Source organism: Sinomonas cellulolyticus (assembly GCF_014656475.1).
Taxonomy (GTDB): domain Bacteria; phylum Actinomycetota; class Actinomycetes; order Actinomycetales; family Micrococcaceae; genus Sinomonas; species Sinomonas cellulolyticus.
The window spans coordinates 224,655-269,315 of record NZ_BNCM01000006.1; the positions used below are offsets into that span (position 1 = coordinate 224,655).

The 44,661-nt window shown below is 70.4% G+C and carries 42 protein-coding genes and 1 pseudogene (1 of these 43 cut by a window edge); 27 read left to right on the forward strand and 16 right to left on the reverse strand.

All coding sequences use genetic code 11. The features are described 5' to 3' along the window. Positions 1 to 191, reverse strand: the 5' end (the start) of a protein-coding gene (locus IE231_RS09970; RefSeq protein ID WP_189693791.1) for a hypothetical protein. 313 nt of this gene lie to the left of the window's left edge; the window shows 191 of its 504 coding nt (coding positions 1-191); its start codon is at positions 189 to 191; its stop codon lies beyond the left edge, outside the window. A gap of 137 nt (positions 192 to 328) precedes the next feature. Next, entirely contained in the window at positions 329 to 1,657 is a 1,329-nt protein-coding gene (locus IE231_RS09975) for an alkaline phosphatase family protein (protein WP_189693792.1), read from the reverse strand. Positions 1,658 to 1,775: 118 nt separating this feature from the next. Between IE231_RS09975 and IE231_RS09980 the strand changes: the two are divergent. The 3 genes and pseudogenes from IE231_RS09980 to IE231_RS09990 form a co-directional block, all read left to right on the forward strand. Beyond that, positions 1,776 to 2,249: pseudogene (locus tag IE231_RS09980) on the forward strand (MarR family winged helix-turn-helix transcriptional regulator); the annotation flags it as partial. A 101-nt stretch (positions 2,250 to 2,350) separates the two neighbouring features. Continuing rightward, a complete protein-coding gene (locus tag IE231_RS09985; protein WP_229866652.1) occupies positions 2,351 to 3,118 on the forward strand; it encodes an SGNH/GDSL hydrolase family protein in 768 nt (255 codons plus the stop codon). Between the two features lie 57 nt (positions 3,119 to 3,175). Continuing rightward, positions 3,176 to 4,015, forward strand: a complete 840-nt coding sequence (locus tag IE231_RS09990; RefSeq protein WP_189693794.1) for an IclR family transcriptional regulator — start codon at positions 3,176 to 3,178, stop codon at positions 4,013 to 4,015. Positions 4,016 to 4,032: 17 nt separating this feature from the next. Here the strand turns inward: IE231_RS09990 and IE231_RS09995 are convergent, their stop codons facing one another. From IE231_RS09995 to argE, 6 genes are all read right to left on the reverse strand, one after another. Continuing rightward, positions 4,033 to 4,911 (reverse strand): FAD:protein FMN transferase, encoded by an 879-nt coding sequence (locus IE231_RS09995; RefSeq protein ID WP_229866655.1) that lies wholly within the window; start codon positions 4,909 to 4,911, stop codon positions 4,033 to 4,035. Beyond that, a complete protein-coding gene (locus IE231_RS10000) occupies positions 4,895 to 5,401 on the reverse strand; it encodes an FMN-binding protein (protein WP_189693795.1) in 507 nt (168 codons plus the stop codon). Before IE231_RS10000 ends, IE231_RS09995 begins: the two co-directional genes overlap by 17 nt. Further along, on the reverse strand, positions 5,398 to 6,843 hold the full coding sequence (locus IE231_RS10005) for a ferredoxin reductase family protein (RefSeq protein WP_189693796.1): 1,446 nt from the start codon (positions 6,841 to 6,843) through the stop codon (positions 5,398 to 5,400). Before IE231_RS10005 ends, IE231_RS10000 begins: the two co-directional genes overlap by 4 nt. Before the next feature lie 106 nt (positions 6,844 to 6,949). Further along, positions 6,950 to 7,777 carry an enoyl-CoA hydratase/isomerase family protein gene (locus IE231_RS10010; protein ID WP_189693797.1) on the reverse strand — a complete coding sequence of 276 codons (828 nt, stop codon included), beginning with the start codon at positions 7,775 to 7,777 and terminating at the stop codon, positions 6,950 to 6,952. 95 nt (positions 7,778 to 7,872) lie between these two features. Continuing rightward, positions 7,873 to 9,156 carry an MFS transporter gene (locus IE231_RS10015; RefSeq protein WP_189693798.1) on the reverse strand — a complete coding sequence of 428 codons (1,284 nt, stop codon included), beginning with the start codon at positions 9,154 to 9,156 and terminating at the stop codon, positions 7,873 to 7,875. A gap of 54 nt (positions 9,157 to 9,210) precedes the next feature. Continuing rightward, on the reverse strand, positions 9,211 to 10,392 hold the full coding sequence (argE, locus tag IE231_RS10020; RefSeq protein ID WP_229866657.1) for an acetylornithine deacetylase: 1,182 nt from the start codon (positions 10,390 to 10,392) through the stop codon (positions 9,211 to 9,213). A 222-nt stretch (positions 10,393 to 10,614) separates the two neighbouring features. Between argE and IE231_RS10025 the strand changes: the two genes are divergently transcribed. Genes IE231_RS10025 through IE231_RS10045 form a run of 5 tightly spaced genes read left to right on the forward strand, consistent with a single transcriptional unit; the run spans position 10,615 to position 15,016 of the window. Continuing rightward, a complete protein-coding gene (locus IE231_RS10025; protein ID WP_189693799.1) occupies positions 10,615 to 11,595 on the forward strand; it encodes a glutamate ABC transporter substrate-binding protein in 981 nt (326 codons plus the stop codon). 10 nt (positions 11,596 to 11,605) lie between these two features. Further along, positions 11,606 to 12,253, forward strand: a complete 648-nt coding sequence (locus IE231_RS10030; protein ID WP_189693800.1) for an amino acid ABC transporter permease — start codon at positions 11,606 to 11,608, stop codon at positions 12,251 to 12,253. Continuing rightward, complete coding sequence (locus IE231_RS10035; RefSeq protein WP_201896977.1) at positions 12,250 to 13,107, forward strand: amino acid ABC transporter permease; 858 nt, start codon at positions 12,250 to 12,252, stop codon at positions 13,105 to 13,107. Before IE231_RS10030 ends, IE231_RS10035 begins: the two co-directional genes overlap by 4 nt. Before the next feature lie 32 nt (positions 13,108 to 13,139). Further along, positions 13,140 to 14,222, forward strand: coding sequence for a glutathione S-transferase family protein (locus IE231_RS10040; RefSeq protein ID WP_189693801.1), 1,083 nt, complete (start codon positions 13,140 to 13,142; stop codon positions 14,220 to 14,222). After that, positions 14,219 to 15,016 carry a gamma-glutamyl-gamma-aminobutyrate hydrolase family protein gene (locus tag IE231_RS10045; RefSeq protein WP_189693802.1) on the forward strand — a complete coding sequence of 266 codons (798 nt, stop codon included), beginning with the start codon at positions 14,219 to 14,221 and terminating at the stop codon, positions 15,014 to 15,016. The genes IE231_RS10040 and IE231_RS10045 overlap by 4 nt, the downstream gene beginning before the upstream one ends. Here the strand turns inward: IE231_RS10045 and IE231_RS10050 are convergent. Then, entirely contained in the window at positions 14,994 to 15,893 is a 900-nt protein-coding gene (locus IE231_RS10050; RefSeq protein WP_189693803.1) for an alpha/beta hydrolase, read from the reverse strand. The genes IE231_RS10045 and IE231_RS10050 overlap by 23 nt on opposite strands. Before the next feature lie 125 nt (positions 15,894 to 16,018). Here IE231_RS10050 and IE231_RS10055 point away from each other — a divergent pair, with 125 nt between their 5' ends. Both IE231_RS10055 and IE231_RS10060 read left to right on the forward strand, forming a co-directional pair. Then, positions 16,019 to 16,684, forward strand: coding sequence for a TetR/AcrR family transcriptional regulator (locus IE231_RS10055; RefSeq protein ID WP_229866665.1), 666 nt, complete (start codon positions 16,019 to 16,021; stop codon positions 16,682 to 16,684). A 173-nt stretch (positions 16,685 to 16,857) separates the two neighbouring features. After that, positions 16,858 to 18,069 (forward strand): APC family permease, encoded by a 1,212-nt coding sequence (locus IE231_RS10060; protein ID WP_236663594.1) that lies wholly within the window; start codon positions 16,858 to 16,860, stop codon positions 18,067 to 18,069. A gap of 30 nt (positions 18,070 to 18,099) precedes the next feature. On the opposite strand, the gene IE231_RS10065 is transcribed toward IE231_RS10060, so the two are convergent. From IE231_RS10065 to IE231_RS10080, 4 genes are all read right to left on the reverse strand, one after another. Next, positions 18,100 to 19,596, reverse strand: a complete 1,497-nt coding sequence (locus IE231_RS10065; protein WP_229866666.1) for an aldehyde dehydrogenase family protein — start codon at positions 19,594 to 19,596, stop codon at positions 18,100 to 18,102. Next, positions 19,593 to 20,831 (reverse strand): acyl-CoA dehydrogenase family protein, encoded by a 1,239-nt coding sequence (locus IE231_RS10070; RefSeq protein WP_189693805.1) that lies wholly within the window; start codon positions 20,829 to 20,831, stop codon positions 19,593 to 19,595. Before IE231_RS10070 ends, IE231_RS10065 begins: the two co-directional genes overlap by 4 nt. Before the next feature lie 167 nt (positions 20,832 to 20,998). Beyond that, entirely contained in the window at positions 20,999 to 22,183 is a 1,185-nt protein-coding gene (locus IE231_RS10075) for a CaiB/BaiF CoA transferase family protein (protein WP_229866667.1), read from the reverse strand. A gap of 77 nt (positions 22,184 to 22,260) precedes the next feature. Then, positions 22,261 to 23,652 carry an aminotransferase class III-fold pyridoxal phosphate-dependent enzyme gene (locus IE231_RS10080; protein ID WP_189693806.1) on the reverse strand — a complete coding sequence of 464 codons (1,392 nt, stop codon included), beginning with the start codon at positions 23,650 to 23,652 and terminating at the stop codon, positions 22,261 to 22,263. 140 nt (positions 23,653 to 23,792) lie between these two features. Between IE231_RS10080 and IE231_RS10085 the strand changes: the two genes are divergently transcribed. The 10 genes from IE231_RS10085 to IE231_RS10130 all read left to right on the forward strand — a co-directional run bounded on the left by IE231_RS10085 (position 23,793) and on the right by IE231_RS10130 (position 36,770). Further along, positions 23,793 to 25,217, forward strand: coding sequence for a PucR family transcriptional regulator (locus IE231_RS10085; RefSeq protein ID WP_189693807.1), 1,425 nt, complete (start codon positions 23,793 to 23,795; stop codon positions 25,215 to 25,217). Positions 25,218 to 25,345: 128 nt separating this feature from the next. Further along, positions 25,346 to 26,875, forward strand: coding sequence for an MFS transporter (locus IE231_RS10090; RefSeq protein WP_189693808.1), 1,530 nt, complete (start codon positions 25,346 to 25,348; stop codon positions 26,873 to 26,875). 59 nt (positions 26,876 to 26,934) lie between these two features. Beyond that, positions 26,935 to 28,200 carry an amidohydrolase gene (locus IE231_RS10095; protein WP_189693809.1) on the forward strand — a complete coding sequence of 422 codons (1,266 nt, stop codon included), beginning with the start codon at positions 26,935 to 26,937 and terminating at the stop codon, positions 28,198 to 28,200. Between the two features lie 138 nt (positions 28,201 to 28,338). Then, positions 28,339 to 29,781: an amino acid permease gene (locus IE231_RS10100; RefSeq protein ID WP_189693810.1), complete on the forward strand. Its 1,443-nt coding sequence runs from the start codon at positions 28,339 to 28,341 to the stop codon at positions 29,779 to 29,781. 186 nt (positions 29,782 to 29,967) lie between these two features. Beyond that, entirely contained in the window at positions 29,968 to 30,804 is an 837-nt protein-coding gene (locus IE231_RS10105; RefSeq protein ID WP_189693811.1) for an ABC transporter ATP-binding protein, read from the forward strand. After that, positions 30,801 to 31,664, forward strand: coding sequence for an ABC transporter permease (locus IE231_RS10110; protein ID WP_201896978.1), 864 nt, complete (start codon positions 30,801 to 30,803; stop codon positions 31,662 to 31,664). The genes IE231_RS10105 and IE231_RS10110 overlap by 4 nt, the downstream gene beginning before the upstream one ends. 99 nt (positions 31,665 to 31,763) lie before the next feature. Further along, entirely contained in the window at positions 31,764 to 32,891 is a 1,128-nt protein-coding gene (locus IE231_RS10115) for an ABC transporter substrate-binding protein (RefSeq protein ID WP_189693812.1), read from the forward strand. Continuing rightward, the gene (locus IE231_RS10120) at positions 32,872 to 34,158 is read left to right on the forward strand and encodes a CaiB/BaiF CoA transferase family protein (RefSeq protein ID WP_189693813.1); all 1,287 of its coding nucleotides are present in this window, start codon (positions 32,872 to 32,874) and stop codon (positions 34,156 to 34,158) included. The genes IE231_RS10115 and IE231_RS10120 overlap by 20 nt, the downstream gene beginning before the upstream one ends. Continuing rightward, positions 34,155 to 35,102 carry a hydroxymethylglutaryl-CoA lyase-like TIM-barrel protein gene (locus tag IE231_RS10125; RefSeq protein WP_189693814.1) on the forward strand — a complete coding sequence of 316 codons (948 nt, stop codon included), beginning with the start codon at positions 34,155 to 34,157 and terminating at the stop codon, positions 35,100 to 35,102. Before IE231_RS10120 ends, IE231_RS10125 begins: the two co-directional genes overlap by 4 nt. A gap of 96 nt (positions 35,103 to 35,198) precedes the next feature. Further along, positions 35,199 to 36,770 (forward strand): Na+/H+ antiporter, encoded by a 1,572-nt coding sequence (locus tag IE231_RS10130; RefSeq protein WP_189693815.1) that lies wholly within the window; start codon positions 35,199 to 35,201, stop codon positions 36,768 to 36,770. A 102-nt stretch (positions 36,771 to 36,872) separates the two neighbouring features. Here IE231_RS10130 and IE231_RS10135 read toward each other — a convergent pair whose 3' ends face one another. After that, the gene (locus IE231_RS10135) at positions 36,873 to 38,855 is read right to left on the reverse strand and encodes an acyl-CoA dehydrogenase family protein (protein ID WP_189693816.1); all 1,983 of its coding nucleotides are present in this window, start codon (positions 38,853 to 38,855) and stop codon (positions 36,873 to 36,875) included. A 71-nt stretch (positions 38,856 to 38,926) separates the two neighbouring features. Continuing rightward, complete coding sequence (locus IE231_RS10140) at positions 38,927 to 39,730, reverse strand: alpha/beta fold hydrolase (protein WP_189693817.1); 804 nt, start codon at positions 39,728 to 39,730, stop codon at positions 38,927 to 38,929. Between the two features lie 193 nt (positions 39,731 to 39,923). Here IE231_RS10140 and IE231_RS10145 point away from each other — a divergent pair, with 193 nt between their 5' ends. Next, positions 39,924 to 40,769, forward strand: a complete 846-nt coding sequence (locus tag IE231_RS10145; RefSeq protein ID WP_189693818.1) for an esterase/lipase family protein — start codon at positions 39,924 to 39,926, stop codon at positions 40,767 to 40,769. A 43-nt stretch (positions 40,770 to 40,812) separates the two neighbouring features. Continuing rightward, positions 40,813 to 41,292 (forward strand): SRPBCC family protein, encoded by a 480-nt coding sequence (locus tag IE231_RS10150; RefSeq protein ID WP_189693819.1) that lies wholly within the window; start codon positions 40,813 to 40,815, stop codon positions 41,290 to 41,292. Positions 41,293 to 41,380: 88 nt separating this feature from the next. On the opposite strand, the gene IE231_RS10155 is transcribed toward IE231_RS10150, so the two are convergent. Continuing rightward, positions 41,381 to 42,025: an NADPH-dependent F420 reductase gene (locus tag IE231_RS10155; protein WP_189693820.1), complete on the reverse strand. Its 645-nt coding sequence runs from the start codon at positions 42,023 to 42,025 to the stop codon at positions 41,381 to 41,383. Positions 42,026 to 42,161: 136 nt separating this feature from the next. On the opposite strand from IE231_RS10155, the gene IE231_RS10160 reads away from it, so the two are divergent. From IE231_RS10160 to rpsN, 5 genes are all read left to right on the forward strand, one after another. Then, positions 42,162 to 42,503, forward strand: a complete 342-nt coding sequence (locus IE231_RS10160; protein ID WP_189693821.1) for an ArsR/SmtB family transcription factor — start codon at positions 42,162 to 42,164, stop codon at positions 42,501 to 42,503. Beyond that, entirely contained in the window at positions 42,496 to 42,942 is a 447-nt protein-coding gene (locus IE231_RS10165; RefSeq protein ID WP_189693822.1) for an SRPBCC family protein, read from the forward strand. Before IE231_RS10160 ends, IE231_RS10165 begins: the two co-directional genes overlap by 8 nt. Positions 42,943 to 43,204: 262 nt before the next feature. Then, positions 43,205 to 43,441, forward strand: a complete 237-nt coding sequence (gene rpmB / locus IE231_RS10170) for a 50S ribosomal protein L28 (protein WP_189693823.1) — start codon at positions 43,205 to 43,207, stop codon at positions 43,439 to 43,441. Next, positions 43,441 to 43,611 (forward strand): 50S ribosomal protein L33, encoded by a 171-nt coding sequence (gene rpmG / locus IE231_RS10175; protein ID WP_043122011.1) that lies wholly within the window; start codon positions 43,441 to 43,443, stop codon positions 43,609 to 43,611. Before rpmB ends, rpmG begins: the two co-directional genes overlap by 1 nt. Before the next feature lie 3 nt (positions 43,612 to 43,614). Further along, positions 43,615 to 43,920 carry a 30S ribosomal protein S14 gene (gene rpsN, locus IE231_RS10180; protein ID WP_189693824.1) on the forward strand — a complete coding sequence of 102 codons (306 nt, stop codon included), beginning with the start codon at positions 43,615 to 43,617 and terminating at the stop codon, positions 43,918 to 43,920. Positions 43,921 to 44,661 lie beyond the last annotated feature (741 nt).

Consider the following 44,661-nt stretch of genomic DNA (forward strand, 5'->3'; position numbering starts at 1 on the left):
CTGACCGACGCTCCGGCCCCGACTCCAGCCTCCTTGAAGTTCACTTGGAGGTCGTTGCCGACGAGCTGTGGCGTGACGTAGACAAAATGCGGATTCCCGTTGGGAGTCTTCGCAGCGCCGGCGGGCGAGGCAATGGCAAAGACGGCCAACAGGACAGCGGCGAGCACGGAGAAGATCTTGCTGAGTTTCATGGGGGACTTCTTACGAGTGCGAAGGTAAGGGGGCCTCCCCAGCCAAGGCCGATGCGGGGCTGGCCCCCAGCCGCCTTCCGCTGCCGCTCCCATTGTAGTCCCGCGCCTGTCTCCCGAGGCAGGGCGCAGGCGGCAGATCACCCTGAGGACGGCGGCGCGAACCGTGCCGCGAGCTCCTCGCGCACCTGAGCGAGGTGCGACGGCGTGGCCGCGAGCGCGGCGGGGATGGGCGGCGTCGGGGGTGCCGAGACGCCGTGGAGCGGGTCGTCGGTGCGGGGAGCCGAGAGCGTGAGGGCGGCGCCGACGTCGGGCGCTGCGGCATCCCGGCGGGTCAGGGGCGGGACCCCGAACCGGCGCTCGACCGTGGCGAGGATGCTCGTGTGGTCGAGCGGCGCCGAGCCCGCGGGCACGCGGAACACCGTTCCGGCCGGAATGAGCGGGCTCACGAGGACGGTGGGGACCCGCGGGCCGAAGCGGGTGAAGTCGAAGCCGAACTCGCCAGGGGAGGAGTCCGGCGGGGTGGCGCCCGAGGGCGGGGGCACGTGGTCGTAGCAGCCCCCGTGCTCGTCGTAGGTGATGATCAGCAGGGTCTTGTCCCACGCCGGCCCGGAGCGCAGGGCCCGGTAGGTGTCGAGGATGAGCTGTTCTCCGGCGGCCATGCTGTAGTTGGGATGCTGGCTGTTGCCCGTGGAGCTCCAGCTCGGCTCGAGGAACGCGAAGGCAGGGAGCCTGCCCGCCGCCGCGTCCGTCTGGAAGTCCTTGAAGAGCCCGATGTTCGCCGCGGGCGCCTTCTGCGTGTCGGGGAAGTTGAGCCGCGTGAGCGGGGGCTTGCTGTACCCGTAGATCTTCCAGGCGAGCCCGTGCTGCCCGAGGGTCCCGAAGATGCTGGGCACGGTGTACGACTTCGTCACGTCGTCCATGTGGCCCTGGCTCGTTCCCGCGCACGTGAAGGCACGGTTGGGCATGGTCTCGGTGGGGACCGAGCTGAACCAGTGGTCGCAGACCGCGAAGCCGCGGGCCAGCCCGCTGAGTACCGGCAGCGTCTCAGGGGCGAAGCACCCCATGATCCAGCCCGGCGCCGTGCCCGGGACCACGTACCACTTCTTGGCCTGGTTGTCCTTGATGGCCTGGGCGTAGTCCGCCACGAACCCGGTCATCGTCGGGACGGCGTCCGGTGCGGGGTGCATGGTGCCGAAGAGCTGGTTGTTGGCCTTGGCGAAGCCCTCGCCCGGATCGGCGCCGGGCATGAAGTAGGCGTCCGGAGTTCCGGGGGTGATGGGGTAGACGGATACCGGGTTGCCGTCCGGGCCCGGGCAGCTTTCCGATCCGGTGAGGCCCTCGAACGGCGCTCCGCTCGGCGAGACGTTCCCGGAGGAATGGTAGAGGTATCCGAGCAGGTGGTCGAACGAGCGGTTCTCGAGCATCAGGACCACGATGTGGTCCACGCCCGCGAGTCCCGGAGCCATGGCCGATCCTTCCGCCGGGCGGCACTGGAGTCTGACGAGGACAGGCTAAGCCCCAGGCCCCAGGGGCACCATGCGGCAGGCGAAAGGATGGCGATCCCACGCCCTATGCTTGGTATCCGTGACGGAACCCCGCTGGCTCACTGCGCAGGAGAGAAGGGCGTGGCTCGCCCTGCTGAGCGTCAACACCCTCCTGCCTGCCGCCCTCGACGCGCATCTGACGCAGCTGAACAAGCTGTCCCTCTTCGACTACAACGTGCTGGCCATGCTCTCGGAGGCCGAGGGCCGCATGCTGCCCATGAAGGAGCTGGCCTCGCGCACCTCGGCGTCGCTCTCCCGGCTCTCCCACGTGGTGACCAAGCTGCAGGCGCGCGGCTGGATCGACCGCCAGCCCTCGCCCGACGACGCCCGCGTCACCACCGCGCACCTCACCGATGCCGGCTGGGAGACGATCGCGGACCTCGCTCCCGAGCACGTGGAGCGGGTCCGCCAGCTCGTGTTCGACGCCCTCGAGCCCGAGGACGTGGCGTCCCTCGCTGAGATCGGCGAGAAGGTGGTCGGCAGGCTGCAGCACGACAGCTGGATCTTCCGCGATCCCGCGCGCGCCGAGAGCGTGCCGTCGGAGGTGAGAGCGCCGTCGGCGGAGAGGGCGCCGTCGGAGGCAGAGACGCTCGCGCACGACGGCGGGTCGGCACGGTGAGCGGCGAGTTCACCACGCGCTTCGTGGCCCTGGGCGACTCCTTCACGGAGGGCGTGGGGGACCCGGACCCGGCCCGTCCCAACGGGGTTCGCGGCTGGGCCGACCGGGTCGCGGAGCAGCTCCAGCGGGCCGACCCGCACGCTGGCTACGCCAACCTCGCCATCCGGGGCCGCAAGGTGCGGGCGATCCTCGCCGAGCAGGTGGAACCCGCCCTCGCCCTTCGGCCCACGATCGTGACCCTGTACGCGGGCGCGAACGACATCCTGCGGCCCAAGGTGGACATTGACGGCCTCCTCGTCCAGTACGACGAGGCCGTGGCGCGCCTTGTCGACTCCGGCGCGAAGGTCCTGCTGTTCACGGGCTTCGACGCTGGCAGCTCCAAGGTGTTCGGCGCCATGCGGGGCCGCACCGCGATCTACAACGAGCAGGTCCGCTGGATCGCCGACCGCCATGGCGCGACCATCGTCGACTACTGGCGGTTCCACGAGTTCCAGGACTGGCGCATGTGGGACGTGGACCGCATGCACATGTCCTCGCTCGGCCACGCGACCATGGCGAATCGGGTGCTCGGCGTCCTCGAGCACGAGGGCGTGGCCGAGGTTCCCGACGTGCCGCCCCTGCCGGTGCTGAGCCGGGTGGAACAGGCGCGTGCCAACGCGCTGTGGGTGCGTGAGTTCGCAGGGCCCTGGGTCATGCGCCGCCTTACCGGGCGATCCTCGGGCGACGGACTGAGCCCGAAGTACCCGGAGCTCGTCCGGCTCTGAGCCCCGCAGCCCGATAGACTCGCGGCATTCACCGTCACGCCGCACGGGAGGCCTTCCATGAGCGCGTCAGACCCGGACTGGGAAGATGGGGGCGACCAGCTTCCGGCCCCGCGCCGAGAAGGAGGCCGCGAGCTGTCCTCGGGGGTCAAGCCGCTCCTCGTGCTGGGGAAGATCCGCGGCATCCTCGATGCCTTCTCGCTCTCGCGCCCTGCGCTCTCGCTCTCGGAGATCCACGCTGCGACCGGGTATCCCGCCTCGACCGTGCAGCGGCTCGTGGCGAACCTCGTGGCCGAGGAGTTCCTGGACCGGGAAGGCGACAGGGTGCGCATCGGCGTGAGGTTCGCCTACTGGGCGGCGCCCGCCACCCGCGGCCTCGACGCCCTCGAGATCATCAAGCCCGTGCTGGAGGAGCTCCGGAACGAGACCGGCGAGACGGTGGCCCTCTTCCGGCTGGAGGGCGACGTGCGCGTCTGCGTTGCGATGGCGGAGACGCGCCACGCGCTCCGGCGCGAGATGCACGTCGGGAAGATCCTGCCCCTGCACGCCGGCTCGGCCGGCCGCGTGCTCATGGCGTGGGATCCACGTGCGGAGCAGGCCGCCCTCTCGTCGGGGCTCGAACGGCTCACCGAGCACACGATCACCGATCCTGCTTGGCTGCACGGCGACGTCGAGCAGACGCGCCGCGACGGCTATTCCGTCACCTCGGATGAGCGCGACGAGGGTGCTACCGGGCTCGCGGCCCCCGTCTTCGACTCCATGGGGGATCTTGTGGGGGCACTGAGCGTCAGCGGTCCGTCCCTCCGCGTGACCCCGGAGAAGTGCCGCGAGTGGGCGGACCCCCTTGTGGCGGCGGCGGAGCAGGCAACCCGGTTGCTGGGGGGTCGCTTGCCGAGGTAGGCCTTCAGGACGCTGGCCTACGCCGCGCTCGTGGCGCGGAATCCGGGGGTGGCGAGCAGTGCGCCGTCGTGCGCCACCGTCAGCACGTCCACGTCCCAGCGGGAGGTGACCGCGTCGAGGGTGGGCCGGCCGCCGGCGACGATCGCGGTGGCCAGGACGTCCGCGGTCACGATGTCTGTGGCGGCGACGCTCACCTGGACGAACTCGGGGCGTCCCGTGCGGCGCGGCCCGCGCACGCCGGCGGTCCAGATGTGGTCCCCGCGCTCGGCCGAGCCGGAGGTCGCCAGCGCGAGGCGCCGCTCCCCGAGCGGGTAGGCGCTCAGCAGCGTGCGGCGGTCGGCCGCGTCGACGATGCCCGCGAGCCACGGCGCCGCAACCCCTTCTGCGCCCGTGCGTCGCGCCGGGGAGGGGGCGGCCGACGGCGAGGGGGAACCGGAGACGAGCACGTCGCCGCCCGCGTTGAGGCACCAGTCCGCCAGCCCGAGCGCGGCCAGAGACCGCCCGGCCTCCGCAATCGCGTACCCCTTGACGAGTCCGCTGAGGTCCAGGGCGCCGTCGGGACGCTCCGGCGTGAAGGCGCCGTCGGTGCGGCGCCGCCACCGCACCGCGTCCGCGTAGAGGTCCCGCATGAGGGCGCTCGAGTCCATGAGGGCAAGCTCGCCCCGGGCGATCCGGCTCGCCTCGGAGGCCGGCCGGAACAGGCTGAACTGGGCGTCGAGGGCGCGGAACTGCTCCTCGACGACCGCAACCGCCGCCTCGAAACGCGCGTCCTCCGCCGCGCCCGCAGCATCCCCATCCGCGGCGTCCGCGTCCGCGCGGCCGCGGGGAACCGTGAGGCTGACGACCGTGCCCATGCATTCGAAGGTGCGGGCCCGCAGCTCAGAGGTGGGCTGCATCGAGGGCTGCCTGGAGCGAGGTGAGGTACGCGTCCGAGGTGATCGTCGCGCCGCTGACCGTCTGGACGTTCGCCGACTGTGCCTGCAGGACCTCGCTGCGCAGGATCGGCGCCGCCTGCGCGCTGATCATCTGCGACCGCCGTTCCGCGTCGGTCAGGTGCAGGGCCGTCACGTCGGTGATCTTGCCGTTCCGCACGGTGATCTGCACCTGGACGTTGCCGAACCGGGTCGAGACCGACTGCCCGGCAAAGGTGCCCGAGGCGGTCGACGAGCCGGAGCTGCTGCCGGACGTGCTGCCTGAGCTGTTGCCGGACGCGCTGTGGGAGGAGGAACCGGCCGCCGCCCCGGAGGTGGTGCCGGTGCCGGTGCCGGTCGTGGCGCTGGTCGGAGTGGCCGCCTGGGCCTCAAGGGTGTGCGCGCCGGCCTGCCAGCCGACCGCCAGGATGCCGAGGGAGGCCAGGGAGGCCGAGACAGCTGCTCGTGTTCTCACCAGTCGAACCTTTCGCTGTGGAGCTGGGACTCGTGAGCGCCCGCGGCCTTCGCGTCCTCGAGGACCGCCTCGGTCCAGTCGCGGGGGCCGCACACGTAGACATCGGATTCGGCGAGCTGGGGGGCTCCGGCCGGGAGATAGTCGGCCAGGTGCAGGCCGGTCTGGTGCCGAGGCAGCCAGGAGGAGGATCCACGGGCGCGGTGCCCCACGAGCTCGTAGAGCACGGCCCCCCGCTCGCGGCAGAGGCTGGCGATCTCGCTGCGCAGGTACAGCCCGTTCTCGGCACTCGCCCGCAGGATCACCGTGGCGTCCCCCGGGGCGAACTCGGCCCGCTCGAGGAGTGCGCGGATCGGCGTGATGCCGATACCCGAGCCCACGAGGACGAGGCCGGGACGCGTGCGGGACGCGTGGGCAAAGGCGCCGTAGGGGCCGGCGATCGCCACCTTCGTCCCGGGGCGCAGGCGCATGAGGCCGGCGCTGCCGCGGCCCAGATTCCTCACCGTGATGCGCAGGGAGGTCCCCCGGGGCTCGGCCGAGAGGCTGAACGGGTGCGAGTGCCACCACAGGCCCGGAGCGAGGAAGCGCCACTGGAAGAAGCGGCCGCCGTCGCCGGTCAGCTCGCTCAGGTGCAGCCCGGTCATCTCGATGCTCACGACTCCGCGCGCCTCCTCGACCACGCGCGTCACCGTGAGCTGGTGGCGCCACGTGCGGGCCACCGGTGCCACGACGCGGAAGGCGACGAGCGCCACTACGACGCCCCAGTAGAACACCTCCCAGTACAGGCGCTGCCACTGGCCCTGGGCGAACAGGCCGCCCACGCTGAACTGGTGGGGAATCGCGGCAAGGACCGCGGCGTAGGTGAGGAGGTGGATGCCGTACCAGAACTCGTAGGGCATCCTGCGCCGGACGGCAACGAGGGAGGTCACGACGACGGCGATGAACAGCACGATCGAGAGGAAGCCCAGCTGCATGTCGGAACCGAGGGCCCACAGGGCGCCCACCTCTGCGATGGGGTTGATGCCCTCCGCGGCGCCATATCCGAGGAGCAGGAACACCATGTGCGCGAGGATCAGGTACAGCGCCGGCTTGCCCAGACTGCCGTGGACCGCCATGGCACGGTCGTGGCCGACGGCCCGGTCGATCCACGGCAGGCGTGCCGCGAGGAGGAGCATCACGAGGACGAGGTCGGTGCCGATGAGGCCCGCGACCACGCCGATGGCGGTGAGGGCCTGGGGCACGGTGCCGAACTGCCCGGCCGCGCCGTCCGCAAGGTAGAGCGCGACGGCGGCAGCCGCCGAGCCCCACGCCGCGACCGTGAGCAGGTCGGCGCCGAGCAGACGGCGGCGTCCCCGCGCCGCGAGCTCCCTGCCGAGGGCCTGCCGCCGGTAGACCGGTGGCAGGGCCTGGGTGGGTGGTTGGGGAGAGGGGAGTGTCGCCGTCATGGCTCTACTCTCCCCAGTCAGCCTGTCGTTTTGCTGTGGTGGGGCTTGCCGCCAACCCTGCATCCGTTGAAATGTCAACCGAGGCGCGGGGCGGAGCCCTCAGGGCCTACTTTCCCGTGAAGACGGCGCTCCGCTTCTCGAGGAACGCAGTGGTGCCCTCGCGCATGTCCTGGGTGGTGAACGCCTCCCGGAACGCGTCCGCCTCGATCTCCAGGCCCTTCGCGGTGCTCCGTCCCGTCGCACCCGCGATCGACTGCTTGGCGAGTCCGACGGCGAGCGGCGCCTTCGCCGCGATCTCGCCGATGGTGGCGCGTGCTGCCGCGAACAGCTCGTCGCGGTCTGCCAGGACCCGGTTGGCGAGGCCGAGGCGGAGCGCCTCGGCCGCGTCGATCTGCCGGCCCGTGTAGATGAGCTCCCGGGCGGGACCGAGTCCCACCCGCTGGGGGAGCCGGACGGAGCCGCCGAATCCGGGCACGAGGCCCAGGTTGACCTCCGGCTGCCCGAACCTGGCGGCCTCGGAGGCATAGATGAAGTCGCACGCGAGGGCGAGCTCGCAGCCCCCGCCGAGGGCGAAGCCGTCCACGGCCGCGATGACCGGCACGGGGAGCTTCTCGATGAGCAGCGTCACCCCGTGCATCGAGCGGCCGTACTCGGACGCGGTGTCCGGGTCCATCGAGGACATCTGCCGGATGTCGGCCCCGGCCACGAAGGCCTTGCCGCCGGCGCCGGTGACGATGACCCCGCGGACCGGCCACCCGGCGTCGTGCGTGCAGGAATCCTGGATCGCGGTGAAGGCCTTCCACAGGTCCGACACGACCTCGCGGGAGAGGGCGTTGAGGGCCTTGGGCCGGTTCACCGTCAGCGTGAGGACGCCGTCCGTGAGGTCCAGCTCGAGCGTCTCGTAGGTGCCGGGGTCAAAGTTCGTCGCGGTCATGGTCACGTCCTCGCCGTCGATGGGTGGGCCACTGTGCTGCTGCTCTCACGCTAGCGGGTGGGCCCGCTGCTGTGAAACTGAGTCTCAGGCCGGTCTCACCTTGCGTTGTACAGCCTCCGGGCGGCGAGCAGTCCGATGAGGGAGATGACCGCCACGGCCATGTAGTAGAAGCTCGGGGCGCTGAGGGCGCCGGTGAGGTCCAGGAGCCAGGTGAGGACCAGGGGCGCGAGGCCGCCCAGGAGCGTGACGCCCACGTTGTAGGCCACGCCGACCCCGGTGGTGCGCACGTTGGTCGGGAAGATCTCGGTCAGGAGCGTGGGCAGCGGCCCGAAGTAGACGGCGCACAGGATGCCGAGGACTCCGATGACGAGGATGAACACCGGCAGCGACGGCGCGGCGATGATCAGCTGGAACAGCGGCCACGCGAGGACGAACGCGGCCACGGCGGCCCACAGCATGAGGCGTGCGGGGCCGACCTTGTCCGCCAGCCTGCCCATGAGCGGCGTCACCACGAGGATGACGAGGCCGGCCACCACACCGCCCAGGTAGGCGGCGCTCGCGGTGACATGCAGGCTCTTCACCGCGAAGGTGGGCATGTACAGGATGAGGTAGATCGAGATGGTCGCCACGCCGATGCTCGCCGATGCCGCCAGGAGCCGCCCGAGGTGGGTGGTGAAGATGGCCCGGATCGGCCCTGCGTGCTTCTCAGCGGCGGTGAATTCCTCCGTCTCGGCCAGCTTCGCCCGGATGTACAGGCCCACGGGGCCGATGAAGATGCCCACGATGAAGGGGATCCGCCAGCCCCACGAGTAGAGAGCGTCCTTGGAGAGCCAGTTGAACAGCGCGAAGCCGAAGGCCGAGGCGAGGAACATCGAGATGCCCTGCGCTGCAACCTGCCAGGAGGCGTAGTAGGCCTTGCGGTGGGGTGCCGTCTCGACGAGGAACGTGGTGGCCGTGCCGAACTCGCCGCCGGCGGAAAAGCCCTGGATCAGGCGCGAGACGAGGATGATGATCCCAGCCCACGTCCCGACGAGCGAGTAGGTCGGAGCGAGCGCCATGATCAGCGTGCCGACCATCATGAGGGTCAGCGTGAGGGTCAGCGCGCCCTTGCGGCCGTGCCGGTCCGCGTACGAGCCGAGGAACATCCCGCCCAAGGGCCGGATGAGGTAGGAGATCGCGAAGGTCGCGAACGTGAGGATGAGCCCGAGCGTGCTGTCGCCCTCGGGGAAGAAGTTCTGGGCGATGATGATCGCGAACGAGGCGTAGACGATGATGTCGAACCACTCGAGGGCGGCACCGATCGAGCTGCTGACGACCGCCCTGCGGGCGGCCGCGAGCCGTTCCGGGGTAACCGCCGCTGCGGCGGGCTGTGCGGACATGGGGACTCCTTCGGGTGCAGGTGAGGGACCGGCGTCGTGCTCCGGGCGGGGACTTCAGAGACGCAGGTGCGCGAGGACCCGGTCGAGGAAGGCCTCGCAGCGCACGAGCTGGTCGAGGTCGACAAACTCGTCCGGGGAGTGCGCCTGGGCGATGTCGCCGGGACCGCACACCACTGTGGGGATGCCGCCCTGGTCGAACAGGCCGGCCTCGGTGCCGTACGCGACCTTCTCGCCCGACGCCGTGCCGCCCCACTCGGTGGCGAGGCGCACCACCTCCGAGTCCTCGGCGGTGTCGAGGCCGGGGGCGGAGGCCACCACGCGCAGGTCGATGCGGGCCTCGGGATTCTCCGCCTGCATCTCGCCCTCGAGGCGGTGCAGCTCCGAGCGGAAGCGGTCGACGAGGGCGTGGGAGTCGACGGCGGCGATCGAGCGGAACTCGAAGTGCAGGGTGCAGGCGGCAGGGACGGTGTTGACGGCGATGCCGCCCTCGATGAGGTTCACGGTGCAGGTCGTGTACGGGACGTCGAACGCGTCGTCGTACGGGCCCTCGTCGCGGAACTCCTCGGCAACGCCTCGGACGAACCGGGCGAACGCGGCGGCGTACTCGATCGCATTGACGCCCCGTGGGGTGAGGGACGAGTGGGCGGCCACGCCGTGGAACTCGACACGGAAGAGGTTGATGGACTTGTGACCGTGGATCACGCGCATGCTCGTGGGCTCCCCGACGATGCACGCGCGGGGTCGCAGTTCGCGGCCCACCATGTCCTTGACCAGGCTCTCGGCGCCGAGGCAGCCGATCTCCTCGTCATAGGAGAACGCGAGGTGGAGGGGCTCGCGCAGCGGCTGTGCGGCAATGTCCGGGATCCGGGCGACGACCGCGCCCACGAAGCCCTTCATGTCGCACGCCCCGCGTCCGTACAGCCGGCCGTCACGGATCTCCGGCTCGAACGGTGCGCTCGACCAGTCCTGCCCGTCCACCGGCACCACGTCGGTGTGGCCGGACAGGACGATGCCGCCGTGGGTGGAGCCGTCGGCCGCCGGGAAGGTGGCGATGAGGTTGGCCTTGCTGCCATCCTCGTTGGGCACGAGCACCGGCTCCACCCCGTGCCGGCGCACCTCGGCGGCGATGACATCGATGAGCGGCAGGTTCGAGTCCCGGCTCGTCGTGTCAATGGCCATGAGCCGGGTAATCCAGTCGAGCGTCTCCCGTGAGACGGCAGCTTCAGTCGAGTCCACGTTCCGGTCCTAGCGTTTGCAGGGGTCTCAGCGTTCGGAAATTACCCTATCCCCGCGGATCCAGACCGCGGAGGGTAGGGGCCCGACGCGCTGGATTTCCGCGTCGTACCTGCTCCGCAGGCGGACCCCGTGCTTAGACTGGCGCTTCAGAGGACCGATAGGGGCTCGCGCCCACCGCCGTACGGCCCGCTCGGGCGGGCCCGACATCATGGAGGAACTGCCATGGATCGGATCGAGATCGCTGGGCTCCAGCTCAGCCGGAGGAAGCTCCTCGGCATCGGCCTGGGCACCCTGAGCGCGGGCGCGCTCGCCGCGTGCTCCAGCTCCCCGTCGCTCCCGGCATCGTCCGGCTCGGCGAGTGCCGGGGCCGGGGGCAGCTCGGGCTCGGTGATCGACCTCGCCGCGTATGACGCGGTGCTGTCGAAGGGCGCTGTCGCTGATGCCTCCCTCGTGGACGGGAACGAGTGGGCCAAGGCCATCAAGGCGCGCGGCTCCATCAACCGAGGCGGCACGGACACCTCGTCGCTGTTCTCGCTGCGCGACCCGGCGACGGGGAAGGTGGCAGGCTTCGACGCCGGCATGTCCCAGCTGCTCGCGAAGTACATCACCGGCCAGCCCAAGGAGAACCTCAGCCAGGTCACGGTGGACACCCGCGAGACCCTCCTGCAGAACCAGTCCGTGGACCTCGTCATCGCCACCTACTCGATCACCCCGGCCCGCCAGCAGAAGGTGGACTTCGCCGGCCCGTACTACGAGTCGAAGTCCGCGATCCTCGTCAAGACGACGAACACCACCATCAACTCGGTGGACGACCTCGCCGGCAAGAACGTCGCCACCCAGGCGGCGAGCACCGGCGTCGCGCTCCTGCAGAAGTACGCGCCCAAGGCCAACGTGCAGACGTTCGACGACAACCCGAAGTGCCTCGCCGCCGTCCAGCAGGGCCGCGTCGACGCCTACGTGATCGACCAGTCGATCCTGCTCTCCGACGTGGCCAAGAACAAGGACGTCAAGATCGTCGGCGACCCCTTCGGCAACGCGGACCCCTACGGGATCGGGCTGCACAAGGGAAGCGATGCCCTTGCATTCGTCAACGCATGGCTCAAGGTGATGGAGGGGGACGGCTCCTGGGCCGCCCTGTGGAAGGCCACGGTGGGCCAGGTCGTCAAGACGGATCCGCCCAAGCCGCCGGCCATCGCCTCCTGACCGGCGCGCCATGGAGGAGCTGTTCACCACCTACCTGCCGGAGCTGCTCGACGGCCTCTGGATGACAGTGAGGCTCACGGCGGTCAGCTTCCTGGGCTCGCTCGTGCTCGGCACGATCATGGCTGCCTTCCGGATCAGCCCCATCGTCCCCCTGCGCGCCGTGGGCCGCGTGTACGTCGAGCTCTTCGTGAACATCCCGCTGATCAGCCTCCTCGTCGTTGTGACGTTCGGGCTTCCCGACATCGGCATCACGTTCGACCTGTTCACGTGCGCGGCCCTGTCCATGACGCTCCTGGGCGGGGCGTTCACGTGCGAGGCCATCCGCACGGGCATCAACGCGGTCTCCGTCGGGCAGATCGAGGCGGCGCGCTCGATAGGCCTGGACTTCTCCGGCGTGCTCCGGCATGTCCTGTTCCCCCAGGCCTATCGGAGTGTGGTCCAGCCGCTGGTCAACGTCTTCATCGGAATCCTCCTGAGCTCCTCGCTCGCGGGGGTCATCGGCGTCAAGGACCTCACCCTGCAGGTCTCCGAGATCAACAACCAGGCGGCCCTCGGGCTCACGGCCTACGTCATCGTCGCATTCGCCTACGTCATCATCTCGCTGCTCGCGGGGGGCGTGGGAGCGCGGCTCGAGAAGCGGTGGAGGGTCCAGCGGTGAGCACCCAGGAGCACATCTTCGACGCCGTGGGCCCGAGGGGCCGGCGTGCCATCCGCGTCGTGACCGTGCTCAGCATCGTCGCGATCGTGGCCATTGCCGTCCTCGTGGTGCTGCGCTTCGGGCAGGCCGGGCAGCTGGCCGCGGACCGGTGGGCCGAGTTCACCCAGTGGCCCTACATCCAGTTCCTCCTCGCAGGTCTGGGCAACACCGCCCTTGCGGCGGCGGCATCTGCCCTGTTCGCCATCCCCACAGCGCTACTCATGGCCCTGGCCCGCACATCCCACCGGGCCTGGCTGCGGATCCCCGCGGTGGCGTACGTCGAGTTCTTCCGCTCGGTGCCGCTGCTGCTCGTCGTGTACGTCTTCGTGAGCGGGCTGCCCACGTACGGGATCAACCCGGACATCTTCTGGAAGCTCGTCATACCGATCGCGCTGTGCAGCTCGGCGGTGATGGCAGAGATCTTCCGCGCCGGCATCCTCGCGCTCCCTGCGGGCCAGGTCGAGGCGGCCCTGAGCATCGGGCTCCAGCACTCGCAGGCCACCCGCTACGTGGTGCTGCCGCAGGCGGTGCGGATCGTCGTGCCCTCCATGGTGGCCCAGCTCGTGGTGCTCCTGAAGGACACGACCCTCGGCTACGCCGTGAGCTACCCCGAGCTGATGAAGACGGCGAACAACCTCACCGCCTACACGAGCCACCTCATCCAGACCTTCCTCGTCATCGCCGCGGTCTACGTGGTCAGCAACATCCTCATCTCGCACTTCGCGCGGTACCTCGAGCGGCGGATCTCCGGCCGCACCGCGCGGACGGGACGCCGCGCCGAGGAGCAGCAGGCGACGCCGGCGACCATCGGCTGAGGCCTGTCGGAGGGCCGCGCTAGGCTGAACGCATGGCTGGCAGCAACGCATTCAGCACCAAGGGCGCCTACGTGCACACGGGCGAGGAGTTCACGCGGGACACCAACTACATCGAGGACCGCATCACCCGGGACGGGACGTTCCCTCCCGGGACTCCGGCCCCCGAGGGAGCCCAGGCGTGGGCCGCCGAGGCCGGCCGCTACCGGCTCATCGCCGCCCGGGCCTGCCCGTGGGCCAACCGGACGGTGATCGTCCGCAGGCTGCTCGGCCTCGAGGATGCCATCTCCCTCGGCATGCCCGGCCCCACCCACGACGCCCGTTCCTGGACGTTCGACCTCGACCCCGACGGGCACGACCCGGTCCTGGGCATCGAGCGGCTCCAGGAGGCGTACTTCCGACGGTTCCCCGACTATCCCCGCGGCATCACCGTGCCGGCCATCGTGGAGGTGTCCAGCGGCGCCGTCGTGACCAACAACTATCCGCAGATCACCATCGACTTCGAACTCGAGTGGACCGCGTTCCACCGGGAGGGCGCCCCGGACCTCTACCCCGAGGCGCTCCGTCCGGAGATCGACGAGGTGAACGACCGGGTGTTCAAGGACGTCAACAACGGGGTGTACCGGTGCGGCTTCGCGGGCTCGCAGGCTGCCTACGACCGTGCCTACGCGCGTCTCTGGGACGCGATGGACTGGCTCGAGGATCGGCTCACCGGCCAGCGGTACCTCGTGGGGGACACCATCACCGAGGCCGACGTGCGGCTCTTCACCACGCTTGCCCGCTTCGATCCCGTCTACCACGGCCACTTCAAGTGCAACCGCAACAAGCTCAGTGAGATGCGCGCTCTGTGGGCGTACGCACGGGACCTGTTCCAGACCCCCGGGTTCGGAGACACGATCGACTTCGTGCAGATCAAGCAGCACTACTACATCGTCCACGAGGACATCAATCCCACGCAGATCGTGCCGGATGGTCCCGACCTCGCCAACTGGCTCACTCCCCACGGCCGCGAGGCGCTGGGCGGCCGCCCGTTCGGCGACGGCACCCCGCCAGGACCTCCGGCAGCCGGGGAACGCGTCGCGACAGGCCACAACCCGCTCTACCCGCCCGCCCCGTGAGCGGAGACGGCGCGGAGCACCCGATGCCGCCGCGCATCGCGGTCACCTGGGCGGACAGTGCAGCCTCGCACACGGCGGCGTTCCACGAGGAGCTGGCCGTGCTGACAGCGAACGCTGCGGCGGGCCTTGAAGCGGCGGGGGCGAGCGCCGTCGTGCTCGACTCCGCGGCGGCCGAGCTGCCGCGCGCTGAGGAGTTCGACGGCGTGCTGGTCATGGGCGGGGGCGATGTGGACCCGGCGCTGTACGGCGGCGATACAGCGCACCCGAGCATCGACGGCGTGGACCGGGGCGCGGACGACGCCGAGGTCCGGCTCGTGCGCGGTGCGCTCGCCGCGCGCCTGCCGGTCCTGGGCATCTGCCGAGGACTCCAGCTCGTCAACGTGGCGCTCGGCGGCACCCTCATCGAGGACCTGGGCCCGACGGGGATGCACGACGACCACGATGCCCCGGCAGGACCGATGCCGCTCCACGACGCGGTGATCGCGCCGGGCACGCTGCTGGCCTCCGCGCTTGGCGGCGCCGGCACCGTCCGCGTCGTGTCCGGCCACCATCAGGCCGCCGGGCGGATCGGCGAGGGCCTCCGCGTCAGCGCCGAGGCGCCGGACGGCGTGGTCGAGGCCATCGAGTCAACCGACCCCGGCGTCTGGCTCCTCGCCGTCCAATGGCACCCCGAGGACGCCCAGACCCGCACGGCGGCTCCGGGCCAGCTCGAGGCGATCCTCGGCGCGTTCGTCACCGCGGCCGGTGAACGGGCGGAATCCCGGACTCCTCTCAGCCGGCAACGAACTCCGTGATCCGGGCGAGTACTCCGGCGTCGGCGAGGATCCGCTGGTGGCCGAGGCCGCTGGTCTGAAGGAACTGCGCGTGGCCGGTGTTGGCCGCGACCAGACGGCCGGCTTCGGTGGCCGGCACGCGGCGATCACCGGTGTCGTGCACCACGAGGAGCGGAACCGCCGCCGGGAGGGGATGGCTCACCGCGGAGAAGCGCCCGTAGACGTCCGGCTCGGTGGGGAACACGCGTCGGGCGAACCGGCCCCGGAGCGCGTCCGCTGCCGGGGCCGAGAGCCCGGTCGCGGTGGCGAACGACGCGACAAGGTGGCCGGCATCGGCCATCCCCGCGACGGTTGCGACGCGACCCGCGCCGAGTCCCTCCGCGACCGCGACAAGCGTGGCGAGGGAGCCGAAAGAGTGGGCGACGACGGCCCCGAACGGCCCATGCATGCGCTCGAGCTCGCGCATCGCGCCCATGAAGTCGAGGATGAACGTGCCGCGCCCCGGGGATTCGCCGTGGGCCGGGGCGTCGAACGCGACAACGGTGAGCCCGGCGTAGCGCAGCTCCCGCACGAGCGGCGCAAACTGCGATGCGCGGCCGCCCCAGCCGTGGACGAGGAGCACCGGGCGCTCGCCGGACCCCCACCGGTACGTGACCGCGCTGCCGCCATGCCCGTGCAGGCCGGGCACGGGGACCCGCGACCAGTCGGCGGCGAGGTGGGTCTGCTCCTCGCCAGGGTTCACCGCCCGCCGAGGGCCGACGCGCATGAACAGGGGGAAGGCTGCCGCTGCGGCGACGCTGGGCGGGAGGAGCGAGATTGCACGCAGCAGCGGGGCTGCGGGAGTGCCCGGGGCCGGCAGGCGGTCGCGGCGCACGACGACGGTGGACTGGCTGAGCATGGCGGCCTCCCGAGATGGGATCAGAGGAGAGCATAATCTATACGGACGGTCGTTCATATTTATTTCTATACGGACGATCGTACGCTTAACCTGACGGGGGGCAAGGGCCGGAAAGGTGGAGTGCGGTGGAGATCCAGGAACGCATCGATGGGCGCCGGGCCCGCGGAGAGCAGTCGCGTCGGGCCGTCTTGGTCGAGGCGGTTGACCTCGCATCGGTCGAGGGGCTCGAGGGGCTCACGATCGGGCGGCTCGCAACGGCGGTCGGGGCCAGCAAGAGCGGGGTCGGCGCGCTCTTCGGAACCAAGGAGGGCCTCCAGCTGGCGACCGTCGAGGCGGCCCGCCAGATCTTCGTGGAGCACGTGATCACCGCCGCGCGCGGCGAGCCGAGGGGCCTGAGGCGACTGTGCGCCGTCGTGCGCCTGTGGCTCGACTACTCTCGCCGCCGGGTCTTCGCGGGAGGCTGCTTCTTCCAGTCCACGGCCGTCGAGTTCGACGCCCGTCCCGGTCCGGTGCGGGACGCACTGGCGGCGGCGCTGCGGGACTGGGACTCGTACCTCGCGCACGCGGTCCAGACCGCGATGGACCTCGGTGAGCTGCCGGGCCTGCACGACGCAGCGCAGCTCGCGTTCGAGATCGACGCCGTGTTCAACGAGGCCAACAACCGCTCGCTCCTGCTCGGTACGGACGTGCCCTACGGGCGCGCCCGGGCGGCGATCGAGGCCCGGCTCGCAGGGCTGGGGGCGGATCCGAGCGTGCTCGCCGTGCTGCCAGACGTGGGGGCGGGGGGATAGATCAGCGAGAGACAGCAGAGTAGGGGGCTCCCCCGACGAGGGAGCCCCCTACGTACGCCTGCAGGGCGCGCGCCGGAGCTGCTATCCCGCGTTGATATACATGCACTGTGACTCATCCCCAGCTTGCCCGGCGGCTCGGGCTCGCTGACGCCGTCGTGATCGGCCTCGGCTCGATGATCGGCGCCGGCGTATTCGCTGCGTTCGGGCCGGCTGCCCGTGCCGCGGGGTCGTGGCTGCTCCTTGGCCTGGCGATCGCCGCCGTCGTGGCCTACTGCAACGCCGTGGCGTCCGCGCAGCTCGCTGCGGCCTACCCGACCTCGGGCGGGACCTACGTCTACGGGCGCGAGCGGCTCGGGCCCTGGTGGGGGTTCACCGCCGGGTGGGGGTTTGTGATCGGCAAGACCGCCTCGTGCGCCGCGATGGCGCTGACCTTCGCCAGCTATGCCGTGCCGGGCGCGGAATGGCTCCAGCGTCTCGTGGCCGTGGCCGCCGTCCTCGCGCTCGCGGCGCTCAACTATCGGGGCGTGACGCGCACCGCGCAGCTGACGCGAATCCTCGTGACCATCACGCTCGCGGCACTGGCCGTGCTGGTGATAGGACTCTGGGCGAGCGGGCATGCGGGCCTCGGAGCCATCGCCTCCGCAGCCGGTGAGCCGGCAGGATCCGGCGGGGTGTATGGGGTCCTGCAGGCCGCGGGGCTGCTCTTCTTCGCGTTCGCGGGATACGCGCGGATCGCGACGATGGGCGAGGAGGTCCGGAACCCGCGCACGACCATCCCGCGGGCGATCCCGCTCGCGCTGGGCATCGCCGTCGTGGTCTATGCGGTGGTGGGTGTCACGGCCCTTGCGGCCGCAGGCCCGGCTGGCCTCGCGACGTCCGCTGCGCCGCTCGCGGACGCCGTGCACACCGTCGGCCTCGACGGGCTTGGACCGGTGGTGCGTATCGGCGCGGCAGTCGCGAGCCTCGGCGCGCTGCTGGCCCTCATCGCCGGGATCGGCCGGACGAGCCTGGCCATGGCCCGTGAACGCGACCTGCCCGCCTGGCTCGGTGCGGTCCATCCCGTGCACAGGGTGCCGCAGCATGCGGAGCTGGCGCTCGCCGTCGTCGTGAGCGTGCTCGTGCTGGCCACAGACCTGCGCGGGGTCATCGGCTTCTCGTCGTTCGGGGTGCTCGTGTACTACGCGGTCGCGAACGCCTCGGCCTTCACCCAGCCCGCCGCGGACCGGCGGTGGCCGCGCTGGCTCAACGTCGTGGGCGCGCTAGGGTGCCTAGTACTCGTCGGGGCGCTCCCCTGGCAGTCGGTCGTGGCAGGCGTGGTGATGTTCGCGATCGGACTCGTGGGACGCGCCGTCGTGCTCCGGCTGCGGCGCCCAGAGGCCGCCTGAGCAGTCCGGAGCACGACGGCGCGGCCCAACTCACCCGCGAAGGTACACAGTCGTGGTGTGCGTGAAGAATTCCTTTGCGGCCGCGCCCTGCTCCTTGGGGCCGTAGCCGGACTTCTTCGCCCCGCCGAACGGCACGTGCGGGTCCGCGCCGGCCGATTCGGAGTTCACGTGGAGGATGCCGACGTCGAGCGTGTCCACCGCGTCGAGCGCCGTGGCGATGTCCCGCGTGAACAGGGCGGCGGTCAGCCCGAACTCGGAGTCCTCCGCGAGGGCGAACGCCTCGTCGGTCGAGGCCGCGCGGCGGACCGCGAGCACCGGCCCGAAGAGTTCCTCGCGCCAGACGATGTTGGTGGAGGCGCCGGCTTCGGGGACCTCGAGGACCGTAGGCGGCACGTACGCCTCGCCGCTCGGCGCCTGCCCCCGGTAGGCCACCCCGGCGCCGTCGGCCTCTGCGGCGGCGACGGCGTCGCGCACGCCCGCAGCTGCCGACGGCGTCACGAGCGGGCCCATGTGTGTCCCGGGGTCGCTGGGGTCGCCCACGCGCCACGCGTCGAGGCGCTCCGAGAGCTTCGCGAGGAACTCGTCCGCGACTTCCTCGGCGACGATGAGCCGCGACGTCGCCGTGCACTTCTGCCCCGTCGAGCGGAACGCTCCGAACAGCACCTGCTCCGCCGCGAGGTCCAGATCCGCGTCCGCGAGCACGATCGCCGCGTTCTTCCCGCCCATCTCGCCCTGGAACGGGACGCCGCGTGAGGCGGCCTCGCCCGCGAGCATCCGGCCCACACCCGTGGAGCCGGTGAACGAGAGCCCGTCCAGGTCCGGGTGCCGCACAAGGTCAGTGCCCAGCGCGCCCGGCCCGATGACGAGGTTGAGGACCCCGGCGGGCAGCCCGCCTTCCACGAGGGCCTCCGCGAACCGCATCGCGAGCAGCGGCACGGTCGACGCCGGCTTCCACACCACCGCATTCCCGTACACGAGCGCCGGGGCGATCTTCCACGCCGGGATCGCGATGGGGAAGTTGAACGGGGTCACGATGCCGACGACGCCGAGCGGCTTGCGCGTGACGAGGATCCTCTCGCCCCGACGCGGGGAGGCGAAGTGCTCCCCGGCCGTGCGGTCGCCCTCGCCGGCGTAGTAGCGCAGGATCTGCGCCGCGCGCAGCACCTCGCCGCGGCCCTCAGCGAGGGTCTTGCCCTCCTCCCGGGCCAGTTCGAGTCCGTACTGGTCCGCGCGGGCCTCGAGCGCGGCCGCCGCTCGGGCCAGGACGGCGCCGCGCTCGTGGATCGGCGCACGGCCCCACTCCCGCTGTGCGGCGCGGGCGGCGCTCATCGCACGCACGACGTCGGCCGCGACGGCTTGGGTGCCTTCGGCCACCACTTCCTCGGGTCGGGCAGGGTTGACCGAGGTGAGTGTCGCGCCGTCGCCCGCGACCCACTTCCCGCCGATGAGGAGGCGCAGCGCGACCGGTGCCGGCGCCGCCTGGAGGATCAGGCCGCCGTCGTGCGCGGTATCTACAGCCGCGGTCACCGGAAGGCCGCCTCTCCGGTGAGCTTCTGGCCGAGGATGAGGGTGTGGACCTCGTCGGTGCCCTCGTAGGTGCGCACGGATTCGAGGTTGTTGGCGTGGCGCAGGGGCGAGTGCTCGAGTGTGATCCCGTTGCCGCCGAGGATGGTGCGGGCCTCGCGGGCGATCTCGATGGCCTCACGGCAGTTGTTGAGCTTGCCGACGGAGATCTGGTGGTGCTGGAGTTTCCCGGCGTCCTTGAGCCGTCCGAGGTGGAGGGCGAGCAGGAAGCCCTTGTTGATCTCCAGGGCCATGTCCACGAGCTTGGCCTGGGTGAGCTGGTAGCCGGCGAGCGGCCTGCCGAACTGGAGGCGCTCCTTGGAGTAGGCCAAGGCGTCCTCGAAGGCGTCCCGGGCGGCGCCCATGGAGCCCCAGATGATGCCGTAGCGGGCCTCGTTCAGGCACGAGAACGGGCCCTTGAGGCCGCCGGCGTTCGGCAGGACGGCGTCGTGGGGGAGGCGGACCTCGTCGAGCTCGATCTCGCACTGGATCGAGGCGCGCATGGAGAGCTTGGGCTCGATCGGGGTGGCCGTGTAGCCGGGAGTGGCTGTGGGGACGACGAAGCCGCGCACCCCGTCGTCCGTCATCGCCCAGATGACCGCGACCTTGGCGACGTTGGCCAGGCCGATCCAGCGCTTCTTGCCCGAGAGGACCCAGTCCACGGTGGGGCCGGTGCCGTCGCGGCGGGCGTAGGTGGTCATCGAGCCGGGGTCGGAGCCTGCGGTCGGCTCGGTGAGGCCGAAGCAGCCGATCGCCTCCCCGGCCGCCATCTGAGGCAGCCACTCGTGCTTCTGCTCCTCGGAGCCGTGCTTGTGGATCGCGGACATCGCGAGCGAGCCCTGGACGGAGACGAAGGTACGCAGGCCGGAGTCGCCAGCCTCGAGCTCGGCGCCGGCGAGGCCGTACTCGACCGCGGAGCGGCCGGCGCAGCCGTAGCCGTGCAGGTGCATGCCGAGCAGGCCGAGGCTGGCCATCTCCGGCACGATCTCCAGCGGGAAGCGGGCCTCCTCGTACCAGCGCGCGATGTTCGGCTTGATCTCGGCCGTCACGAATGCCCGGACGCGGTCGCGCAGGGCAACCTCCTCGTCGGTGAGGAGGGTATCGAAGGAGATGAGGTCGGCGGGGTCGGGGAGTCGCTCGGCAGAGCCGGCGGCGCTCGCGGCGGTGTCCGGGGCAGCGAGGCTGGCGGTGGCGGTCATCGGGTGGTTCCTTTCACGTTGTGGGGTCTCTGGCAGCTTGTTGTGGGGTCTTTGGCGGCCGGTTGCGGGGTCTTTGGTCGTGACCAGGGACCCCGCAACGCCCCGCCAGGGACCCCGCAACACCGGAGGGGTGGGGGAGCCGGCGGGTGGGGGAGCCGCTGGTGCGGCTACTCGCGGAGCCAGCGCACGACGTCGGCCGTGTCGGCTCCCAGCTCGGGCGGCGCCTGGGTGCGGGGCGGCAGCGGCGGGGTCCAGGTAATGGGGTGGCGGACCTGCCGGCCCACCGCGGCCCCGGAGCGGTCGCGGACCTCGATGGTCGGCTCGAGGCCGAGGGACTCCGCGTAGTCCAGGCCCTCGCCGATCCCGGCCACACGCCCGCAGGGGATCCCGAGGCCTGCGAGCTTGTCCTGCCAGACCTCCGCGGAGGCGGCGGCGAGGCCCGCCTCGAGCAGCGGGACCAGCTCGCCCCGGTGCGCGACCCGCGCCTTGTTCGTGGCGAACCGCGGGTCCGCGGCCAGCTCGGGGGCGCCGATCGCTTCGCACAGCCGGGCGAACTGCCCGTCGTTCCCGGCGGCCACGGCCAACGGCGCGTCGGCGGTCGCGAGGAGCTGGTACGGCACGATCGAGGGGTGGTCATTCCCCATCCGGCCCGGCGTGACGCCAGCGCCGAGGTATGCCTGGGCCTGGTTCGCCAGCGCCCCCTGCAAGGAGGAGAGCAGGTTCACCTCGACTCGCCGGCCGCGGCCCGTGCGGGCCCGCTCGGTGAGGGCTGCGAGGATCCCGATCGTCGCGTCTTTCGCGGTGAGCACGTCCACGAGCGCGACGCCGGCCTTGACCGGTCCGCCGCCCGGCACCGTGTCCGGGTGGCCCGTGATGGACATGAGCCCGCCGAGGGCCTGGACGATGAAGTCGTACCCGGGCAGGTCCCGTCCGCCCGTGGATCCGAACCCCGAGATCGAGGCGTACACGAGCCCCGGGTTCTCCTCCGCGAGCGCCTCATATCCGAGTCCGAGCTTCTCGAGGCCTCCGGGCTTGAAGTTCTCCACGAGCACGTCGGCCCGCAGCGCGAGCTCCCGGGCCAGAGCGAGGTCCTCGGGGTCGGCCAGGTCCAGCTCGACCGACTCCTTGTTCCGGTTCACGCTCTCGAAGTAGGTTGCCCCCGTCGCAGAGAACGGTGGTCCCCAGTGCCGCGTGTCGTCCCCGGCGCCGGGCCGCTCGACCTTCACCACCCGCGCCCCGAGGTCCGCGAGCGTCATCGACGCCAGCGGCCCCGCGAGCACGCGGGAGAAGTCCGCCACGAGGATCCCCTCGAGCGGGGCCGTGCCGGCGGGAATGCCACGAGTTGTGGACAATACCTCCTGCCGTAGACGGAGGTTTTGTCCAGAAGTGGTGGTGTCCTCGGGGTCCCCGGCGGGCGACGGCGCGGAGCTCACGAGAGCGCCCCGCGGATGGCGGCCTCGAGCACGTCGAGTCCCTCCGCGAGGACCTCGGGCTCGGTGACAAGCGGCGGGAGCAGGCGGATGACGTTGCCGTGGGTGCCGCACGTGAGGGTGAGGACGCCGGCGGCGTTCGCGGCGGCGGCAGCGGCCTTCGCGATGTCCGGACGCGGGCCCGAGGCGTCACCGAACTCGAGGGCCATCATGGCGCCCCGTCCACGGACGGAGACGATGCCCGCGCGAGCCGGCCCGGCGGCGTCGTGCGTGAGGAGCGGCTCGAAACGCTCCCGCACCGCGTGCTCGATGTGCCGTGCCCCGGCGAGGAGCGAGCCGTCCTCGAGGAGCTCGAACACCGCGAGCGCGGCCTCGCACGCCACCGGGTTGCCGGCGTAGGTCCCGCCCAGACCCCCGGCGTGGACGGCGTTCATGAGCTCGGCGCGCCCGGTGACGGCAGAGAGCGGGAGGCCGGCGCCGAGCGCCTTCGCAGACAGGGTGATGTCTCCTGCGACACCGTCGTGCTCGGACGCGAAGAGCGCGCCGGTGCGGCCCATGCCGGCCTGGATCTCGTCGATCACGAGGACGATGCCGTGCCGCGTCGCGATCTCGCGCAGCCCCGCGAGGAAGCCGGGGGCGTGGACCACGAATCCGCCCTCGCCCTGGATCGGCTCGATGACCATCGCGGCGAACGTCTCCGGGCCCGCCTCGGCGAGGACCGCCTCGACTCCGGCCAGCGCCTCGTCCACGAAGGCCGCCGCGCCGGCGGCGTCCGCGGGGGCGAGGTGCGCGGGAGCGGTCGGGCCGCGGAACACCGAACCGGGGAGCGGCCCGAAGTTGAGGCTGTACGGGTTCTCCTTGGCCGTCATGGCCATGGTCAGCTGCGTTCGTCCGTGGTAGGCCTCGTCGAAGACGAGGACGTTGGGGCGCCGGGTCGCTGAGCGGGCGATCTTGATGGCGTTCTCGACCGCCTCGGCGCCGGTGGAGAACAGGGCGGTGCGCTTCTCGAACCCGCCCGGGGTGTGCTCGTTGAGCCACGCGCACACCTGTACGAAGGAGGAGTACTCGGTGACCATGAAGCACGTGTGGGTGAAGCGGGAGAGCTGTGCCGCCGCGCGCTCCGCCACCCGGGGGTTGGCGGCTCCCACGCTCGTCACCGCGATCCCCGAGGCGAAGTCGATGATCCGGTTGCCATCCACGTCCACCAGCAGCGAGCCCTCCGCCCGGTCGATGAACACGGGCACGGTCACGCCGAAGCCCTCCGTGACGTGGCGCCGGCGCTCGGCCTCGAGCTCGCGGGAGCGCGGCCCGGGCAGGGGGGTGGCGAGCAGCCGCGCCCGCTGGGGGACTGCGGAAGGGCTGGCGACGGTGGCGTCGGTCGTGGCGGTCATGGAGTCCTCCCGGTGGGATGGGGGTGTGTGGTTGAGACCACAGTAGGGGCGTCCGGCCCTGTCGTCCTTGGATGTTCCGGCCAATAATTGGCTCTGATGGGACCTAATGCACAACCGATGATTCAGGCGGGAGGACGCGGGTGATCACTCTCGCCCAGCTTGCCGAGGCCGCCCACGGCGACCTCGTCCCGTACTGGCCCGTCCCGCTCCCGCGGGTCGAGCTCACAGGCGTCCATGTCTCCGAGCTCGAGGACCCCACAGTGTTCCTCGACGGCGGCGAGCTGCTCCTCACCGTCGGGATGCAGCTCGCGGGGCTGGACGCGCCAGCGCGGGCCGAGGCGGCCCGGGCCTATGTGGCCCGGCTGGTCGAGGGTCGCGTGGCCGCCCTCGGACTCGGCCTCGGCTCGGGCCACAGCATGGTCCCCGATGAGCTCCGCGCCGCATGCATCGAGGCCGGCCTCCCGCTGCTGACCGTCCCGCGCGAGTCGCCGTTCCTCGCGGTCTCCCGGGCCTACTGGGAGCTCGTGCGCCGCGGGGGAGAGGCGGAGCTCACCGCCCTCCTCGGGCTCCAGGTGGCACTCACGCGCGCCGCCGCGAAGGACGACGCCGAGCCGGCCATTGTGCGCGAGCTCGCCCACGCTCTCGGCACCTGGGTGGCCTACCTCCCGGAAGGCGACGGCCCGGCGTCGTGCACGCCCGCGGGGGGCAGCGGCGAACTGCCGCCCGGGCTGCTCGACGAGCTCCGGCGCGAGGCGGCCGCCCTCCAGACCGGCGGCCGGGGTGCCACCGCCACCGTCCACCTCGCCTCAGGCCCGGCCTCGCTCTATCCCGTCTCGGATGGGTACGGGCCCGTCGCGTACCTTGCGGTGGGGCGCGGCGGACAGCTGGCACCCGCCGAGCGGCACCTGTTCCTCACCGCCTCGACCCTGCTCGCCCATCGGGCGGCTGCCCTGAGGCACGCCGACGAGGAGCGCTCCCGCAGCGACGGGATGCTCGTCGCGCTTGTCCTTGCCGGGCACGACGACGCTGCGCGCCTCCTCGCGCCCCAGATGCACACCGCGCTGCCCGAGACGGTCTACCTCGTGGTGCTCGACGCCAGCCCTGGCCGCGGGGACCAGGCCCTGCCCGCGAACGCGCTCGGGTTCGAGCTCGGCGGTCTCATCTACATGCTGCTGCCCACCGAGACGCCCCGTCCGCCGCTCCCTGCCGGACTCCGCGGCGCGTGGGGAGGCCCTGTTCCGCTGCGGCGGGTGCGGGAGGTCGTCGGCCAGGTCGCCGACGCCGCCGGGCAGGCTCCCCCGGGCCGTGTGGTCCGGGTGGGGCACGGCCTCGAGCTGCCCGGCGACGAGTGGGCCGCAGCGCTCGCCGGCGCCGGCGGGGAACTGCTCCCCACGGTGCGCGCGTACCTGAGGAACCGGGGGCAGTGGGAGGCGACGGCGCGCGATCTCGCCGTCCACCGCAATTCAGTGCGCCACCGCATCAGCAGGGCATCCGAGCTGCTTGGGGTGGACCTCGACGACCCGGATGTGGCCGCCCACCTGTGGCTGGCCCTCCGAACCGGTTAAGTCACGCTCCTGATGTGTCGAAGTAGACACAAAGAATCTGCTCTACGAAACGAATCGACACGTAAATGGGAGCATCATAGATATATCGACATTTGAACTGCTAGTTACCTCCGGACCCAGGAGCCGTCATGGCAAGCATTTCCCCCACCGCCGCACCCACTACCTTCAAAGGCAACGACAAGCTGCTCTTGGGGATCGTGCTCGGCGTCGTCACGTTCTGGCTGTTCGCCGGCACGATGGGCACCGTCGCGCCGAACATCCTCGCCGAGGTGAACGGCCCCTATACCGATCCCGTCCACAAGACCTGGGCCAACCCCCTCGTCAACGTCGACGCGATGAACCTGGCCGTCTCGGTCACCGCGCTGTTCTCGGGCATGTTCATCGTGGTGGCCGGCGGCCTCGCCGACCGCGTCGGCCGGGTGCGCATCAGCCTCATCGGCAACGGGTTCGGCATCCTGGGCTCGCTCATGATCGTCCTCGCCACCGGCCCCCTCGCCCTGCCCCTCATGCTCGGCGGACGCGCGATCCAAGGTCTCTCCGCGGCGTGCATCATGCCGGCGACCATGGCCCTCGTGAAGACCTACTGGGACGGTCCCGGGCGCCAGCGCGCCGTGTCCATGTGGTCCATCGGCTCCTGGGGCGGTTCGGGCCTCGCCTCGATCTTCGGCGGCTACGTGGCCACCCTCGTGGGCTGGCGCTGGATCTTCATCGCCTCGATCGTCATCTCGATCGCCTCGATCCTGCTCATGCGCGGCACCCCCGAGAGCAGGGTCGCCCAGCAGGGCACGTCGCGCTTCGACTTCGCCGGCGTCCTCGTCTTCGTCGTGTCGATGCTCTCCCTCATGATCGTGCTCATCTTCGGAGCGAAGATCGGCTGGGGCAGCCCCGTCACCCTCGGGCTGCTGGTCATCGCCGTCGTCGGCCTCTACGTCCTCGTCCGCATCGAGAAGAGGGCGGCCAAGCCGTTCATCGACTTCGCCCTGTTCCGGAACCGCACCTTCACCGGAGCGACCATCTCGAACTTCCTCCTCAACGGCACCATCGGCCTGCTCATCGTCACCCAGCAGCTCCTCCAGATCGGCGGCGGGATGAAGGCCTCCGACGCGGGTCTGCTGACCATCGGCTACGCCATCGTGATCATTGCTTTCATCCGCTTCGGCGAGAAGCTCCTCCAGCGGTTCGGCCCGCGCAGGCCCATGATCTGGGGCTCGATGATCGTCGGCGTCGCCGTGCTGCTGCTCATGCCCACCAACCTCCTGCTCAGCCAGTACAGCTGGCTCGCCGTCGTCGCGTATGCCCTGTTCGGCCTCGGCCTGGCGTTCTACGCGACGCCGTCCACTGACGCCGCGCTGGCGAACCTCCCGGCAGACCAGGCCGGGGCCGGATCCGGCATCTACAAGATGGCCTCGTCCCTCGGAAGCGCCATCGGCGCGGCCGTCTCCCTTGCCATCTTCACCGCGTTCAGCAGCTCCGGTGCGCAGTTCCTCGGAGACGTGCTCATCAACCAGGGCCGCACCGACAACACCGCGATCCGGCAGGCAGCGGTCATGGCGCTGATCTTCAACCTCGTCATGGTGATCGTCGCGATCGTCTCGATCACGGTCACGGTGCCGCGGGGCAAGGAGCGCGCCGAGGCGCCCGCGCAGGCACAGAAGTAGCCCCACCCCCAGAAGCAGCCCATCCAGCGAACAGCGACGAGAGAAAGGCACGCAGCACCATGGCTTCCACTGAATCCGCGCGTCAGATCCTGTCCGGCCAGGACGCCCTGAGGGAGTGGCAGGAGGACCTCTACAAGGACTTCCACCTCAATCCCGAACTGAGCCACCACGAGGAGCGCACCTCGGGCATCGTCGCCGACCAGCTCGGCCAGTCCGGCTTCGAGGTCCACCGGAACGTCGGGGGCTCCGGAGTGGTGGGCGTGCTGGCGAACGGGGATGGACCTACCGTGCTGCTGCGCGCGGACATGGACGCCCTTCCGGTCGCCGAAGCCACGGGCCTGGAGTACGCGAGCCTGTCCGAGGCCATCGACGACCAGGGCGCGCAGACCCCGGCGATGCATGCCTGCGGCCATGACTCGCACATGGCAGCGCTCCTCGGGGCTGCGCGCCTGTTCAGCGAGGAACGCGCTGCGTGGTCAGGGACCCTGATCGCGCTGTTCCAGCCGGCGGAAGAGCTCGGCGACGGTGCCCGCGGCATGGTCGACGACGGTCTGGTGTCCCTGATTCCCAGGCCGGATGTGGCCCTTGCGCAGCACGTGCTCGTCCACCCCGCCGGGACGGTCGGCACGCACTCCGGTCCCTTCCTGTCGATGGCGGACAGCGTGCGGATCACGCTGTTCGGACGCGGCAGCCACGGCTCGATGCCGCACCTGTCGATCGACCCGGCTGTCCTGGCCTCCATGGTCGTGGTGCGCCTGCAGGCCGTGGTGGCGCGCGAGGTCCAGCCGGGGGAGTTCGCGGTCCTGACGGTGGGGAAGGTCGCGGTGGGGGCGAAGAGCAACATCATCGACGACCACGCCGTCCTCGAGCTGAACATCCGCACCTACAGCAAGCCGGTCCGGGATCAGCTCCTGGCGGCGATCGAGCGCATCGCCAAGGCCGAGTCCGAGGCGTCGGGCTCGCCGAAGGAGCCCGACATCGAGCTCTACAACAGCTACCCGCTCACCGACAACGATCCCGACGTCACGGCCCGGGTCACCGCGGCCTTCGAGGACTACTTCCCCGACGGCGCGGTGCAGGACTACGGCCGGCAGACCGCGAGCGAGGACTTCAGCGACGTCCCCTCGGCGTTCGGCGTGCCGTACACGTACTGGGGCTTCGGCGGCGTGGACCCGCAGGAGTATGCGGCAGCCGAGGCCGCGGGGAGGCTCAGCGAGATCCCGGCGAACCACTCACCGAAGTTCGCCCCCGTCCTCCAGCCCACTCTGACCACCGGCACGGCTGCACTCGTGGTGGCGGCGTCGGCGTGGCTCGGGAAGGACTGACGCCAAGGACGATCCGTACCGCGCGCGCCCGTTGCGCCGTACGGATCGTCCATCGCGCCCTGTGACCTGGATCCCGCATGCTGACGGGGCACTGTGATCGGCACCACGCCGATCGCCCCGATCGAACGGAGATCACGCATGCAGGCACCTGACCGGCTCGCTGCGCCCACCCGAGAAGACCACGGCGGCCCCGGCGGCCGGCGCACGGCGGAACGGACATCGGAGTCCGAGCCCCGGGCCCGGCTGAGGCCGCGACACCTGACCATGATCGCCCTCGGAGGCATCATCGGCGCGAGCCTCTTCGTGGGCTCGGGCTCGGTGATCCGCTCCGTGGGGCCAGCCGCCCTGCTCTCATATGCCATCGGGGGCGCTCTGGTCGTCCTCGTCATGCGCATGCTCGGCGAGATGTCCACGAACCGCCCCGTCGTCGGCTCGTTCATGGAGTACGCCCGTGACGGCCTCGGCAACTGGGCCGGGTTCACCATCGGCTGGCTCTACTGGTACTTCTGGGTCGGCGTCGTCGCCTTCGAGGCTGTCGTCGTCGGCCGCATCTTCCACGAGTGGTTCCCGAGCGTGCCCGACTGGACGTTCGCGCTCGCCGGAATGCTCGTCTTCACCTTCACCAACCTCATGAGCCTGCGCTCGTTCGGCGAGACCGAGTTCTGGCTCGCCTCGATCAAGGTCACCACCATCGTCGTCTTCCTCGGCGTGGGGACGCTCTTCGTCCTGGGTGTTATCCCCGGCTCCACGGGATCGATCTCCAACATCACGGACCACGGCTTCATGCCGCACGGCTGGACGGCGGTGTTCAACGGGGTCGCGGTCGTGATCTTCAGCTACTTCGGCACCGAGATCGTCACGATGGCCGCGGCCGAGTCGGACCAGCCCGCCAAGGGCGTCGCCAAGGCCACCAACACGGTCGTGTGGCGCATCCTCCTCTTCTACGTCGGCTCGGTGGCGATCCTGCTCATGGTCGTCCCGTGGGACGAACTGCCCGCGAAGGTCAGCCCCTTTGCCTTCGCGTTCGGCCGCTTCGGGCTTCCCGGCGCGGAGCAGGTGATGAACGCCGTCGTGCTCACCGCCGCCCTCTCGGTGCTGAATTCGGGCCTGTACTCGGGCTCGCGCATGCTTTTCGCCCTCTCCCGCCATGGCTACGCGCCGCGCTGGGTCGAGGACCGGAACCGGGCAGGCGTGCCGTGGAAGGCCATCCTCCTCTCGACCGTGGTGGGCTATGTGGCCATCGGCGCGAACTACGTGGCGCCCAAGGACGTCTTCGACTTCATCATGAACTCCGCGGGCTGCGTGGCGCTGTTCGTCTACGCGTTCGTGGCCGTGACGCAGTGGCGCCTCCGCAACCGGATGAGCGCCGAGGAGAAGTCGGGGCTGGCCCTGAAGATGTGGCTCCACCCGTGGCTCAACGCGGTCGTCCTGGGCGCCGTGGCCCTCATCGTGGTGCTCATGGCCTTCGACCCGGACGCCGCACCGCAGGTCTGGCTCAGCCTCGGCGCCCTCGCCCTGCTGCTCGTGGTCTACCCGTTCGTACGACGCCGCGCCAAGACCCGCGCGGCCCAGCCCGCCTGAGGCGGCACGAGCCTCATCCTCCATCGAATGCCGGGCCGGTGGCCGCGCGATGCACGCGCTGACACCGGCCCGGCAGCCGTGGTGCGCTGCGGGTCGGACGGGGGATTGAGTGTGGTCCAGCTCACTGCTACTGTCATCCCATAATCTGAATCTGAACCCACAATGTGGTGAGGTTAGGGGACTGGGATGGTTACACAGACGGCTCTGGGCGAGTACGCCGTCGACTTGGAGGGGTGTACCAAGGAGTTCACGACTCCCGGCGGCCAGACATACTGCGCCGTGCGCGACATCAACCTCAAGGTCCTGCCCGGGCGGTTCGTCTCCGTCGTGGGTCCCACGGGGTCGGGCAAGTCGACGATCCTGAACATGGCGGCAGGGCTCCTGGCGCCCTCGGAGGGCATTGCCCGCAGCTTCGGCGAGCCGGTCAAAGGGGTCAACCGGCGTGCCTCCTATATGTTCCAGCAGGATGGCCTGCTGCCATGGAAGACGGTCATCGATAACGTGAGCCTCGGGCTCACGATGGCGGGTGTCGGCAAGGCCGATGCCCGTGCAGAAGCGCAGAGGTGGCTCGAGAAGGTCGGGCTGAGGAACTTCGCAGACCGCTACCCCCACCAGCTCAGCGGAGGCATGCGCAAGCGCACCGCAGTGGCGCAGGCCTGGATCGTCAATCCCGACATCCTGCTCATGGACGAGCCGTTCTCCGCGCTCGACGTCCAGACCCGGCAGATCATGGAGAACGAGCTGCTGGCCCTGTGGCAGGAGTCCGGCAAGGCCGTCATCTTCATCACGCACGACCTCGACGAGGCGATCGCCCTCTCGGACGAGGTGGTGATCCTCGGCGCAGGTCCGGGGAGCACGGTGGTCGGGTCCTACGAGATCACGATCCCCCGGCCGCGCGATCTCCTGGAGATCCGCGACGACCCCCGCTTCGTCGAGCTGCACCGGGAGATCTGGGGACGGCTGCGCGTCGAGGTGTCCAAGACCTACCAGTCCTCGGCAGTCTCCGGGGGTGAGGTGGCATGACGGTGGCTGACACCAACCGTCCGGGACTCGGTCCGGCGACCGGCACGCCCGGCTCCTCGTCCCCCGGCCGCCGCAAGAGCCCGCAGTCGCGGGTCCGGGCGACTCTCGGCATGCGGCTGCTCCAGCTGGGCCTCGCGGTGGTCGTCCTCGTCGCCTGGGAACTCCTCGTGCGGGCCAAGGTGATCGACGAGTTCTTCTTCCCGCTCCCGTCGGAGATCTTCCAGACCGTCTGGCTGTGGATCTCGTCCGGCTACGTGTTCCCGCATCTGTGGATCACCATGCAGGAGTCTCTGCTCGCGTTCATCGTCGGCGCCGCAGCCGGCCTTGCCCTCGGCTTCATCCTCGCGCGGGCGAGCTTCCTCGAGCGGCTGTTCCAGCCGTTCCTCCAGATGTTCAATGCGCTTCCCCGCGTGGTGCTGGCGCCGATCTTCCTGCTGTGGTTCGGCCTCGGGATCTGGTCGAAGGTCGCCTTCGGCTTCACGCTCGTGTTCTTCATCGTGTTCTTCAACACCCTCGAAGGGGTCAAGAGCGTGGACAGGGTCCTGATCGACAACGTCAGGATGCTCGGAGGCAACGAGAAGCAGCTGCTGCGGAACGTCTTCATCCCCAGTGCGCTCACCTGGATCTTCTCGAGCCTCCACATCAGTGTCGGCTTCGCCATCACGGGCGCGGTGGTCGGCGAGTACCTCGGCGCCTCGGGCGGCGTCGGCTATGCGATTGCGCAGGCGCAGGGCGTCTTCGACACGAAGGGCGTCTTCGCCGGGATGTTCATCCTCATGATCGTCGTGCTCATCGTCGACCTCGTCGTCAACCGCATCGAGCGGCACCTGCTCCGCTGGCGCCCGGCCCAGTCGGCCTAGAACCTGCAGACGGCCTAGAACCGGCAGTCGCCCTAGAGCCAGCACCCAGCCCAGAAACACCCACTCTTCTCCACACTCCCTGCACGGAAGGAATTCCCCATGACGTCGTCGCACGACAATCAGGCCCCCCACACCTTCAACGCCGAGTCCCAGGGCGTGACGCGCCGCCGGCTCCTGTCGGTGGCCGGCGTGACGGCGGCCGGCCTCGCCCTCGCAGCCTGCGGCGCCCCGGCCGCGGCACCCCCCGGGCAGACGGGCACCGCTGGCGCGACGGGAGCGGCCGGCGGCGGCTCGGGAACGAAGGTGATCATCGGCGTCGGCGGCCAGACCCTGCTCACGTACCTCCCGACAACCCTTGCCGACCAGCTCGGCTACTACAAGGAGCAGGGCCTCGACGTCGAGCTCCAGGACCTGCAGGGCGGCTCGAAGGCGCTCACCGCAATGCTCGGTGGGAGCACCCAGGTGACGAGCGGCTACTACGAGCACACGATCCAGATGCAGGCGAAGAACCAGAGCATCAAGGCCTTCGCGGACATGGGCCTCTCCTCGGGCCTCGCCCTGGTCGTCGCGCCCAAGAATGAGGGCACCATCAAGAGCATCGCGGACCTCAAGGGCAAGAACGTCGGGGTGACCGCCCCCGGGTCGTCGACGGACATGTTCGTGAAGTTCCTCCTCTCCAAGAACGGCTTCCAGCCCACCGACGCCTCGGTCTCGGCGATCGGAGCAGGGTCCAGCGCAGTAGCGGCGGTGCAGAACAACCAGGTGGACGCCGCCGTCATGCTCGAGCCGGACATCTCGGTCCTGGCGAAGCAGCTCGGCAAGCCACTGGTGATCCTCCAGGACGTGCGCACGGCGGACGGGCTCAAGGCCGTCTTCGGCACCGACTCGTGGCCCTCGGCCTGCCTCTACGCGAAGACCGACTGGCTCGAGAAGAACTCCGACACCGCGGGCAAGCTCGCGAAGGCCATCGTCAAGACCCTCAAGTTCATCAGCGACCATTCCGGGCAGGAGATCGCGGACAAGATGCCCGAGAAGTTCGCCGGCGGGGACAAGGCGCAGTACGCCAAGGTGATCGACGACCTGAAGAAGACCCTGAGCAAGGACGGTGCCTTCACCGAGGACGGCGTCAAGGCTGTGCTCAAGACGCAGCAGGTGGCCAACCCGGAGGTCGGGAACAAGGACATCGACCTGAGCAAGACCTACACCAATGACTTCGTCAAGGCCTGAGACGGACGCCGAGGACCGGGTGCCCGCACCGCTCGCGGGCATCCGGGTCCTCGAGCTCGGAAACTACATCGCGGCGCCCACCGCCGGACGGATGCTCGCCGACTTCGGCGCCGAGGTCATCAAGGTCGAGCGGCCGGGAACGGGAGACGAGCTGCGGAACTGGAGGCTCTACGAGGGCACCACCTCCATGCTCTTCAGGACCATCAACCGGAACAAGAAGTCGATGGCCCTTGACCTGCGCTCCGAGGCTGGGAAGGCCGTTGTCCTCGATCTGGTCAGGCACTGCGACGTCCTGCTGGAGAACTTCCGGCCGGGCACCCTCGAGCGGTGGGGTCTGGGACCGGACATCCTCAAGGAGGCCAACCCCGACCTCATCGTCACGAGGCTCTCCGCCTACGGGCAGACCGGGCCCCTCTCGCAGCGGCCGGGCTTCGCAGCCGTGGCGGAGGCCGTGGGAGGCTTCCGCGAGCTGGTGGGTGATCCGGACCGGCCCCCGGTGCGGGTGGGCATCTCCATCGGCGACTCGATCGCTGGCCTCTACGCGGCGTTCGGCTCCGTCATGCTGCTCTTCGAGCGTGAGCGTGAACGTGAGCGTGAGCGGGCCGGGGGAGGCGCAGGGCGTCCAGCGAACCGGATCGTCGACGTCGCCCTGAACGAGGCGATGTTCTCGATGATGGAGTCGCTCATCCCGGACTACCTGGCCTACGGCGTGCAGCGGACCCGCACGGGCGGGCGCATGGAGGGCATTGCACCGAGCAATGCCTATGTGTGCAGGGGCGGCGGGAGCGTGGTCATCGCCGGCAACGGCGACTCGATCTTCGCCCGGTTCATGGACATCATCGGCCGGCCGGACCTCGCGGCCGACCAGACGCTCGCGAGCAACGCCGGGCGCTGGGCGCGCCGCGACGAGCTCGACCAGGCCATCGGCGCGTGGACGGCGTCCCTGACGCCGGAGGAGGTCCTGGCCGTGCTCGACGCCGCAGGAGTCCCGTCCGGGCCGATCTACACGGCACAGGACATCTGCTCCGACGCCCAGTACGCCGCACGCTCCATGATCCAGCGGTTCGACGTGTCCACGGGCGAGAGGACCATCCCGGACGTGGGATTCCCCGGGATCGTCCCGGTGCTCGGGGAGGCGTCGCTGCCCATCAGGTCCCTCGGCCCCGATCTCGGCGAGCACACCGAGGAGATCTGCCGGGAGCTCCTCGGGAAGTCCGCCGAGGAGACCGCGGCGATCCTGCGCGCATCCTCGGGGGTGGCCGCATGAGCTTCGCCTTCGCCCCCAACGCCAGACTGCGCGACGTGACGCTGCGGGACGGGCTCCAGCTCACGGGCAAGCTCCTCCCGGCCGAGCGCAAGGTCGAGATCGTCCGCCGGCTGCTCGCCGTCGGCGTGCCGGCCCTCGAGATCGGCTCCCTGGCGCGGCCGGACAAGGTCCCGCCGATGGCCAACACGCTCGATGTGGTGCGGGCCCTCACCGCCGAGGAGCTCGCGTCCTGCTGGCTCTGGGTCGCCACGCCCAAGCACGTGTCGCTCGCCCTCGAGGCGGGCGCGCGCAACCTGCAGTACTGCTTCTCGGCCTCCGACTCGCACAACCTCGCCAACATCGGCAGGACCACGGAGACGAGCCTCGCCGCCATGCCCGAGGCGCTCGCGCTCGCCCAGGAGGCTGGCGCGCAGGTCGAGCTCTGCATCGCCACCTCGTTCACGTGCCCCTTCGAGGGGCCGGTGCCGCCGGAGCGGGTGCTCGCGATCGCCAACGACCCGCGGGCCGAGGGCGCCCAGGGCATCGTGATCTGCGACACCCTCGGCCAGGCGGTCCCGGCCCAGGTGGCGGGCCTGGTCTCCCGCGTGCGGGAGGAGTCTCCCACGCGGGAGATCGTGTACCACGGGCACGACACGTGGGGCCTCGGCGTCGCCAATGCCCTCGCCGCGATCCAGGAGGGCGCGGCGATGGTCGACGGCGCGCTGGGCGGCCTCGGCGGCTGCCCCTTCGCGCCGGGCGCGAGCGGCAACACCTCGAGCGAGGACATCCTCTTCGCGACCCGCCCCGACTGGTTCACGCCCGAGACGCTCGCCGAGCTCGTCGGCCTGTCCGCTTCGCTCCTCGGGGACCTCGGCGAGCCGAACCGCTCGCGCGCCGCCCAGGGGGCGCGGTCGAGCGCGAGCGCCTTCGAGTGGGCCGTCGGCAGCCAGCACACGCCGAAGTGAGCCGGGGCGCACGACGGCGAGGGCCCGCCGTCGTGCGCCCCGCGCCTCCCAAGGGGCGCACCCCGTGGAAAAATGCCCCTGAGGCGAAGGGTGCATATGGACGTTCTGCTGCTGGTGGTCGGCCTCCTGTTCGGCACGGTGCTCGTCGTGGGCATCGGCGAGCGGATCCGGCTGCCCTATCCGATCCTCATGCTCGTCTTCTCCGCGCTCGCGGCCTCGCTGCCGTTCGTCCCGGACGTCCGGATCGAGCCGGACCTCATCCTGCCGCTCTTCCTGCCCCCGCTGCTGTTCGCCGCCGCGCAGCGCTCGAGCTGGAGCGTCTTCCGGCTGCGGTGGCGGTCCCTCGTGCTGCTCGCGGTCCTTCTCGTCGTCGCGACGGTGGCCGCCGTCGCGGCCGTGACGTGGTGGCTCGTCCCCACGATCGGCGTGCCGATCGCCGTCGCCCTGGGCGCCATCGTGGCGCCGCCCGATCCCGTCGCCGTCGAGGCCATTGCCGCGAAGGTCACCATCCAGCGCCGGCTCCTCACGGTCCTGCAGACGGAGGGCATGTTCAACGACGCGATGGCCATCGTGATCTTCCAGACTGCCGTCACGGCGCTGGTCAACCACGGCCGGATCGGATGGGACCTCGTGCCCAGGTTCCTCGCGGGCGCCCTCGGCGCGGTGCTGCTGGGCCTGGCGATGGCGTGGCTCGTCGGGGCCCTCAACCGGTTCGTCCCCAACCTCGTGGCCCGCAGTGCGGCGACGCTCGTGGCGCCGTACGCCGTGTACATCCTCGCGGACCTGATCCACTGCTCGGGGGTGGTGGCGGTGGTGGTCACGGCGGTGGAGCTGGGTCGGCGCGCCAGGCCCCAGGACTCGGAGGAGCGGCTCACGCGCTCGGCCTTCTGGGAGGTCCTCGAGCTGCTCACCACGGGTGTCGCCTTCGGACTCGTCGGGATCGAGATGCGCTCCGTGGTCGACGCCGAGGGAGCCAACTTCCTCACGTTCATCCCCGGCATCCTCGCGATCTGCGCCACCGCCGTCCTCGTGCGCTTCGTCTGGATGTACGCGATGTACAGGATCGGCGGGACGGAGCGCCGGGAGAAGACGCCCAGGTCCCTGAAGGAGGTCGTGGTCCTCACGTGGTGCGGCATGCGCGGCCTCGCCACGCTTGCCCTCGCGCTCGCGCTCCCCGCGACGCTGGCGGACGGCTCGCCCACCCCGGGGCGCAACTTCGTGGTCGCGGCGGCCGCCTCGGTACTGGCCGTGACGCTCGTCGTCCCGGGCCTCACCCTTCCCGGCCTGATGCGCGTGCTCCGGATGCCCGATGAGACGGAGGCCGAGGAGCGGGCGCAGCGCGCGCTCGCCCGCCGGGCCCAGCGGGTTGCGCTCGAGGCCCTGCGCGCCTCGCCGGCCGCACAGAAGCTCCCGGAGCAGCGGCGCAGGGCCCTCGCCCGCCGCATGTCCTCGCTCCACACCGTCCTCGAGACGGACTACGCCGAGGAACCCGAGAAGATGCTCCATATCAAGGACGTGCTGGCCGTGATGGACCGGGCGCAGCGGGACGCGCTCGAGGCGGCCCGCCGGGAGATGCTCGCCGCGCGCAACGAGCCCGGCGCCGACCCTGAGCTCGTGGACCGGGTGCTGCGCCGGCTCGACCTGCGCACGGTCACCCTGGACCGCTGAGGCGGCGCCCGGTGCAGAGAGGCACGACGGCGGCCGCGCGCCGTCGTGCGCACCGGTCGCCTCGGGTGCCGCCCGCCTCAGCGGGGCTGCGCGCCGGGCGCCTCAGGGGACGCTGCGGTGCCGGTCCTCCTTGGTGCTCGGCCCCTCGGGGTGGGGTGCGATCCACGGTCCCGTTCCCTCCGACTGGTCGATCACCCCGGCCTCCAGCCAGGTGAACTCTCCGGCGAGGACGCGGCGCGCGAGGCGGCGGTCGGCGTCGTCCGTGTTGTCCCACAGCGCGTCGAACAGGACCTCGATCCTCCGCCGGGACTGCTCGCAGAACGCCTCGGCGAGGTCGCGGGCCGAGTCCGCGCCGTCGGCGCCTGTGGCGCGCAGGTGCTCGGACCAGGCGCACGAGGCCGCCATCGCGAACAGCTCGGCACCGATGTCCACGATCCGGCCCAGGAACGCCTGGCGGTGCTCGAGGGCGGCCTGCCAGCGGCCCATTCCTGCGAACGTGTGCCGGGCCAGCCGCCGCGAGGCGCGTTCGACGTAGCGCAGGTGCTTGGCGAGCGTGCCGAACTCCCGGTAGGCGCGGGGATCGTTCCCCTCGCCGGCCAGCAGCTTGGGCAGCCACTTGGCGTAGAAGCCCGAGGCGTCCTTGGCTGCCTTGGCCTTCTCCGCGAGCGTCGCGTCCGCGCGGGCCAGGTTGCCGGCGGCGGCGAGGTGCGCGTCGACGGCCTCGCGGGCAATGAGCAGGCGCATGATCTCGGTGGAGCCTTCGAAGATCCGGTTGATGCGCAGGTCCCTCACGAGCTGCTCTGCCGGCACCCCGCGTTCCCCGCGCGCCTGCAGCGACGCGGCGGTCTCGTAGCCTCGGCCTCCGCGGATCTGCAGGAGCTCGTCCGCCACGGTGTACGCCATCTCGGACGACCACAGCTTGGCGAGCGCCGCTTCGATGCGCACGTCCTTCATGCCGGCGTCCGCGAGCGAGGCCGAGACCTCGAACACCGCCTCGAGCGCGAAGGCCGTGGCGGCGATGAAGGCGATCTTCGTGGCCACCGCCTCGTGCTCGCCGATCGGGCGCCCCCACTGGACGCGGGCCGCGGACCATTCGCGGGCGATCTTGAGCGACCACTTGCCGCCGCCGGCGCACAGGGCCGGGATCGAGAGGCGCCCGGTGTTGAGTGTGGTGAGGGCGATCTTGAGTCCCTGGCCCTCGCGGCCCACGCGGTTGGCTGCGGGCACGCGGACCCGGTCGAACCGGGTCACGCCGTTCTCGAGCCCCTTGAGGCCCATGAACGAGTTGCGGTTCTCGACCGTGATCCCGGGCGAGTCCATCTCGACCACGAAGGCCGTGATTCCACCCTTGCCCGCCGGAAGATCACCAGCAGCCCCGTGGGGGAGGACCTTCGCCATGATGACCACGAGCTCGGCGATCACCCCGTTCGTGGTCCAGAGCTTGGACCCGTCGAGGATGTAGCTCTCGCCGTCCTCGGCCAACGTGGCCGTGGTGGTGAGCCGTGCGGGGTCGGAGCCCACATCGGGCTCCGTCAGCAGGAACGCGGTGACCGCGCCGGCCGCGCAGCGGGGGAGGTACTCCTTCTTCTGCTCCTCGGAGCCGAACATCTTCACGGGCTCCGGTACGCCGATCGACTGGTGCGCGGACAGGAGCGCGCCGAGGGAGGGGTGCACCGAGCCGATGAGCATGAGGGCGCGCCCATAGTAGGCGAGCGGAAGTCCGAGGCCCCCGTACGTGGTGGGGATCTTCATCCCGAAGGCACCGATCCCGGCCAGAGTGCGGAGGTAGTCGTCGGGGATGCGGTCGTCGGCCTCGATGCGCCCTCCGTCCATTCCCGCCAGGGCCTCGCGGAGGCGGGCGAGGAATGCCTCGCCCCGAGCCGCGTCCTCGGTGTCCGTCTCGGGGACGGGATGCATGAGGTCCCACTGGAAGTCGCCGAGGTAGAGGGCCTTCGCGAAGCTCGGCCGCTCCCAGTCCTTCTGACGGCTGGCCTCGGCCACAGCACGGGATTCGTCCCAAGTGGGATCGGCAGTGGGGGGAGCGGCCGCAGGAGTGGCGGTGGTCGGGTCGGTGTCCGTGCTCATGGCGGCTCCCCTCGTCCAGGGCCGCCTCGGGTGGTGACCCTTCAGCTGTGAGTTCATGGTACGCCGAGTACCTACTGGCGGGTAGGGGTCGTCCTTGGTCCGGGGATCCGGCCCGCGAGGGCGGCAAGGGCGTCCGCGCACTCGTCCGGTGCCTCCCATTGCACCATGTGGCCCGCGCCGGGGACGACCGTGGGCGTCCAGTCCGGGTGTTCCGCGAGGATCCGCTCGACCTCCTCGGGCGGCCGGGTCCGGTCGCCCGCCCCGAGGACGACGCCGACCGGCGCCGCCAGCTGCTCGGTCACCGCCGGCGCCACACCGGACAGCGCGGCACGCAGCGAACCGCGCAGCACGGGCGCGGGCACCCCGAATGCGGCCTCGAGTTCCGCGGCGAGTGCCGGATCGGTGGCGCGGCCGCCGTACCAGGCCGCGAGGCACGTCTCGACGGCCTCTCGCGAGGGCGGTCCGGCGGCCTCGAGGAAGAGCCGGCCGAGCCGCCTCGCCGTGGTTGCGCTCGGGGCCACGGGCACCATGCCGACGAACGCGACCGCCGCCACGAGCTCGGGCCGGAGGATCGCGAGGGTTGCCGCCACGGACCCGCCCAAGGAGTGGCCCGCCACGACCGCGGGCGAGCCGAGGCGCTCGAGGAGGCGTGCGGCGTCGTGCGCGGCCGCCTCCAGCGTCCAGTCCGCCTCATCCCGCACTGCGTCCCTCATGGTGCCGGCCTGTCCGTAGCCGAGCAGCGGTCCATAGCCGAGCAGCGGCGGAATCTCGACGCTGTGGCCGAGTGCGCGGAGCCTTGCGGCGACAGGCGTCCACGTGATGGTTGGACAGGCCCAGCCGTGCAGGAGGAGGAAAGGGAGCTCCGGGGCGTTCATGCGCCAACCCTAAGCGGCAAGGATGTGCAGCTGCGCCCAAGGTGTCGCGCGGAAGCGAGAGCGCACTACGCACCGGGATTGCACGAATGTGCATATGACGTGGATCACTCTTGCCCTCCGACGCGTTCCTACTTGAGAGTAACTTCTTGTCCGCGGCCAACGGGGCCCGCGGTATCAAGACAGGAGGACGCCGATGCGCCGTTTCCGACTGACCACCTTGCTCTCCGTCGCGCTTCTGGCCGTGGGCCTCGCGGCCGCCCCCGCCCAGGCCGACTCGGTCTCGCCGGATCCGCCAGGCGCCAATGACTGGACCTGCAAGCCGTCCGCCGCGCACCCCTACCCCGTGGTCCTCGTGCCCGGCACCTTCGAGACCATGGCGAAGAACTGGTCCTTGTTCTCGCCCGTCCTCAAGGACCAGGGCTACTGCGTCTTCTCGCTGAACTACGGCGTGGTCAACGGTGTGCCGGCGAGCGGCCCCGTAAGGGACTCCGCGGCCGAGCTGGGCGACTTCGTCTCCTCGGTTCTCGGCGCGACGGGCGCCAAGCAGGTGGACCTCGTGGGGCACAGCCAGGGCGGCATGATGCCGCGCTACTACATGGGCTTCCTCGGCGGGGCCAAGTACGTGCACCAGCTCATCGGCATCGCGCCGTCGAGCCACGGCACCCAAGGCCTCATCGCGCCGTCGCCTGCGGGGATGATCCTCGACACCACTGCCACGAGCACGGCGTGCCAGGCGTGCGCCGACCAGTACGCCGGCTCAGAGTTCGTGGCCCAGCTCAACTCCATCGGGGACACCGTCCCCGGTCCCGCCTATACGGTGATCTCGACCCGGTATGACGAGGTCGTGACGCCGTACACGAGCCAGGCCCTCGCGGGGTCCTCGAAGCAGGTCACGAACCTCGTGCTCCAGGACTACTGCCCGCTCGATACCATCGAGCACGACCAGTCTCCCAATGACCCGAACGTCTGGGCCCTGGTCTCCAACGCGCTCCTCCAGGGCGGCCCCGCCGATCCCGCGTTCCGTCCGGTCTGCGTGTAGCGCGCCGGTGGCCGCGGCGTCCCCCGAGTGGTTGACTGACGGAATGACTGATCCCACAGCGGCTGGACCCCGCGATCCTGAATCCCGTGTGGTGAGCGCCGAGCGCGTGGTCAACGCGCCGAGCGAGGCCCTCTTCGAACTCATCGCAGATCCCGCCGCCCAGCCGCGGTGGGACGGCAACGACAACCTGCGCGAGGCACCTCAGGGCCAGCGGGTCCGGGCCGTGGGCGACGTGTTCCGCATGATCCTCACGAAGGGCGCGGTCCGCGAGAACCACGTGGTCGAGTTCGAGGAGGGGAGGCTGATCGCGTGGATGCCCGCCGAGGAGGGCGCGCCGCCGATCGGCCAGCTCTGGCGCTGGGAGCTCGAGCCTCGGGGCGAGGACGCCACCCTCGTGCGGCACACCTATGACTGGACCCGGCTGGAGGACCCGCAGCGGCTCCCGCGGGCCCGTGCGACGACGGCGGACAAGCTCCGCGCGTCTGTTGACCGCCTGGCGGCCCTCGCCGAGGGCGAGGCGTAGACGGGCGGAGTCGGCCGGCCTCAACACGACGAAGGGGACCACACTCGGTGTGGTCCCCTTCGTCAGGTGCGGGTGATGTCGGTTCGGCTCAGACCGCCGGGAGGAACTTCAGGGCCGAGTTCCACTGGTACTCCGGCAGGGAGTCGTTGGCGGAGAGCAGGATGTTGAGGAAGCCGGTCTGCTCGAGCTGCTGGGCGCGGCGCAGCGGTCCCACCTGGACGGGGTTGAGGCTGGCGTCAGAGGCGAACTCGGAGACGGCCTTGACGGCGTTCTCGTCGTCGCCGGCAATGAGCACGTCGAGCTGCTGGCCCGAGACGCTGCCGGAGACGAGGGTGCCGCCGAACGTGGTGTTGAACGCCTTGACGACCTTGGCCGGGGTGGCCTTCTGGAGCTCCTCCGCGGCGGACGTGCCGGCGGGGACGGCCAGGCCGTCGAAGGTCGAGAAGTCGACCGGGTTGGTGATGTCCACCCAGACCTTGCCGGCGAGGGAGTCGCCGTACTCGGTCGCAACCTTCTTGGCGGCGTCGAAGTAGATCGCGGGGATGACGATGGAGCCGTCGATCGGGTCGCCCACCACGCCGGTGGTGAAGGTGCCGCCGAGCTCGGAGGCGAGGGCCTCCGCCTTGGCCTTGTCCTCGTGGGCCAGCAGCTGGACGCTCTTGCCCGCTGCAACAGCGCGGGACGCGAGCCCACGGGCCATGTTGCCGGTGCCGATGATGGTGATGTCGCTCATTCTGGTCTGCCTTCCGATATCCATTTCAACCCTTACTTGAAGCTACAACTGATGCGTGACCGGATGTATTCCCCCCTCTTCGCATCCCTCGCCCACCTCCTTGACGTGTAGGAATTTTCCTACCTAAACTTGGCGAGTGCCCCGCCAGCAGAAGGAAACGCCTACGGACCACGTGTTCGCCGCGCTCGGGCACCCGGTGCGCCGCGACCTCTTGGCCGCGCTCCTCGACGGTGCGCAGACCGCGCAGGCGCTCGCGGACCGCTACGAGATGGCGCGCCCGAGCGTCGCCGAGCACCTCAGGGTGCTCCGCGGCGTCGGCCTCGTTCAGGAGCGGCAGGCGGGCCGGAACCGCTACTACTCCCTCACGCCCGAGCCGCTCCAGCTGCTCCGCGACTGGCTGGAGCCGTACGAGCAGTTCTGGCGCGGCCGGCTACCGCGACTGGCAGCCCTACTCGAGAAGGAACAGGACCATGACTGACACTGCAGACCTCACCGAAGTGCGCGTGGAGGACTTCCTCCCGCAGTCGCCGCCGGCCGTGTGGAGAGCCCTCACCACTCGGGAACTGCTCGCCCAGTGGCTCATGCCCAACGACTTCGCCCCCGAGGTGGGGCACCGGTTCCACTTCCGCACGGAACCCGTCCCGGCCGCACGCTTCTCGGGCGTCATTGCTTGCGAGGTGCTTGAGCTCCGGGAGCCGGAACTGCTCGCCATCTCCTGGGCGGACGAGTCTGCGGAGAACGACATGGCCACGACCGTCACCTTCTCGCTCGAGGCGCACGACGGCGGCACGCGCCTTACCGTGGTCCAGTCCGGCTACCGCGCGGATCACCCCGGTGACCAGATGGCGCGTACCATCATGGGCAGCGGCTGGGCCGGCCGGATCGTGCCCCGGCTCAGGGAAGTGGTGCAGGGGTAGACCCCGAGGGTCGCCGATGTGCCAGTTGATTTGCGGCGTCCGGGCGCGGCGCATAGTATTTAAGGCTGTCGTATGTAGTGGAGTCCACTTCTCGGCACTGAAGTCACCGTCTAACCGCGGCGAGGGAACTTCGGCTGGCTCTCACCCCGCCTGGTTCACCCTCCGGAAAGCTGCAGGACGAACGGTGCATCGAGGTGGCGGGACGCCTATGCGGACCGCCATTTTTACTGCAACTGTTTGACTACACCTTGGAGGAGCGAACATGGCAGCGCATTGCCAGGTGACCGGGGCATCGCCCTCGTTCGGTCACAGCATTTCCCACTCGCACCGCCGCACCAAGCGTCGGTTCGATCCGAACATCCAGAAGAAGCGCTACTGGGTCCCGTCCCTGCGCCGCAACGTCACCCTGACGCTGTCGGCCCGCGGCATCCGGACCATTGACGTGCGCGGCATCGACTCGGTTGTCGCCGAGCTGCTTGCGAAGGGTGTGAAGCTCTGATGGCCAAGAAGGACAAGGACGCACGTCCGATCATCAAGCTCAAGTCCACCGCCGGCACGGGCTACACCTACGTGACCCGCAAGAACCGCCGCAACGACCCCGATCGTCTCGTCATGAAGAAGTACGATCCGGTGGTCCGCAAGCACGTCGACTTCCGAGAGGAGCGCTAAGACATGGCCAAGAAGTCCAAGATTGCCCGCAACGAGCAGCGCAAGGTCATCGTCGAGCGCTACGCCGCGAAGCGTGCCGAGCTGAAGAAGACCCTCGTCGACGAGAACGCGACGGACGAGGCCCGCGAGGCCGCGCGCGTGGGTCTGCAGAAGCTCCCCCGCAACGCATCGCCGGTCCGCGTCCGCAACCGCGACCAGATCGACGGCCGCCCCCGCGGCACGTTCCAGAAGTTCGGCATCTCCCGCGTGCGCTTCCGCGACATGGCGCACAAGGGCGAGCTCCCGGGCGTCACCAAGTCGTCCTGGTAAGCACCAGACCCGTCCGAAGGGCGGCACCCCGCTGGGGTGCCGCCCTTCGGCGTATCCGGCGGGTCCATCGCGCGCCGGGGCTGGATGAGCGAGCCGAAGCGCACGACGTCGCCGCCTGGCTCTCGGGGCCGCGTTCCGTCAGCATCCGGGCCCGGCCACCAGCCACCGTTCCGCGGCGCTGTATTCGGAGGATCTCCTGGGCAGGCTCGATGCCCGCTCGTTCTGCCGAGGACATGCACGGGCGCGCGAACTCGACACGCCCGGGCGTCACACTCGATTTGCTGGCGCCCCTGAATCCCTGTAATGTCTTCTGAGTCGCCGGGAGCGGCCGCGGGAACGCGGACGGAACGGCGGCCAAACCCCTTCTCAACAACCGGAAACGGACACGCTGACACGCGTCCTGAATCGGTGGGGCAGAGAACCTCGAGCACCGCGGATTCCAGACACGGAATTTGCACTGCAAGAGAGACTCTGGTAGCTTTGAGAAGTTGCTCCGGGACGGGCTGAGGGCCGAGGGCCAGCAGCATACCGGAAGTTGTTTGTTGTTTGAGAACTCAATAGTGTGCCAAGTTTTGTTGATGCCATTTTTTTGGTGTCTGTTGCCTGGTTGCGTGCGCCCCTGTGTGCGTTGCTGGGTGGTTTTTGATGCCGGATCGTTTTCTGCTGGCCCTTCGCCTTATTTTCCTGGGGTGGGGGGTTGGCGTGTTTTTTGACGGAGAGTTTGATCCTGGCTCAGGATGA

Excerpts from the sequence above, each read along its gene's own strand:
- IE231_RS09975 (WP_189693792.1), bottom strand. The coding sequence starts at position 1,657 with ATGGCTCCGGGACTCGCGGGCGTGGACCACATCGTGGTCCTGATGCTC.
- IE231_RS09990 (WP_189693794.1), top strand. The coding sequence starts at position 3,176 with ATGAGCGCGTCAGACCCGGACTGGGAAGATGGGGGCGACCAGCTTCCG.
- IE231_RS09995 (WP_229866655.1), bottom strand. The coding sequence starts at position 4,911 with ATGCAGCCCACCTCTGAGCTGCGGGCCCGCACCTTCGAATGCATGGGC.
- IE231_RS10005 (WP_189693796.1), bottom strand. The coding sequence starts at position 6,843 with ATGACGGCGACACTCCCCTCTCCCCAACCACCCACCCAGGCCCTGCCA.
- IE231_RS10010 (WP_189693797.1), bottom strand. The coding sequence starts at position 7,777 with ATGACCGCGACGAACTTTGACCCCGGCACCTACGAGACGCTCGAGCTG.
- IE231_RS10015 (WP_189693798.1), bottom strand. The coding sequence starts at position 9,156 with ATGTCCGCACAGCCCGCCGCAGCGGCGGTTACCCCGGAACGGCTCGCG.
- IE231_RS10025 (WP_189693799.1), top strand. The coding sequence starts at position 10,615 with ATGGATCGGATCGAGATCGCTGGGCTCCAGCTCAGCCGGAGGAAGCTC.
- IE231_RS10030 (WP_189693800.1), top strand. The coding sequence starts at position 11,606 with ATGGAGGAGCTGTTCACCACCTACCTGCCGGAGCTGCTCGACGGCCTC.
- IE231_RS10040 (WP_189693801.1), top strand. The coding sequence starts at position 13,140 with ATGGCTGGCAGCAACGCATTCAGCACCAAGGGCGCCTACGTGCACACG.
- IE231_RS10050 (WP_189693803.1), bottom strand. The coding sequence starts at position 15,893 with ATGCTCAGCCAGTCCACCGTCGTCGTGCGCCGCGACCGCCTGCCGGCC.
- IE231_RS10060 (WP_236663594.1), top strand. The coding sequence starts at position 16,858 with ATGATCGGCGCCGGCGTATTCGCTGCGTTCGGGCCGGCTGCCCGTGCC.
- IE231_RS10070 (WP_189693805.1), bottom strand. The coding sequence starts at position 20,831 with ATGACCGCCACCGCCAGCCTCGCTGCCCCGGACACCGCCGCGAGCGCC.
- IE231_RS10080 (WP_189693806.1), bottom strand. The coding sequence starts at position 23,652 with ATGACCGCCACGACCGACGCCACCGTCGCCAGCCCTTCCGCAGTCCCC.
- IE231_RS10090 (WP_189693808.1), top strand. The coding sequence starts at position 25,346 with ATGGCAAGCATTTCCCCCACCGCCGCACCCACTACCTTCAAAGGCAAC.
- IE231_RS10095 (WP_189693809.1), top strand. The coding sequence starts at position 26,935 with ATGGCTTCCACTGAATCCGCGCGTCAGATCCTGTCCGGCCAGGACGCC.
- IE231_RS10100 (WP_189693810.1), top strand. The coding sequence starts at position 28,339 with ATGCAGGCACCTGACCGGCTCGCTGCGCCCACCCGAGAAGACCACGGC.
- IE231_RS10105 (WP_189693811.1), top strand. The coding sequence starts at position 29,968 with ATGGTTACACAGACGGCTCTGGGCGAGTACGCCGTCGACTTGGAGGGG.
- IE231_RS10110 (WP_201896978.1), top strand. The coding sequence starts at position 30,801 with ATGACGGTGGCTGACACCAACCGTCCGGGACTCGGTCCGGCGACCGGC.
- IE231_RS10115 (WP_189693812.1), top strand. The coding sequence starts at position 31,764 with ATGACGTCGTCGCACGACAATCAGGCCCCCCACACCTTCAACGCCGAG.
- IE231_RS10120 (WP_189693813.1), top strand. The coding sequence starts at position 32,872 with ATGACTTCGTCAAGGCCTGAGACGGACGCCGAGGACCGGGTGCCCGCA.
- IE231_RS10125 (WP_189693814.1), top strand. The coding sequence starts at position 34,155 with ATGAGCTTCGCCTTCGCCCCCAACGCCAGACTGCGCGACGTGACGCTG.
- IE231_RS10130 (WP_189693815.1), top strand. The coding sequence starts at position 35,199 with ATGGACGTTCTGCTGCTGGTGGTCGGCCTCCTGTTCGGCACGGTGCTC.
- IE231_RS10135 (WP_189693816.1), bottom strand. The coding sequence starts at position 38,855 with ATGAGCACGGACACCGACCCGACCACCGCCACTCCTGCGGCCGCTCCC.
- IE231_RS10140 (WP_189693817.1), bottom strand. The coding sequence starts at position 39,730 with ATGAACGCCCCGGAGCTCCCTTTCCTCCTCCTGCACGGCTGGGCCTGT.
- IE231_RS10145 (WP_189693818.1), top strand. The coding sequence starts at position 39,924 with ATGCGCCGTTTCCGACTGACCACCTTGCTCTCCGTCGCGCTTCTGGCC.
- IE231_RS10150 (WP_189693819.1), top strand. The coding sequence starts at position 40,813 with ATGACTGATCCCACAGCGGCTGGACCCCGCGATCCTGAATCCCGTGTG.
- IE231_RS10155 (WP_189693820.1), bottom strand. The coding sequence starts at position 42,025 with ATGAGCGACATCACCATCATCGGCACCGGCAACATGGCCCGTGGGCTC.
- IE231_RS10165 (WP_189693822.1), top strand. The coding sequence starts at position 42,496 with ATGACTGACACTGCAGACCTCACCGAAGTGCGCGTGGAGGACTTCCTC.
- rpmB (WP_189693823.1), top strand. The coding sequence starts at position 43,205 with ATGGCAGCGCATTGCCAGGTGACCGGGGCATCGCCCTCGTTCGGTCAC.
- rpmG (WP_043122011.1), top strand. The coding sequence starts at position 43,441 with ATGGCCAAGAAGGACAAGGACGCACGTCCGATCATCAAGCTCAAGTCC.
- rpsN (WP_189693824.1), top strand. The coding sequence starts at position 43,615 with ATGGCCAAGAAGTCCAAGATTGCCCGCAACGAGCAGCGCAAGGTCATC.